Here is a 57,671-nt window from a genome sequence, read left to right as displayed (position 1 = left end):
TTGGCCGCTCTGGAACCTGCCCGGTAATCCGGTTAAACAATATGTCAAATGTAGCCGTTGCTACGCTTCTTTTTTTCCGAGTGTAATGCTTTACCTGAGCCACTTGTCGGGATCGAACCAACGACCTACTGATTACAAATCAGTTGCTCTACCAGCTGAGCTAAAGTGGCCTGACCCGCGTTTTTTCCCGAACTTTTATATACGGCTGTAACGCAATGCTGTAAAGAACTTGACGAACCTGGAGACTGAGCCTAGCCAATTTCGGGATGGCAAAGGTAAGGGAAAACTTTTAAACCCAAAATTTTACGAAAAAAAATCCGGCAATGGGTTTTCCAGAGGGAAAATACACATTGCCGGACTGATAAATCTACCGGGTTCCTACTCGTTGGTCGGGACCACCAGGGGCACCATCATTTTTGTCTTTTCTTTTTGTCGCTTTATTTGGGTTATGAGTGACTCCAGGGCGCTATCGAAAGAAGCTTCGAAGGACTTGGAGGATTGCTTTACAAAAAATTCGTGTCGTGGAACGAGAACTCTGATCTCCGCTATTTTGTCCTTAATCTGGTGCACTACGTTGTCCAGCTTCAGGAACACTTCAACCGCGGTAATCCGGTCGTGGAAATTGTCCAGTTTCCTCACTTTTTTGCTCACATGATCCAACAATTTGCTGTCTGCATCAAACCGAACCGTTTGAATGTTTACGTTCATAACAACTGCAATTTTAAAGTGAATAATAAATAAAGAACTTCGGCGTCTAAAGACATTTAAAGGCGTCTATTAAGGTAAAGCCTTCGGACAATTTAGCCAAAAAATAACGTGAAAATCTTGTGAATGATTTTTGCCGGAAGTGTAGCCCAGGCTAGGCTTTTGGGTGTGCCCTGGAAAAGGTCTCCTTCAGTTTCTCAATGGAGTTGTGGGTGTAGACCTGGGTAGCTGCAAGGCTCGAATGTCCCAACAATTCTTTGACCGCATTCAGGTCGGCGCCGTGTTCCAAAAGATGGGTGGCAAAAGTATGCCTCAATACGTGCGGACTCTTTTTATCCGTCGTGGTCACCAAGGCCAGATAATGTTTTACTACTCTATATACGTATTTGGGATACAGCGGCTTGCCCTTAGGGCTTACCAACAGATGGGTACGGTCGGGCGTTTCCAGCTCCCGCACTTTCCATTCCTTATAGGCCTGAAGACGGTCCATCCAGACCCGGTCCAGCGGGATGACGCGTTCCTTGTTCCCCTTCCCCAGAACCTTCACCAGGGATTTTGAAACATCGACCTGGCTTTCTTTCAATTGCACCAGCTCCGACAACCGCATGCCGGTCAGGTAAAAAAGCGCCAGGATCAGCCGGTGGGTTTCCCCTTCCAGGCCGGGCGGAAACTCGACTGCGCGAAGGGCCTGTATGTCTTTTTCCCCCACAAATCCGGGCAGTCGCCGGTTCATTTTTGGGGAAACGATGACTGCCATGGGGTTACGTTGGATAACCCCCTTGCGCAGGTAAAACTTGAAATAAGACTTCAGGGCCGATATCTTCCGATGCAAGGTCCTGGAGGTCAGCCCCTCTTCCTTCATGGATGCCAGCCAGCTCCGGACAAAACCCGATTCTACGTCCCCGGGGCCACCTACCGAATACTCCGTTTGGAGGTAGGTAAAACAAGCCGACAGGTCGTTTTGATAAGAAAGGATCGTATGAGGGGAATACCGCTTCTCCCACTGGAGGTAGGCCAGGAATTCGGCTATATGGGGGGGAAGATCGGCGTTTGCGGGCATAAAAATATTGATAGCTACAAAGTTAGAACTTTATCGCTATCAATACACTTATGGGCGCGTCGACCATGCGGTCCCGCGCCCTATCGAGGACGGTCGCCCGTTCCTATTTTTCGATCTCGCCGTTGGCCAGCTGCTGGCGGTAGACTGCCTTCAACACCTCGGTCCTGCGCCGTACGGACGGCTTGGTAAACGACTGGCGTTCACGCAATTGCAACAGGATTTTGGCCTTCTCGAATTTCTTTTTGTACTTCTTGAGGGCTTTGTCGATGTTTTCGCAATCTTTGGAATCAATAATAAGCATAATTCAATAATCCTTTTTGGGACTGCAAAGATAAAGCTTATCGTCAAATTTCCGGCAGGTTTTCCCGAAATTTGTGTCCTATGTTCACCGGCATCATCGAATCCCTTGGTAAAATCCACTCCGTCAGCATATCAGGCACCAATAAAACCTTTTGGGTCTCCTCTCCCCTGTCCTCCGGCTTCAAAGTCGACCAGAGCGTTTCTCACAGCGGCGCCTGTCTGACCGTCGAGGAAGTGAAAGGAGACCTCCACCGAGTCACCGCCATCCAGGAAACCCTGGACAAAACAAACCTCGGCTCCTGGAAAGAAGGGACTCTGGTCAACCTGGAGCGGTGTATGCAACAGGGCGGCCGCCTGGATGGGCATATTGTGCAAGGTCATGTGGACACGACCGGTACCTGTACCGGTGTGAAAGACCTGCACGGCAGCTGGGAATACCGCATTTCTTTTCCCCCCTCCTTTGCGCCCCTGGTGATCGAGAAGGGCTCCATCAGCCTCAACGGGATCAGCCTCACCATTTTCGACGTCGCCCTGGACGCCTTTAGCGTGGCGATCATCCCCTACACCTATACCCACACGACGATGCAAACGCTCCGCCCCGGCGACACGGTTAACATCGAGTTCGATATGATCGGAAAATACGTCCAGCGCCAGGCCGAAGTACACCTACTTGCCGCGAGGGCCTAGCCGTCTTTCTCCGCCGGAATACCTTTACCGCCCTCGTCCACAGGGCCGCGTCCACAAAAAGGACCGGCACCCACGCTATCGTTTCCATACGTTTTACTTATTTGAGTAAAAGTAGGGCGTAGCCTGCAACCCTGTATGGGCGCGCGCTTCGCGCTCCCGCGTTACACGTAGAAAAACTTTTGCGGGCCACGGAGGGGCTCCCTCTTTATACGGAGCCCGCGGCACAGCCGCCGGCCCCCCACAGGCGCACGCCGCCTGCGGCGACAGCCGCGGCTGCGGGGCCGCCACACGTAGCCTCGGCCGCGCAGCGTGTGCCTATCGCATGAGGTACATTTTTCCATACCCCGACTTGAAGTACTGATTCGTATTATCCCCCTGATCGGTAAACTTCCCAAGCTTCTTCCCATTCAGGTTCGTGATGACCCTGTAGAGGTAGACGCCGTTGCCAACCTTGTTGCCGTACTGATCGGTGCCGTTCCATTTGAATTGCGTGATGTTGCGGCCGATGTGCAACGGGCCTAGCTCTGCCTCGGTGATCTCGCGCACGATCTTGCCGGTGATGGACAGGATCTCGATCCTCAACTCCTGGGGCACCTCGGACCCGGTGATCGTAAAGACAAAGGCCGTGGACGTGGTGAAGGGGTTGGGATAGTTAAAGACATTGGAGATCATCGGCGTGTTGATGACGCGGAAGTTCACGCTATAGCTCAGCCGTCCCGCCGTGTTGCCGCTCTGGTCCTGCCCGCTGACCGTCAGTGTGTAGCTGCCGTCCTCTATAAAAGAAGGATGCAGGATGACCATGGCGATGTTCTTGCCCGTGGAAAGGTTGGCGGGGATAAACTGCGCGCTGTCCGTCCCCGTTTTATAAAGGTGTGTCGTCCCGTCGGGGAAAAGCACCGACACAGTGATGTCGGTGGAATCCGAGAGCGCCAGGTACTTGCTGTTGTCCTGGAGCTTAACCGTGATCTGGGGCCGGGCCGATACGATGTCCTGGTTCAGGATGTGCACCCCGTCAAAGGTCACGTCCATCGTAGGCATGTAGTTATTGGGCTTGACGTAAAATGTCTTGTACAAAAAGTTATTCGTCAGGTATTGTTCCGGTTGGGCGTAGTTCGGGTTGAAATTGACGTAGAGCGTATTTTTCCCGATATAATTCTGGGACGCGATCGTATCGAGCAGGTGTACCGAGTCTCCCACCGCGAGCGGTTTGGTCTTGGACAAGGGAATGGTATGCGTTATATTCTGGTTGTCGGTAATGGTCAACTGCACCTGGATGCTGTCGAAGGCCGCGTCGCTGATGTTCTGGAAAGCCACCCCGAAGTCAAGGGGCTGCCCGTCCTGTAGTGTATCGGGACAGGTAAAATAATGGTTGGGGGCGATGGCGCCCTCGGGTGCGTCCTGATAGTGTATCATCAGGCGTTTGAGCTGGTAGGGCGTCTGCAGGACGGAGTCCTTGCTGGTCATCTTGATCTGCAATTCCGGATAGGTCGCCGCGGAGATAAAGCTGAGGCTGGTATCCTTGAGCAGGGAATTACTCGTATACAAAAGGGTTTGCGTCGAGTCCTTTTTGATGCCGTATACCTGGACCTGGAGGCTGTCCGCCGGGTTGTCCCAGGAGCCGTTCCATTGGATTTCCTGCCAGGTTTTGGCCGGCCCTACAACGGTACTGGTGATCGATCCCTGCTGGAGGGTTGAGTTGAAGTTCATCGAACCGGTGAGCTGGTCGCCGACATTGGTCCCTACCTTTTGATAGAAGATCGTATAGGTGCCGTTCATTTCTTTCCGGGCGATATAGAGGATGGGCACCAGGCGATTGAAGGAGTCGATGGTGTTAAAACCCATGTTCTTAAAGGTATTGTACAACGAAACGCCCGACCCGAAGACCGATGTATCCGATTTCCAGGCGCCGATAAACTGGGTGGTGTCCGTAGACCACATCCAGGCCCACATGGCGAAGATCGTCCCCCCGGGTATGCTGTCGAAGAAACTCATGGCGGCTTTCCGGTTGGCCGTTGTCAACACCGGGAAGCTAAATCCATAAGGCAGCGCGCTGCAATTGGGCGAGCTCCCATACTTTGCCACGCCTGTAGTGGGATTGATGGTGTCGTACAACACCAGGTTGTGCGACTGGTTGATGAGCAAAAACGAGAGCGACCCCAAGGTGCCTCCGCAACCGGAGGAGCTGACGTCGTACCCATCCAGGAGGGCGGCATCGGCCTGGTCCCCGCCATAAGGATAAATCTGCGTCATGACCTGGAGGGTGTGGGGGGTCTGCGGGAAACTGAATACCCGGTCGGAATCGAGTCCCTCCAGGTTATAGGTATCATTTTGCCATTGGTAGTAGTGCGACTGGTTCCAACCCGGCGTGCTTCCGTTCACATACATAAAGGAAGACAACGACCAGTTGGCCTGGGCGCCATTGGCGGGAAGGATGGCCACCCGCCAATAATAGACTGTGCTGTCTTTATAAGAGAGCGAGGGCGTGAAGGACAATACCCCACCCTTGGAAGCCGCCTGGAGCTTCACCATACCCGGCGAGTTGAAAAGAGCGGTGGTATCTATTTCGTAGATATAATTCCGGACGGAGTCCAGCGGGTCCGCGGATGACGCATAAAAGACGATCGGGGATTTCCCGACGATGGAATAAGCCGCGGGATAAACCGGGGTTACATCCTGGTCGTAGATAAAAAAGGATTTGGTCACCACATTGTTGGCCATCGACAGCTCGCTCACCTTGCCGTCGGCATTCAGGTCGACGGTCAGGCTGTTGTTCCCTTTGTCCTTGGTCGGGTTGATCGGGATGGTCAGGGCGATGGAGTCTTCCAGGGGCGGCGCCAACCTTTTCTGGCTGTATAAGGTGGTCACCGTTCCATCCGGCAGTTGCCACTTGACCGTCACCAGGATGGAATCGCTCGTGGCCATGCCGAGGTTGTAATAATAAATCTGGGCCGTAAACTGGTTGTCCGCGACCGAAATGATGGAAGGATTGATCACGACCTCTGGGGCCTCGATCGCGTAGTCCGGTTTGGGGTTGTGATAAAAAGTAATGGCCGGGTCTCCGTTTAGCGACAATTGCTCCATACAGCAACGCCCATAAAAATCGCTGGCAAAAGAAGGCGTGTTCCCCAGCGTCTGCGTCGTGTGCATCATCTGGATGCCGGAAGGCGCCCCGTAATACAGGATCGAAAGGTCGTTATACAGTTGTGTATTGTATACGTCCAGGTAGCTGACGATCCCAATGGATGAAGAACCCATATACCCGATGGCGCCGTTTTCGGACGCCAGGACGAATTTTTCCGTGACCGTTAAGCCGTTGGATGTCAACCGCGCGCTATCCGGTTCGTACATGTCCCCGGCGTCACAACCGTTGGCAAGGAAAAAAGGGTATTTGCCCTTCATATTAAACTGGGTCGGATCCCCGAGGTTATACCCCAGGATATTCGAGGAAGAGTGTCCGAAATAGTTGACCAACCCTACCCCGGAAGAGAAAAGATCGGTGATCTGCTGGTTCGAAAGGTCCTGTACGTTGGTCGTGCTGGTTTTCCGGAAAGTATACACAAGCCCCCCGTAAGCCGTATCGGAAATGATGCCCTGGTATTTTTGCAGGTCCAACTGGATAATATCCCCCGCGAGGGCATCCGCCCCTACGACATGGATGACGTTCTTTTTCCAGGCTTCGCCGGCGATCGTCCCGGTATAGTTGTTTTGCAACAGCTCGTATTCCTTGACCTTTTGGAGATAGGGCGCGATCTCGGCCCCGTTGACCACGCTCAACCGGCCCAGCGGGGTCGCATTCCCACCGAACTGGTTTCCGTCGTTCGCCAGCAACATGTCCGAGGGGGGGTTGCCAAACGTAGGCAGGAGGGCCAGCTTATAGATCGTGGGGATATTTTCCCACGACTTAACGTATGGATATGCAACGGCCTTCCCGATCAAAAAGGCAAACTTGGGCTTTGCCGTAAAAACGTTCCGGGCGTACCTCAGAAAGTTCTTTATGGACAAGGGATGCATTTTGATCCCAAAGGCAAACTGGTCCACCAATTCCCCAATGTCGATGGTCTTGGCATTGTACCCGCCCCCTGCAGCCGACGCCCGGTAACTGCGATAGGCCTCCACGTTGTTGTTCCCGCTGCCGTCGTTGTACAAAAGGGGATTGCTGATGACCAGAAAATCCCCCTGGTTCGCCGCCAGGGCAAAATTGGTGAATTGTTTGGTCTGAAGCGACGTCACTTGCTGGATGGTACCGGGGTCCTCGCTGATCAGCGCCAGTTCCCGGTTCGTCATCGACGCCGGCAACACAAACTGTACCATACCCGGAACCGTTAGATCACCGGTGATGCGCAGCCCGTTGGTCAGGTCCAGGAGCACGGGTGCCACGGCCCCATAAGTGAAAGAAGTTACCTGCAAATAATTTCCCGTATCGCTGGCGGGAAAGGTGAAAAAAGCATGGTTGCCGCCCCCGAACGAAAACGGGCTCGGATAGGTCACCTCGGTGAACCCCACCGTAAACTCGTCGTTCCCGTCCCCGTTGACGTCCGTCATCGTCACGCCCACCGTTCCGGCAGCCAGTTGGCTCGTGGGTACGGTTCCGGAAATCTTGAACCCCTGTGTCTGGCTGATCGCCGTGTCCTTCAATACATGGCTGGCGCCCCCCGTATTGTACGCCAATTCCATCGTCCGGTTTTCAAAGGAGAGGTTGGCCAACCCGATCCTTACCGTCGACGGCGGACCCGCCGCGTACACATTTAGACCAGAAAAGGTGTTGCTGAAAGGGCTGCCGACAAAGTATCCGTTTCCATCGATGTACCCCTCACCGGCATCATAGGAAGAGGAGATGATATAGCTGCCGTCGACCGTCAGGTAGACGCCGTTGTCCCAGGCCTTGAAATAGTTGCCGGTGCGGCACATATAGTAAGGCTCCGGCGCCAGGTGGTTGGTTGCTACCGTGTTCGGCACGTCGCTGACCCGGAGGTTGCCGCCCCCGGGATTGACCGTCAGGAAATACACCGCCGTGTCCGTTTCCAGGCTCCAGTGATCGCACGTCTGGAACGTAGGCTGCAGGTACAATGGATTGTCCGGTTTGCCGTCGTTGATCCTGCCGTAAAATTCGATATAGCCGTTCGCCGGGAGAATCCCCGAAGGCGAAGTGGTATAGATCGGCACCTGTACACCGTTACGCCACAGCTGGAAAGTCGACGCGTCCGCCGTCCCCAGCCCGGCCGCGGTAAGCACCGACTGACTGATGCGGTACACTCCGTCGGAGCCTACCTTGAATTTGTAATAGGTCTTGGAAAAATCAATCCATTCGTTGTTATAGGCCTGCGCCCCTGCATAGCCACAAAAGGCCATGAGAAGGACGGTCAGAAGCAGCCTGAAGCCAGTACGGTTCATAAGACGGATCAATAGGGTTTCTACTTCCTGGGCAACGGGCCCAGGTCGAACTTCAATGAAAAGATATTCGTATACAACGGATCAGATTGATTCGCAAGGTTGGTAAACGCATAGTCGATCGTCACGAACTTGATCTTGAACCCCGCCCCTATGCTGGGCTGATAAATCCATACCCTTTTCTGGTCCAGCGTATCCCCATCCGCGAGCGCCCGCTGGAAATTGTTCACGCCCGCCCTCAGAAAAATAAAATCCTTGTAACCGGCCTCCAGCCCCACGTGCGGATCGACGCTCACCGGGTTCGAGCTGATGATCGTGTTGCGCATTCCGTCAAACGTCACGTCCAGGTCAATCGCCGGTCTCAGGGTCACCCTGGAGCCCAGGTGAAACAAATACGAGCCCCCCACAATAAGTTGGGGCGCCGTCAATTCCGTCGACTTCACCGGGATGTCGTTTTCCGTAAGGTACAAGGCCTGTTTCTCCTCATCCGTGAACGAGAAGCTCCAGGCGTTAAACGTCGTTGTCATATCCTTGACGACCACCCCAAAAGACCCTTTTTTCCCCAAATACTGCAGCCCGCCGTCAAAACCAAAACCCCAGGCGTGCGCAAAGGAACCCACGTCCCGGTAAATGATTTTTGTATTAAAACCGACGCTCCAGCGCCCGTTTTCCGTCTCCCGGATTTTTTGGGCCAGCGACAGCAAAAAGGCGTAGTCCGCCGAGGAAAAAGTCTGAATGTTGTTATAGTCGATCGATCCGTCCTGCGGGTTCACCAGATACAGCGTATTCGGGATGTCGTCCACCGCAAACCGCAGTAAGGACAACCCCAACACCCTTTTGCCGTCGTTGATCGGAAAGGCCGCACTCGCGTAGTCATATTTGCCGATACCCGCGAAATACTCCGCGTGCATCAACGCAAAGTCCGGTTTATCTTTCACGCCCATCAGCCCCGCCGGGTTATAATACCCCGCCGTGGCATCCTTTACGGAAGACACCTGGGCCCCGCCCATGGCCAAACCCGCCGCGCCGGCGCCAATGTTTAAAAAATCGTTGGAATAGGTGACAAATTGTGCCCTGCCACGCAGGGCCAGGCAAAAGGAGGCAAAGGAAAGCAGAAACAGTCTAGTGATCGTGTTCACAGAATATTGGATATAGGTCATAAATATACAAAATATTTTACTTTTGCCCCCATGCCGAAAAATCTCATACAAGAGCTACAATGGAGGGGTATGATCCAGGACATCACACCCGGTACGGAAGAACAGTTAACGAAGGAAATGACCAGTGCCTATATCGGTTTCGACCCTACCGCCGATTCCCTGCATATCGGAAGTCTCGTCCCTATCCTGCTCCTGGTCCACCTCCAACGCTCCGGGCACAAGCCCATCGCCCTCGTCGGCGGCGCCACCGGCATGATCGGCGACCCCTCCTTTAAATCCGAGGAACGCAAGCTCCTCGATGAAGCCACCCTACTACACAATTTGAGCGGCATCCGGGCACAGCTCGAACAATTCCTGGATTTCGACCCTTCCCTGCCCAACGCCGCCGAGGTCGTAAACAACTACGACTGGTTCAAAGACATGGGCTTTTTGCAGTTCATCCGCGACATCGGCAAACACATCTCCGTCAACTATATGATGTCCAAGGACAGCGTCCGTAAGCGCTTAGACTCCGACAGCGGCATCAGCTTTACCGAATTCACTTACCAACTCATCCAGGGATACGACTACTACTGGCTCAACGCCCACAAAAACTGCAAGATCCAGATGGGCGGCAGCGATCAGTGGGGGAATATCACCACAGGCACCGAGATCATCCGCCGGATGGGCGGGGGCGAGGCCTTTGCCTTCACCTGCCCCCTCATGACAAAGGCAGACGGTGGAAAGTTCGGCAAAACCGAAAAGGGCAACGTCTGGCTCGACCCCAAAAAGACCTCCCCCTACCAATTCTACCAATTCTGGCTCAATGCATCCGACGAGGACGCCACCAAATGGATAAGGATATTTACTTTTCTTTCCCAAGAAAATGTTAATGAATTGTTGTCCGAAAACCAAAACGAACCTGGATTACGTAAATTGCAAAAACGTTTAGGCAAGGAGGTGACCACCTTCGTTCACGGGCAAGAAGCGTACGAATTTGCAGTAAGGGCCTCTGAACTCCTCTTTGCAAACGATACCATTGGATTATTAAACGAGCTTACCGAAACGCAATTATTGGAAATCCTGGAGGGTGTGCCGACAGTGTCTTACCCGGGGAACCGCCTTCAAGAAGGCGTGGATATAGTATCCTTCCTCGCTGAAACCGGAATATTTCCAAGCAAAGGTGAAGCCCGGAAAATGGTGCAGGGCGGTGGCGTCAGCATCAATAAAGCCAAAGTCGAAGGAACCGACAACACTTTGACCCTCAGCTCACTGTTACACGATCGCTACTTGCTTGTGCAAAAGGGAAAGACCAAGTATTTTCTTGTAAAAGCCGAATAGAAAACCTTATACCCGCAATCACCCGCTCTCAGCCCGCAATCTTAACCCGGCCCGCGCGCATAACCCTGCGTTGTATCCGTAACCTGCAGAGCCATTAACCATTAAACCTTATCCCTCTTATGAGGACCTTATTCCCGGCCGTGTGGCCGGCAATGGCAGGGTTATGCATTGCCGGTGTCTACGGTTGTACAAAGGAAGCGGGCTCCACCCCAGCCTCCCCTTCCTCGTTCGTGGTCGCCTTTGCCTCCGACTCCGCAGGTCGCAGCGCCGCTATGACCGACTATCGTACTAATTACCTCGGCTCCGCTGTGGCTTCCGTCGGTTGGACTGGCCATAGCTCCGACTGCGACCAAGGCGACACCCCCGACTCTGTTAAAGCTCGTGAGCTCCAACGCCTCAACTACTTCCGGCGGCTTTGTTCGCTGCCACCGGTCACCCTCAACCGTGACTATACTTTAAAGGCCCAGCAAGCCGCGCTCATGATGAAAGACAACGACGCGCTCGACCACTATCCCCCCCTCACCTGGAAATGCTTTACGTTGGACGGCCAGCTCGCCGCTGCCAATTCCAACCTCACCCTCGGTGTTTCCGGCCCCGACGCCATCGATCTGTATATTTCCGATCCCGGTGTCACCACCCTCGGCCACCGCCGCTGGGCCCTCTACCCCGCCCTCGCTGAGGTCGGCACCGGGGATACCGATTTCACCAACGCCCTTTGGGTCATCGGCGGGTTCGGGGCCCGGCCCTCCAATACGTTTACAGCTTATCCCGGGAGTGGCTACATACCGGCGCCCCTCGTCTACTCCGTCTGGTCTTTTTCGGTGTCGGCCGCGGACTTCTCTTCCGCCTCCGTTACCGTTTCCGACAGCACTGGTTTTGCGTATCCCGTGACCCTTTCTCTTACCGACAGGGGCTACGGCGATAACACCCTCGGGTGGACTTTTCAACAGGACTTTTCGTCTTTGAAGACCGACTTGCGGCTAGACGTGACCGTATCCGGCGTCCGCGTGGACAGGGCACTGCATAGTTATAAGTATACGGTGTATATTATGGCGGTGTAGGGCGCTGTTGCGCCCTCGCGGCTGAGCCGCCCAGCGCGGCCCACCGTTGACCCTACGCCAGCAGCGCCTTATCCGTATGATACACTTTCAGGATAAGTTCCCCGAAGATCGTATTCGCCCACGCAAACCACTTCCGCGTGAAGTTCGTCGCGTCGTCTTTGAAGAAGGATTCGTGCATAAACCCGGTCCCCGCGTGTGTCGTTTGCAGCATGTTCAGACAATGCCCCATCTCCGCCGGATCCGAACTCGTCAACGCCCGGACGATGATCCCCAACGGCCAGATCATATTCAGGCCACAGTGCGGTCCGCCCACGCCTTCTCCCGCCGTCCCCTTAAAAAAGAAGGGATTCCGGTGCGACAACACCAGCTTCCGGGTATTTATATAGATCGGGTCCGTCTTCGGGACCGCCTCCAGGTAAGGCATCCCCAGCAAAGACGGCACATTCGCGTCGTCCATCAAATTATAGCTTCCAAACCCATTCACCTCGTAGGCATACACCCGCCCCATCACCGGGTCATTCACCACCGCGTAATGCTCCAAGGCCGCCTCCACTTCCCGGGCCAGCGACAGACACCCCTGCGCCAGCGCCGCGTCCCCATGAATCGTCTGCACCATTTCCGCCGCCTGCTTCAAACTCACCACCGCAAAGAAATTCGACGGCACCAGGAACGGAAAAATCGTCGCATCATCACTCGGCCGGAACATCGAACAGATCAGCCCCACCGGGTTCACCGGGTATCCATAGCCCCCCATCGGCACGCCATCCGTAGCCCAAGCCGTATTCCGTTGAAAGCTATACGGCCCTTCCCCATTCTTCCGCTGCTGGGTTTTAAACGTCCTCAATGTATTTGTTATCCCCTCCTTCCATGCCAGGTCAAACGGCGCCTTACTCCCGGTCCTTTTCCAATAATTATAGGCCAGCCGGATCGGATAACAAAGCGAGTCGATCTCCCACTTCCGCTCATGGATCCCCGGCTTCATGTCCGTGATATCCGTCTTTTTCCACTCACTCACCTTCGTATCGTCCTTATAAAAAGCATTCGCATACGGATCCAACAGGATATTCCTCGTCTGCCTCCGGATCACCCCCTCCACCAACTGTCCCAGCCGCGGGTCCTCCTTCACAAACGGCAAATACGGCCAAACCTGCGCCGTACTGTCCCGCTGCCACATCGCATCGATATCCCCCGTGATCACAAAGGTATCCGGTGTGCCGCCCGCCATCGAGAAGTCCACGGTTGTGTCCAATGTATTCGGGAAGCAGTTTCCAAAGAGCCAGGCGAGTTCCTTGTTGCCCATTTCTCTTTGCAACTGGGTGATGGCAGCCTCGATGGCCGGGCTGGAGAATTTACGGTCGGCTTGCGCAACCCGGACGACCGGGAAGTCTGCCAGGCTCATAGCGCCGGCGACGCCCGCCATTCCGCTCGCGCCCGCCGCGCCCGTTAGCCCGCTTGCGCCGCTTGTTCCCGCCAGCACCCCAACCCTATCAGCTCCCAATGCCAGCCCCGTTGCCGTCAGGGCCGATTGCCGTAAAAATTTTCGTCTTTCCATATGCAATCATTTATGGCTAACCGCCAATGCTTTATCGTTTAAGCCTGGAAGATAAGAAAATCCCTAAAAAGTTGGTTGGAAAGTATCCGATCCCTACCTTTGCATCCCCTCAAGGGACTGCCCGATAGTATAATGGTAGTACGACAGATTTTGGTTCTGTTTGTCTTGGTTCGAATCCAGGTCGGGCAACAAAAATTCAAAACCCGCCATCACGGCGGGTTTTATTTTTATATACTTTATATGATACGCAATCTGGCTTATTCTTGTTCCTTTGAAAATATGACTTCAATGCCCTCTTTGAGCTGCGGAATGTTCGTATTGATGGTGTCCCATATGATATCGTAATCCACCCCGAAATAGTGATGAATTATTTTGTTACGAATGTCGCTCATATCGCGCCATGGAACAAAAGAGTACTTCTCTTTGAAGTCCGGGGTAATTTTGTTACTGGCTTCACCAATTATTTCAAGGCTGCGGCAAACAGCTCTGGTCAAACGATCATTTGCCAGGAATTCTTCGAAGGTGCATTGACTGGATTCTTTCAAAAGGTAATTACATTCATCCAAAATATGTCGAAGGAACTCAGTCTGTGACAGCGACATATTCTACCGTTTTAAGAATGTGCGGACCAATGTATGGGCTAAGAGATTGGGTGGTTACCAGTTCCACTTTTTTATCAAAGAGGTCCTCAAGAAAACGATTTAATGATAAGAAATTAGAAAAGGTCTTTTTCTCCTTTCGGATGTCAACCAGCAAATCTATATCACTATGAGCAGTGGCTTGATTCCTTACATAAGAGCCAAAAAGTCCGATACGGCTGACGCCATATGATGCCAACATCGGCCTATTCGCCGAAAGTGTCGCTAAAATGCTGTCTTTATGTAACTTAGCGCTCATACTGTAAAGTTAAATCAAATCTTCGATATTTTCGATTAGGCTAATTGTCTGCAAGTTAAGGCATGCAATATATGAGAGCCTTCAATAGCAGGCCGGTTCGAAAAATGTACAGCCAGGTCAACAAAAGCAAAGCCCGCCGCACTTTGCGACGGGCTTTTTTTATATCGGAGCAGTAACAGCCGCGCCAGTGCAGCGGGCCTCGCTTTTCTAACTCTTCTCTACCCTCACCGTAACAACCCCCTGCCCCGCAACAGATATCTGATCCCCTGCGGGTGCCAACACCCCCTCCCCTGTATTACTTATATGCACCGCCCCCACGGCCCCACTCCACAAAAGACCGGTTGACTCATCGCGGGCCCCAGGGTTATACAACGTAACCATCCACGCCTTCCCATCCAGGCTCGGCCGCAAAGACAGTACAATAACACGCTGATTGGAAAGCCTCAAACGAGGCTGGGAGACCCCGTCCCCGGAGGCCGCCGCAACGATCAGCGGCTGTGATTGATCTATGGCAAAAGTAGACGCCGACAGGGCGTCGAACGCTCCGTGAGGCCGGAGAATATACCGGAAAGTAATGATCCCATCCTGGTAGGCCCTGTAGTTCGTTTCCCAGTGATTGTTGAGCGCCCAGGAGTAAAGCTTTTGCGTGGGGTCGATGTGTTTCCGCCATACGTTCGGGTTACTTTGACCACCCAGGAGGGTCGCCGTTATACCCCCGACTTCCACCAGCGGCGCGTCCAGCGTGACCCAGGTGACACCCAGATCCTGGTTGGAGACGTCGGCCCAGTTGCCGACCTCCAGCCAGTTCTTGCAGGAACCCGGGATTTGGTCCTTTTCCGGTTGCATAATGCCCATGGGGATTTCCAACCGCATTTGGCCCTGGTCGACGTGAAAGGGAAATCCGACATTCAGGCTTTCTTTTCCGTGGAGGTTTGCCCAGGGATAGTCTCCGGGATGGGGGTCCAGTTCGGCGGGGAGTTTGTCCAGTACATCTTTTATCGCTACAAAGTCAGCGCCTTTAACCAACCGGTATTCCCGTACGTAATTGGCCGCCCCCGGTGCATCGGACACCACCTGAAGCGCTACCACCAACGGCCCTTGCTCTTTGACGGTAATCTTAGCCACACCGCTATGTTGTATGTCCGCGAGGTTACTGCCCTGCAGGAACAGGTATTCATTTAGTCCACCTGTTGAGTCATTGTCAACGAACTCGTTAGATACCCCCATTTTCTTCAAACTTGTAATATTACCCGTGGAAGGGTCGACACCGACGGTGATCTGGTCATTTTCGAGAGAATGGTCGCTCACCTTCAAAGCCGGTGTGGCATCCGGCGCAGATGAACCCGCTGAAATCGTATACCGCCTGGAAGCAAACGGCGGCACTTCTGAAACCATGAACGCAAGCTCCCCGGTGGACAGCCGCTGGGAGGTCAGCACCTGCCCCGCCGCATCCTTCACCAGGTCACCGGCGGAAGACAGCTCACGAGGGACCAATACTACGCCCGACGTCGACCAGGAATGCGTGTTGAACACATCGACACTGTTCCCGGGCGCGACCGATCCCTGGTCTAACGCATCCGACAGCAATTGGCGGGAAAGACTGTCGGCATTCGTGGCGTAAGACTTCTTAATAATCCACTGTTCCATCGTCTTTTGGCTCAATGGTCTTGTCACGCTGACATCTGCGCCCCAGGTATGCTCGGAATAGAGGATAACATTTCTCCAGGCATCGCGATCCGTATCCGAAGGAAAACCCGAAAGGTTTTTCATAACCCATAGTGCCTCCCCTTGGCTCATGCGGGCGCTGGTCGCACGGTTTTCCGCCGTCTCGAAAGCGGAGGACCCGGTGCCATCCTCCCAGTAGCCGGTCCAATCTCCCTTCTCTTGCGGGATCTCCGAGGCATACCGGTCCTCAAACGCTTTGAAGGCCGTGCTGGTCGACGAAATAATAAACCTGGGCCAGGTATACGTCGTATTCCAATCCTTTACAAAATCGCAAATGGTCATGTCAGGGGTGGCATTGTCGCCATGACCGCTCCACCGGATATAGGATATATCATACTTAAACTGTTTCCGGTCCAGCTCAGCGATATACTGGCTGACGAATTTCCTGGTCAGGCCTTCGGGCATACCATGGGAGAGGGCATAGCCGCGATAGGGGATCCAGACCAGGACTTTGTCCTTGCCGTTCGGGCCGATCCAATAGAACGGTTTATCCTCACATTGCACCAGGATGTCCCCGATCCGGTCAAAATAGTTGGGTGCGACGCTGAAATACTTGATCCCGGCCTGGGCCATGGCCGTGACGGTCCCCCAGGTATATCCAGGTACGTCGCTGATCATGGCGGCATCGACCGGGGTCCCGCACAGGGACGCGACCTCGGTCCCGCGGTGGAACAACTGGAGCAATTCCTCCGGTCCGCAAATGCCCGTGAGCGTGTTTACATACATCCCGTTTAGGGCAACGCCGCCATCATGAACCGCCTCGACAAACCGTTTTCTTTGCTGATCATTCATCCGGTTCAGAAACAAATCGGCCGCGTAAACCCCTTCCAGGTTCCACACGAAGCGGGCACCCGCCGGGTAGGACTTTGTCTTTTCCGCGTAGTCGATGCCCGTCAGCAGGTTGTTCATCTGTTTCCGTTCGACGTTCGTCTGAATCTCGGTATAGCCGATGTCATTGTGACTGTGCGGAAGAATATACACCGTCATTTTCCGGACGGGCTGGAGGGAGACCTGGCCCTTATAAAGGGTTTGTTGACCAACCGATACCCGGAACCGGGCCTCCCTCGCTTTTGCCGTCTCCGGCGCGTAGGCTTCAATATCGTGGTTCCCTCGCCCGACACCAACCGTAAGGGGGGGCGCCCCATCGACGAAAATCGTTACCTCGACGGAGTCTCCCAAATTGTCCATAGTAAGATCGATACTTTGAAAGCTCCGTTCTCCCCGCAGGGAAAGAAAGGGAAGCCCTTTCACGCTCTTGACCGTGATTTGAGCAAATGAAACACCCGTCAGCATCAAAAACACTACGCAAGCCGTTATTTTTTTCATATTAATATCCAGGGTTTTGCGGAACTAAATTAGGATTTCGCTGCATTTCCGTTAGAGGTAAAGGAAATAAAAGGTCGGTATTAGCGTACGTTTGACCACGACCGTTGGAGTGGCCGACCAATGCCGAAAAGGTTACATTATGCGATGCATCGACATCCGGATAAGACTGTGTGCGAAGCATATCAAACCAGAAGTGGCCTTCCATGGCCAGTTCCTTGAACCGCTCCGCCAGGATAAAGTTACGACGGCTGGCTTGATTAGCGGGAATAGCGGGTGGCGTAACATAGGCCCTTGCCAGGATGGGTGTTAGAAACGGGGTGGGGTCCTGGTTCAATTCATTGGCAGCCTCCGCCGCGATCAGGTACACATCGGCCAAACGGTAAACGCTCGTATACTTCCCGGATGCCGCGGTGCTGAAGATCGCCAGGCTATCGAACCAGCGGTACGGCATGAAGGAGTATGTGATCGAAGCCGGGGTTCCACCGGTAGTCGTGTAGTTAAACGACGTGCTGTAGAATTGCTTCTCATGCCGGCGGATATCGTTCGTACTGTCGTACATGCTCAACAATGTCGTCGTCGGCGTCCAGGCCTGGGTAACCAGGGTATACGCCACGTGCAGGTTCGAATTGGGCACGCTGAGCGGGAAGGTATTCGGTAATGAATACTCCGGGTAAGCACTTTGCTGGATGGAGCTGTTGTATTCGACGAAATACATATACTCGCTGCCCTGGTCATAAGCGGTTAGCCGCAATTTGTCGAACGCCGTCGTTCCGCCGGAGTTGTCGAAGAGCGCATAACCGCCGCTGCTGTTGATGATCGACTGTGCCGTCTGCAAAGCGGAGGTGTAGGCCGTTGAACCCTGGCCCAGCGGTTTACCTGCCATCGTCAGGTACACCTCGGCCAGTACCGTTCCGACGGTACCCTTCGATATTTGATTCCCATTTTGACCCATGGGCTTGTCTGTCAAGCCCCCGTTCGTGTAGGCGTCGTTTAAATCCTTAACGATGGCCTGATACACCGAATCTACGGAGGTGCGCGGTGCATAGATCCCATCCAGGCTTGTATAGGGCTTTAGGATCAACGGAACAGCGCCAAACAGACGAACCAGGTAGTAATAGTCCATCGCCCGGAAAAATTTGGCCGTCGCGACCAAAGGCGCGGCGCTCGTCTGGTCGATCGACGTGCTTGCACTGACGGCCGTAATAATCGTATTGGCACTCGCGATGTTGCTATAGAACGAAGACCAGATGCCGTCTACGTAGTTGTCCTCGTTATCCGCTGTTTGCGTCAGCGAGGCGAAATAACGAACGCTCGGGTTTTGGGCCACGACGTTGTTAGACATACCGCTCAGGTTATCCAACGTAAAGCTGTTGCTGCCGTCGTAAAGACCCCCAATACTAAAAAAACTGTTTGGCCCCGTCGCTGGGTTATATAGATAATTGACAGCGCTCTGCACCTGGTCGATGGTTTGATAGTAGTCACCGACCGGCTGTGAACTCTTTGGGTTTTCCGCTAAAAACTTCTTGCAGGAGGCGAACACCAGGGCAGCCATCCCCAACGCAAAAAATGATATTTTTTTCATTTGAGTGATGTTAAATTGGTAATTAAAGGCCCATGTTCAGACCGAACGTAAACGTCCTGGCTTTCGGATATTGATAAAATTCGATGTTCTGGCCGAAGGGTGGCGCGCCGGGGGTATTCCAGGAAACACTTTGCGGATCATAGCCCTTGTATTGCTTCGACATGATCAGGAAAAGGTTTTGCGCGCTGACGTAAAAACGAAGCCGGCGAACATGGAGCGGGCTTAATTCGTTCTGTGTGAGGTTGTACCCAAACACGATGTTGCGACCGCGAATGAAAGAGCCATCCGCCACCCAGTGGCTATCAAACGCCGCGCTTTGACCGGCGTCCGGCGCAAAACGCAATTGCTGTATGGGCGTATTCTGATTTTGAGGGGTCCAGGCATTCAATACGGTGACCAGTGAATTGCTATACCCGGTCCGGTCTTCCGACGAGAACAGGAAGGCTTGAGCAATCTTGGCGCCCTCGGAGAACTGAAGATCGACCATCAGGTCAAAATTCTTATACCGGAACGTATTCACGAAACTTCCGTTCCAGTCAGGCGATCCGTGACCAAGAATAGACTTCTGTGCGGATTCTTTTTCCTCACCGGCTTTATAAGGGAAATTGGGGTCCTGGGCCAGTCCGGCCGCTACATCAGCCGTGCTGTAGGTGCCCATGCGCTGATAACCGTAGAAAGATCCGGCTGCCTGCCCAACGCGAAGGATGGTAAAACCGTCACTGACCGGGCCCCAATACGGACCGGGAAATATATCTTCGTTATTGCTACCCAGTTTCAGCACCTTGTTCTTGTTGTAGTTGGCCGTGAAAGCCGTGGTCCAGGAGAAGTCCCGTCCGTCGACGATCCGGGCAGACACCATCAGGTCAACGCCCGCATTTTGCATGCTGCCGATATTCGACAATACGCCGGAGAAACCGGTGCTGTTCGGAACGGGTTTGTTCAACAACAGGTTGGTCGTCTTTTTGTAATAATAGTCGCCTTCAAAGGACAAACGGCTGTGAAAAAGCTGCAATTCAAGACCGACATCCGTTTGTGCCGTCTTTTCCCATTTCAGGTCCGGATTGGGCAAGCCGTTGATACTGGACGAAGCGACGCGGTTTCCATCCAAAAGGGTTGTCCCGCTGCTGATGGTCGCCAGCGACTGATAACTTCCGATTTCCGTGTTCCCCGTGACGCCGTAGGAGCCGCGGATTTTCAACAAGTTGATCGCCGAAACGCCCGACAGGAAATTTTCCTTGCTGGCTACCCAGCCGGCGCCTATGGAAGGGAAGGAACCGTATTTATTGTTCGCGCCAAAGCGGGACGAGCCATCCTCGCGTTCTGTCAGCGTCAACAAATATTTGTCGGCGAAATTATAGCCGACCCTGGCGAAGTACGAATTGATCGACCACCGGTCATAGCTGCTGGCGGGAGGGTTCGGCTGAGCGCCGGCGGCCAGGTTGTATTGGCGGTAGAAGTCATCGGAGAAGTACTGTGTGCTGCCATTCAATTGTTCGTCGATCCGCTCCTGCCAGCTGGCACCGAGCAACACGTTGATATGATGTTCACCAAAGCGCTTCTTGTAGGTCAGGTAGTTTTCCTGTTGCCAGTAGGCATATTGCTCGCTGTTGATGGACGCGACCCCTTTCTGGTTCGCCGAAATATTCAACAGGTCGGAGGGGCTGTAGTAGTCCGCCTGGTTGTTTTGAAGGTCCGTGCCAAACTGGGTTTTAAAGTCCAGGTCTTTGGTAAGATGGAAATTCAGGAAAGCGTTTCCAAAGATTTGGGTGCGCGTGTTGAGGCGGGTCTGCTGCAGCAGCACCTTCGCCGGGTTTTCCGCCGCGTCAAGGAAGGAAAAGGTGGACGAAACCTGGTTGTTGGCCCATGACCCGTCCGGGAATTTCACTGGAAATATAGGGGGCATTTCGATCATGGTCCGGGTCGGCGTGTTGGCCCCTGTGGTCGGATCGACTTCGTTCTCTTTGGAATAATTGACCAGGACGTTCATCCCGAAGTCCACCCAACTGGCCAGTTTGGCGTCGTGGGTAAAGCGAAGATTGTAACGGCGGAGGTCGGAATTCAACATGATCCCCTGGTTGTAGGAGTAGTTCATGAATATACCGGTCGATGAATTTTCCCCCCTGGTTTGGATAGACACCTGGTGATTGTTCGAGATGGCGTTCCGCGTGGTGGCCTTTTGCCAATCGGTGCTGTACTTAGGGGTACCGTCCGAATTAAAAAGCCGGGTATCGCTTAGGTCAAGGGACCGGGGGGGTGCGCCCCATATACTGTTATTGGCCATGCCGCCTGCAAGCACCTTCAGCCATTGGGTTGAATTCAATACCTTCATTTCGTGCTCCAAGTGCCCGTAACTAACGGACATATCGTAAGAAACCACCGTCCCGCGTTGGCTTGCTCCACGTTTTGTTGTCACGAGGATGACGCCATTGGAGCCCCTGGCGCCATAAATGGAGGTCGCCGAAGCGTCCTTCAATACCTCTACATCCTGTATGTCGTAAGGGTTGAGGAACTGAATATTTTCCATGGCTACCCCGTCCACGACATACAGCGGATCGGTACTCGAATTGATCGAGCCGATACCGCGGATGATGACGGAGGCAAGACCACCCGGCGCACCCGAGTTCAACGCAATATCGACACCCGCGACGCGCCCCTGGAGGCCTTCCAGCACGTTGGTGATCGGTTTGTCCAGGATTTCGCCGGATTTGACCGAAGCCACCGAACCGGTGACGTCGACCTTCCGCGCGGTACCGTATCCGACAACGACCAGTGAGTCCACGGCGCTGTGCGCCACCGCCAACACCACCGTTCCGGCTTCGCCGGCACTGACCTCCTTGGAGCCGTAGCCAACAAAGGAGAATATCAGTTTCGGATTTCCCTGGACCTGCAAATGATAGTTACCGTTGTCATCCGTGGTCGTACCAATTTTTTCTCCCCTGATAACAACGGAAACGCCGGACAGCGGCTTACCGCCGTCGTCGATCACCCGCCCGGTCAATGGCCGGGACTGAGCATGAAGTGCCCCATTGTACAGCGATATAAGCAGAAGAAGCAGGCGCCAGATCTTCTTGCTTTCCGGGTTTGGTCGCAGCCTAACGTTTTTCATAATGGCAAACAATTGTTGGTGATTAAATATGGATAGTCATGTTCATACGTCTGAACATATTAAAAATCAAAAAAATGCCCTCTAAAAACTGCCTTTTTTAATGTCGATGTTGTACACAAACTTATCGCTCCGATAGTACCCGACATTGTATTCCACCGGCCGGTCACCCACATCGTATACAAACCGCTCCCTGATTAACACCGGGAAGCCTGGCTCTACGCCAAGCCGCTTGGCCATAAGCCCGGCGGAGCTCGCCTTGATTTGCTCCTGGCTTCGTGCCACGACAATTCCGTATTTCTCCTCCAACATGGAATACAAGGGCCGGTTGAAATCGTCCTGGTCGCCGGCCCCGATGCGCGGGTGAAACCAACTCTCGAAATAAACGATCGGTTCTCCGGATGCTTCGCCCTTCAATTTCGATAGCTTCAGGACCTTTTTGTTTTCATCAATAAGAAAGAAATTCCGGATAATGTCGTTGACCAGCGTCCATTCCACCTTCAACCGAAGGTTGGTGACAACGATACCTTTCTCCTGCATTTCCCGGGTAAAGCTGTACCAGTGATCCAAGCCGGTTTGTAAGCCCCTTCTTTCCGCGATGCGTGTGCCTACACCTTTTTTTCTGATGATCAACCCTTCATTCTCCAGCTTGTTCGTTGCCTGGCGAATCGTGTTCCGCGACACCCCGAGCCGGTTCGCCAATTCGACCTCTTTGGGCAAAAGGCCGCTCATCTTTCCTTTCTCAGCCGCAATCAGTTTTCGAAGAAATTCCTCGACCTGGGCGTGAAGTGGCAGTTTGCTTTTGTGATCGATCAATTGAAATGTAGGTATGTTCGAACATAAAGAACGAAAGAATAAAAATAACCTACAAATAATATTTCCGGGAGTTTCGACCGGCGCATGCCCCAAACGCATGTATATGTTCAGTCCGTAGGGAATAACGTATTTAATCTTAATACACTTTTACCCCGAACCGGTTCGAACTTTGTTCAAAAAAAAAAGTTGCGCGACCCGCGCCCGGCACTAGTATATACCGACTTCTCCTTTCACGGAGGCGAATATTTTTTGCGAATTGAATCCCACCCCGTGCTTAAACACCCATACAATCTTTCTGATATTCTGAATATCCTGAAAAATATCCCCATCAACAACCACAAGATCCGCCGCCTTACCAACTTCTATGGAACCCATCTTATCTGAAAGCCCCAGCGCTTTTGCGCCATTGTACGTCGCGATGCGTATCGCTTCTATCGGGCTGAAGCCCGCCTTCGTCAACAATTCAATCGACTGCTGTGAGCCATATCCCGCCAGGGTGGCGCCGCTGCCCGTGGGATCGGTACCCACGGTCAACAGGCCGCCGGCATCCGAAAACATTTTTTCCATCTTCATTTCCTCCAGCATGGCTTTATTGCCCAAAGGGCTTCGCATTTTGTTGTAGACATTCAGGAACATGCTCCGGGTATCGGGCGCCATCGCCTCCAGTACTTCGGGACGGATCGTTGTATCCAGGGTAGTCATGTTGTAGATGACGGCCAGGGTGGACGTCACGGTCACTTTTTTATCGACCAGGAATTGGATAAGCGCTTTTACTTGTGGAGAATCCGCGGAGGCGATGGGTGCCGCAAACAATGGACAGGCATCCTCCTTTTTGTTGGGGACAAAATCCGTGGACACAGAAAAGCCATGCTCCAACTGGTCAATGCCCATTTCGGCCGCCTCGCGGTAGGTGACCGCACATAAATGGCCCGTCACTTTTAGTCCTTTGGCGTGCGCCTCATCTATGGCGGCCTTCAGCGTAGCCCTATTCACGAACATATATCCCTTGAAGGAAGTGCAGCCCTGGCTGGCCCAGAAGTCGACAAAGGCTTTCGCCTCTGCGGGGCCGCTCAATTCGTGCATCCCTGGAAAGATGCTGCCTTTCCCTTCCAGGTAGGGGGCGGTCACGTCCATTTCCGGTCCGAGGATCTTGCCCTGGTCGATGTCCCGTTTGAGGTTCAGGTCGGAATAGGGCTCGACGCTGCCGGCGGTACGAATCATCGTTGCACCACAGGCGAGGTATAGTTTGGGGAAAGTATACGGCAGTTGTTTGACGTGTAGATAGCTGAAGTCAGCCGAGTAGTTCGCATAGTACATGTGTTCATGTAAGAGCACAAACCCCGGCAACAGGGATTTCCCGGTAAGGTCGATGACGGTGCTGCCCGGAGGGGCGGACAATTTTTTGCTGTCATCTACTGCAGTGATCACACCGTTTCGGACGATCACCGTTTGGTCTTCCAGCACCTTCAGGTGTTTGACATCGGCGAGCCTGCAATGGGTAAAGGCGATAAGGGTGGTATCGTAATCGATGTATTTCTTTACCACGTCTGAAAAGGACGTCTGAGCCATCGCCTGCAAACCGGCGATGAGATAAAATCCGGCAAGGAGAAGTTTTTTCATACAGCGGTTGGTTTTTATATAATAAGAAGCCGATTGGTTGCAAATATATGCGCAACCGATCGGTTTATCAAGTTTTTTGACCTGATTTTTTAAATTTATCCAGCCTGTTAATTTCCTCTAATCACTATAATTTGTCCCCCATACCACTTATTTTCAGCTTGCATTACCCCTAAGCCTATGTTCCGCCCCATCAAAATCCCTGCAATCATCCTGATCACTTTCATAAGTGCCTGTCAAAAGAGTAATGGTATACCCGCCACCCTTTCGGTCTCTCCCGCTATCGATACGATCGGCGGGATTATCACCATCACGGGCTCAAGCTTCTCCACCAATGCTACCGCCGACGTCGTCCAGTTCAATGATACGACTAACGCGCAGGTGTTGACCGCCACTTCTACCCAATTAACTGTTGTCGTGCCTTACTACACTGCGCGAGACCGGATTACCATACAGGTGAACGGCAGGCAATGGCAGACGGCCCAGGAATTCCAAATCGCCCCCAAATTCACCCCGCAAGCGGAGGCACCTGGTTATCCGATTACGATCATAACCGGGGGCAGTACTACCCTGTCGGATTATTCTGTTTCATTCAATGGCGCTACGGCAACGCCCTCCAATCTGTTTATGTCATTTATGACCGTGGCCGTCCCGACCGGTGCAACCAGCGGCAAAGTAACGGTCAATTTTAAAAACCAGCCTTACACCTCGCTCTCGGATTTTACCGTTACACCGGTGGGCGAAGTAACCAACCTTACCGCAACCGGTGCCTTCCAAACGCCGGCAGGCATGACTTTTGACAAGAATGGAAATCTTTATGTGTCTGACCCGCCAGCCGGTGTGATCGACAAGGTCGACCCAAATTCCGGTACGGTCACCACCTATGCAGGGAACGGGATGTTTAGTTTTGGCGGTGGAAGTCCAATCCTGTCGGCTGGCATCTATGGCGCATGGAATCTGGCATTCGGACCGGATGGGAACCTCTATGCCACGGATAGATTTTACGGTATCGTCTTCAAGATAACGGCGGACAGTGTAACGTCACTACTGCCGATGGGCGGCCCGGCAGGTATCGCGCTGTCATCGCCGGTAGGCATTGCCTTTGATGGATCCGGAGATCTCCTTTTGTCCGATGCGGAGCGAATCAAGATGGTAAGCCCCAGCGGCAGCGTAAGTATCCTGGCCGGTACCGGGCTGCAGGGAATAGTCAACGGTCCCGCGGCTTCCGCAGGTTTTTCCTATCCCACAGCTTTGCAACTGGACGGTTCAGGCAATGTGTATATATGCGACAACAACATGATCCGGTTGTTGAGCAATGGTTCGGTAAGCACTTTTGCCGGTGGCGGCGGAAATGGAGGATTCCAGGATGGCGTCGGCACATTTGCAGGATTCACCAGTGTAAATGACCTGGTGAGGGACCCGAAAAGCGGCAATATATATGTCACCGATCCGGGCGATCATGTCGTCCGAATGATCGCCCCAAACGGTTTGGTGACCACCATTGCCGGTAAAATCGGGGTGCAGGGAACGCAAAACGGAACTGGTTCCGGAGCCTTGTTCGAGGGCCCCTCAGGGATCGCCATGGATAAAAATGGGGTGATCTATGTGAGTGACGGGAGCGGCGCCACTTCCAGTATCCGGAAAATCATTGTACACTGACAAGGCCCCGCCGCACGCTACTTAGCATCCGCCGCCGCCTTCAACGCTCCAATATCCAACTTAACCATCTTCATCATCGCCTGCATCACCCGCCCCGCCTTTGCCTTATCCGGCCCACCAAGAAGCTCGGGTAACATGACCGGCGTCACCTGCCAATAAAGTCCAAACCTGTCTTTCAACCAACCGCAGGCAATCTCTTTGCCGCCACCCGCGAGGAGCCCATCCCAATAGTAATCCACTTCTCCTTGCGAGACACAGTTGACCATAAGAGAGAGCGCATCCGTCAAGGGATGACCGGGTCCGCCGTTCATCAAAGTGATTTGCTGTCCTTCCAGCTCGATGGTTGCCACCAGCAAGACGCCTTCAGGCCCGGGTGCCCCGGGCGAGTTGTACGCAACCCTGATCACTTTCGAGTTCTTAAAAACCGAAAGATAGAAGTTCATGGCTTCTTCGGCGTTGTTGTCGAACCATAAGAAAGGGCTGATCTTTTGCATAAAATGGACTTTTATGGTTTGATATTAGTCAAAGCAAACTGCATTCCCATATTAAATTTTTCAAACTAAAAAATGATGGATTAAGTGCCGCCGCCGAAAATTCATGGATTCACCGGCTTACAATCATTATTATACGTCTCGAAAATTTCATTCATATAATTGCGATTATGCCGTACCGACTTGCTCAGCTGGTGATAGCTCTTATCTGCCATGGCCACCGCTACAGGGCAACCGGCAACAAGCCTCATGATATCGGTTTTGTTGGCAAAACCCACCAAGGGCGCGAAGTCTCCTTTTTGTGCATAGTAGTCTGTTCTGGTATAGCTATAGGAATGGGTAAAACCGTTGTGGTCGGTGGTGGTATTCGTCACTTCTGTAAACTGGACATACACGTTTATTTTGCCACGCACGATCCTTTGAACGAATTCATTCCCCACCCGTCCATAAAAAGTGGCACCACTGCGGTATCCGGTTACTTCCGAGCTATGGAAGGCCTGGTCGTCGATTTTAATCTGCTTTTTTTGCAGCAAACCGGCCTTCCAGACGATTCTATCCCCGTACACTTTTGTACCGTCGTTTAACAACAGGTAACTTCTCGTTTCGGAGGTGTCTTCCACGCTGTTGCTGTAATTAAAAGCGCCCATGTGGAGCTTGTTAACGGTAGATGCCAGGGCGAAAAAGGCAAAAGCCGCGAGGCAGCAAAAAGAAAAGACGTGTTTTTTTGTGTTGTGCATTTTCAGTGAGATAAGGTTCTAAATATCTGATTCAATATTAAAGCGATGGAAAAAAACAAGAAATAAACGGCCACGTCTTTTACATCCCCGGTCCCGGGTATCAGGTGGCGGTATTGCAACAGTTCGAAACAAGCGGACAAAAGAAATACAGGTGTGATCCAGCGTATGTTTACCTTCCTGTCCCAGATAATCAGGATAGACGATATAAAGGCATACGCCCAGCAACCATCGGGCAAATAATTCTTAAGGACAGCAGGGATAGAGATCCGTTGGGCGGACCAATAGATAAAAAGACCGAGGGACAGCGGCAAGATGACGTTCAAAAGAATGTCTACTCTTCTATCGAATTTCATTTCTATACTTAGGTCAAATATAAGCTTTTCTCGACATATTTTCGGACTGCCTGCGCCGGGTATTTTTCCCAATCTAGCAAACCAATTTCCTAATCCGTCGCGACCGGGAAACCACAGACCGTGACATTTGCTGTCGAAAAAAAACCAGCACCATGCTTCACTACCTGACGCGCCTTGGCGCGACATTCATCCTTTTTTGCCTGATCGGAAAGGGCTATGCCCAGCAGCGCGATACGATAAAATTAAAAGAGATCCTGATCGCCAGCCGCAAGGCCGGACGGTACGCCACGCTTAGAAGCGACGACGCGTCAAAAATGCCCTTGAACGACCTGGAAAACCCGCAGGTATACACCACCGTGACCAAGGGGCTTATGGCGGACCAGTCGGTCTACACGCTGGACGACGCGCTGAAGAACGTACCGGGGGCCAGCCAGCTTTGGGGAGCGACCGACCGGTCGGGGTTTGGGAACGGCAGCTCTTTTGTCCTGCGGGGGTTCCAGCTCAATACGTACCTGAGGAACGGCCTCCCGGCCAACGTCAGTACGACCATCGACAACGCCAATATCGAAAGCGTGGAGGTCCTGAAAGGGCCTTCGGCGACCTTGTTTGGCAGCGCGGTCACTTCTTTTGGCGGGCTGATCAACCGGGTGACAAAAAAACCCTTTGACCACGCGGGGGGTGAGGTTTCCTATACGGGCGGGAGCTTCGGATACAACCGGCTGACGGCCGACGTCAATACGCCCCTCGACACGGCGGGCAAACTGCTGTTCCGGGTCAATGCCGCGCTGAACACCCAGAAATCCTGGCAGGACGCGGGTTTTCACAAGGATGTCTTTGTGGCGCCCAGCCTGTCCTACAAGGCCAGCGACCGTTTGTCGTTTGCCCTTGATGCCGAGCTGTACCAGTCTCAGGGAACGACGCCCCAGACCTTTTTCTTCAATACGACGGTCGCCCAGCTCGGGGTGAACAGCGCCGATAAGCTGAACTTGGACTACCACCGTTCCTATATCAGCAATGACCTGTCGATGACGTCCTCTAACCTGAACGTTACGGGTCAGATGAACTATAAGCTGGCGCGTAACTGGACCTCCCAAACTACCGTCACCTCCGTAAATACAAGTTCCTATGGTCCGATGCCTTATTTCTACCTGCTCCCGGGGAACACGCAGATTTCCCGGAACGTGTGGACGATCGACGGGACCGACCAGACGCTGGACATCCAGGAAAATGTCGTGGGGAGATTTTCGACCGGGTTTTTGAAACACCGCTTATTGGTGGGCGCCGATTTTTACAACTACAATGTCAACGTCCGCTATCATGAATTCATGGGCACAGTGAACGGACAAGCCGCCGCAGACCTTTTTGACATCATCCCCACCACCGGAGCCATCCCTAACTACGACAACTTTAACAAGGCTAAGGTCGACTCCGCTTATGCCAACAGTCCGGCGGATCCCTATCCATACGTGCTCTCGAACAAGACCTATATCTCCGGCGCCTATGCCTCGGACGTGATCAACATCACCGACCGATTGATCCTCAACGCGGCGTTACGCGTGGATCACTACGACTTCAAAGGCAACTACAATCCCGAAGATGGCACCACCAGCGGAGGCTACCAGCAGACCGCGCTGTCGCCGAAGTTTGGCGTGGTCTACCAGTTGCTAAAGGACCGGCTTTCGGTCTTCAGCAACTATCAAAATGGTTTTACCAACGAAACCGGAGTGGACTACCAAGGGCATAGCTTCAAACCGGAGCAGGCAAACCAATGGGAAGGCGGTATAAAGATGAACCTGTTTGACGGGCGGTTAAACGGCACCGTGAGCTATTACGACATACAGGTGAGCCATATCCTGCGCACCGATGTCGACCATCCCAACTTCCAGGTACAAAACGGCACGGAAGTCAGCAAAGGCGTCGAAGTGGAAGTAAACGCCAATCCCCTTTACGGTCTCAACATCACCGCCGGTTATGCGCACAACGATGCAAAGTACACCAATGCCGATGCGGATGTAAACGGTCTGAGACCCAACAGCGCCGGCCCACAGGATATGGCCAACCTCTGGCTCAGCTACCGTTTTTTGAGGGGCGCCGTCAAAGGCCTTGGTGTGGGTTTCGGGGGCAACTATGCCGGGAAGAGCCTGGTCGAAAACAGCGTCAGCGAGGGACAGTTCTTCCTCCCTGCCTACACCGTGATGAATGCTTCGGTCTTTTATGATACCGGTCGCTTTCGTTTGTCGGCGAACGTGCACAACCTGGCCAATGAAAGATACTGGATCGGCTGGTACACGGTCAATCCGCAACAACCGCGCGCCATCAACGGGAGCATTACTTTCCGGTTCTGACCTCCAACACCCCGCCGTTTTTTAGCAAGGTGTCTCCGATAAAGTATCCCGCGATGGGCTGTCCATTGTAGGTGACCCGCGTGATCTTCCGGCCGGCGCCACTTTTGACGATCGTAAATGACGGACCCGTCCGGATGACTACCTTGTCAAACAGGGGCACCGATACGATGTAGTCGGGATCGGCCGGCGAGAAGGGATAAAAACCCATGGCATTGAACACATACCAGGAGGACATTTCCCCCGCATCGTCCATACCCGCGTAGGCCAGCCCGTACTTACCCATCCCATAAAAATGATGAAGGATGCTGTCCAGAATCACCTGGGCTTTTTCCTGCCGTCCCGTGAAATAATACATGAAGGGCGTGCTGTGGTCGGGTTGGTTGCCCTGGCAGTATTGCCCGATAAAGCCGGAAATATTATACGCTTCTACGCCGTCCCAGGGTATGGAAAAAAACGAATCCAGTTTTTGTTCGCATGCCCTGGGACCGCCGTAGAGGGCGACAAGCCCCTTTGGATCCTGGGGTGCAAAAAAGGAAGACTGCCAGCCGTTGGCTTCCCGGTACATATACTCGTAGTAAGGATACTTTGGATCGAACGGCGTAACCCAATCTCCGTTAGCGAGGCGACCCCGCATCAACTTCATGCCCGGGTCGAACACATTTTTGTAATTCGACGTCCGTTTCATCAGCATCCGGTCGTTCGCGGTATCCCCCAGCGCCCTCGCCAGCAGGGCAACCGCATAGTCGTCATAAGCATACTCCAGGGTCTTGGTGGTACCGGCCTTTGCCACCGTCTCGATGACCGGGTGGTCGACGACCGGCGTGGACACATATCCCTTGTCCATATACTCCTGGATGTAGGGCCGGGTCCCGCCTTCCACCGTTGCATTCCGCAACAAAAGATGATAGGCGCTTTGTATGTCGTAGTCCCGGATACCCCTCAGGTAGCTCCCCGCGATAAAAGGCGCGGCATGGTCACCGTGGAAAAAGGTCGGCATAAAACCCGTCTTTTCCCCCTTATCGATCAACGACCGGATGACGTCCCGGCATACATCGGGGGTCAAAAGCCCCAACAGTACGTCCTTGTTCCGGTAGTCATCCCAAAGGGACGGCTCGGTATAGTAGTTGAACCCCTTGTTGACAACCTTCCCGCTTTTGTCGGTAAAATCACCGTTGACGTCGCTCCTCAAAGCGGGCCACAAAAAGGACCGGTAAAGACAAGAATAGAAGAGCGTCTTTTGCCGCTCGCTGCCACCGGTCACGGTGATCTTTGACAACAACCGGTTCCAGGTCTCCTCCGCCTGGTGACGGACCACCGCAAAGGATTTCTGTCCTATTTCCGCGTGCAGGTTCTCCCGGGCGTTGTCGATGCTGACAAAAGAAAAACCGATGCGCAGCTCCAGCGGCCCCGTCCGGCCGGCGAAATGCACTACGGGCACCGGTCCGTTCTTACCCTCCAGGGAGTCTATCCTTTGGATAGGGTGGCTGGCCTCCGCGTAGAAATAGATCTTTTCCCCCGCCTCCTGAAAGCCCGTAAAAGCACTGTCCCCCTCCTGCCCGATGGACCACCGTTTCACCCGTTCGTTCGACCGGGACAAATCTGCGATCACCTCTTCAGACCGCCCTTGCAGAAAAGTATACCGGTGGTAGGCGCAGCGAAGCGTCGATGTCAGCTCGGCGTTGACCCCGTACCGTTGGAGAAAAACCTGGTAAAACCCGGGATGGGCCGACTCCCGTGCATGGCTATAGCCCGAGGCAAAGTCATCCGCCTCCACTGCCCCGGTCACCGGCAGCAGGGGAACATAACAAAGGTTCCAATGCCCCTTGCTCGTGTGGGCAAAACCATAGATCACCGTATCCTCGTACTGATAGCCCGACCCGCTGTGGAATTGGGTCACCGGTGTCAGTTGCACCATCGCGTTGGGAACGGACGCCCCCGGGAAAACTTCCGCCCCCCAGGTCCGGTGGGTCGGTTTGTAGCCAATATCCGCGCTGTCCCACAAGGTAGCGGTGCCCAGCAGCGGATTTACATAGTCAAAAGGCCGCTTTTGCGCGTGCACTCCTATCGTTATACAACAAAGCCATAAAAAGGCTGTATATCTACCCATGGTCAAATCTACACCTTCAACCCCCACTGACGCAAAGAAAATATATGACCGGTATACGCCAGCGGCACCAAAACGCCCGGCAGGAAAATATACGGGAACCTGGCCAGCAACCCGCTGTCCGGTGCATTGTGAAACATCCTTATGGGCAAGGGCATCGACAACACCCCTAACGCCAAGGCATTCGTCAGCAACAACAGCCCACCGATATTGAACACCAGGGCTATTCCCCGCGGCCAGGTGCGTTTTACAAAAACAAAGTACCCCACCGGTATCGCCATGAGTCCCGTCAACACGTCGAAATTCCTCCCTTCAAAGCTCATTTGAACCGGGAGCAGGGCAAAGCTTACCGCCAGCCAAAGCCCGATTTCCACCAGGATGCGCATCGTCTGTATGTAGATCAACCATTGCGGCGGCAGGCTCCGCAGCCACTGCGTCCCCCTTTTTGAATAAGCCACCGCCAAAACCACGGGCAATGGGATCAGCAGGGCAAACGGGAGACGGGGGGGCAGCTTTGTGAAATCGGCAAAAAAACCATTCACCGCCAGCCCGCTGATGATCGCGATCCAGGCAACCACCAATACCGCCGTAAGAAACCGGTAATTCATTTTTTTTGCGTAAAGATCGACCCCGGCACGCCCGGCACGATAGCCAAAATTGCTATTTTGAAGACGCCCTGTACTGCGTAGGATAAATACCCATTCGTTGGAAAAATAACCGGCTAAACGACGGCCCATCCTTATATCCCAGCAAACCGGCCAAGTCAGCGACCGGGATCTGCGTACGAGATAGCAGGACTTTCGCCTTTTCCATCCGCAACTGCTGCATATACTGATGCGGGGACACGCCATACGCCTGCCGGAACAGGCGCAGGAAATGATATTTGGAAAGACTGGCTTCCACGGCCAACACATCAAGACTCAAGACCTTATCGAAACCCGCATGTATGGCGTCCATAGCCCGCGAAAGCCGTTTGTACAATTCCACGCGGATAGCCACCTTGACCGGTGGCAGCTTATTTACGCGCGAAGCAATATGCCGGTGCTGCTGTAAGTGGTATTCCAAAAGAGCCGACAACTGTTCCTCAAAAAAGAGTCTATCAATCCCACCACGCATCAGCCTATTAACCAACTCGTTAAAGACAACGTCTCTCCTGTGAAGTTGATTGAAAAACAAAACAGGAGACAATTCCGCATCCCTCCCGTTCTCCAAAATCCGGTCCGCCGGCGTCACCAGCGCATTCAATACCGACGCCGCAAAAAATTCCCCAAAATGGATATTAAAGGTTTCCGTATCGGAGCCCTTTTCCACTTGTAAAGTATACTGCTGCGCATTGTTGCTCACAAAATAACTATCCGTATCGATACGGCTCGCCCGCCGGTCCACACTGCAAATACTGCTGCCCCGTATGTTGAGGAAAAAAGAAAAGGGCCCTTTTACGTCCGGCCGGTAGCATTCTCTGGTCTTCGTGTGGATAATTACGCTCGGAAAACCTTCCGTGTCCAACACGCAGTTCCCCCACCCCAGCCGGTTTTCAAACCGCCTGTCGATCTGGCCTTTCAGCCAGGTAATGTCCGGGAATTCCTCCATGATCATACACCACCAATATACAAAAAAGGGCCCACACCTCCTGGTGCAGGCCCTGACCCGCCCGTGCCCTCCCTCGTCCTCACTCCTGGTTCATTTCCTCAAATCCGGCCATAAGTCAAACACCGCGTCTTCAAACTGCTCACAACCTACAATCTCCAGGTCTTCTATCTGTTCCAGGAATTGCGCCGCGACTTCTTTGGGGCAATATATCCGAAGCGGTAATGTGATATGCCCTGCCTTGATCTGTTCTAAAAGTTCCCTTAAAAGATCACCGGGCACATCCCTTACTTTACCTTGTAAATCAATCTGACCAAGAAACAAAAAATGTTCTGGGATGTCCTTATGTATATAAGCGGCCGTTAATGCCATACCCGTCGCCATGTCGGCTAATGGACTATAATGATCGATCCTTGGCATTTTGCAGTTAATGGCGAGCCTCAATTGTTCGTGCTCTGCATCGAGAATTTGAGCAATGATAGGCATAAGCTGTTGTATCCCCTTTTTGGCCACTATTTGTGTAGTAATGGACCCTTTTGATTCGGGTGGCGGCAAAGAAATCATTACCTGGACTTCAGCCACGCCAATTTTAGGACCCAGATATGTCCTTGCTACACTGTTGGCTGTAACGTTGTATGGAGACAGTTTTAACCACCTGGTCTCTTTATCTATCTCCAAAGGGATGATCTTCCCGGATGTGTATCCAAAGCGGTTTTTGGTAACGGTTGTGGGACGGCTCCCCCGTAGCAACCTATTGATCATTAAAACACAATCAACATTATGCTCAAAATCCTTCGGGCCGGAGATATCTCCGCTTTTTGTTACATGCGCCACCAGGAATACGGTAATTTCTTCGGCCTTGCACAGTTGGCAGAACTCATTCAGCTGATTGTATTGCTTTGTCGCCGCTGATGAAAGTCCATTTCCCTGTACCGAGTCAATAACAACCATGCTTACCCCATGGTACCTTCCTTTGGTGCTGGCTATCTCCTTGGCAAAGAAAAGGGGCAACTGGTCCAGGCTTTCAATCCCATTTTCCGGTTCAATCAACCTTAATGCCTGCTTTTGTTGCTCGGCGGGCCAGTGCTTTGTCATGTGTGTTACCGTGTGGCGAAGTTCTTCCTTCCTCTGCTCCGTCTGAATAATCAACGTTCGCTTACCCGCCCGCGAAAGATCCAGCGCGATTTGTGTCGTTAGGGTCGACTTTCCTATACCCGGCTGGCCGGCAATTAAGTACGCGCCACCGGCCACAAACCGGCTCACCGCTTGTTTGAACCAGTCCATCTCCTTTCCGAGAGGCAGCTCCTTGAATTCTATCGCTTCTACTGAAAGTAAGCCTTTTGAATGCCCATCATCCAATGGCTCTGGATCACCTGGTTCCTCTTCGCCTTTAGGCGGTTCCTCACTTTTGGGTTCCTCCCCGCCAGCGCGCTCGTTTTTGTCCTGAGGCTTTTCAGGATTCTTCTGTTCTTCTTCATTGTAAGTCTGGTCCATAAAATCTGATTTTTAGATTAATAATTAATTTTAGCTCACATAGGGTCAGATCCCCCTACACTGTACAGTAAGAGAATAAATATCTTCTCCAGCACAGCGCTCACACGCAGTGCCCGATAAAAGCGAACCAAAAAGAAAGGGGAAAATTCAGCTAGACCATCGGCAGAACCGGACTACTAAGTTAGTACTCCATCCTTCTAAATTCCAAGAAAAATCTTGAAAACTTTATAAAATACGGAGGCCCTCCCGTGAAATACGGAGGGCCTCCAGGGAGCGGCTAAAAAAACTATTTCGCCTGATAATATTTCTTCAACACCTCCCAAGCCTCTTTCCGAACCCCCTTATGACTCATCACCCCTTTGTTATTCCATCCTTCCTGATAAAGAGGATTATTGCGTTTGGGGCTGCGGAAGTCGGCGAGTACCCAGGGGGAGAGACCCACGAAGTTGGCAGGCATGCGTTGTAGCATGGCGACCTGCTCACGGTAGTACCAGGCCTGGTATTCTTCGCTCCAGCGGGTGAGGGAGTCGGCGTGGTAGCCGCCCAGGGCTTCGGCGCCGGTTTCGCTGATAAAGAGGGGTTTGTCGTAGATGGTGCTCCAGTTGGCGGTGCGGCAGGCAGAGGGCAGGCCGCCATACCAGCCGAGGTATTCGTTGAAGGCAACGAGGTCGACGTATTGTCCGAGGGGATCATCGACGACGCGCTTGGAAGTGGCGCTCGATCCATAGTTGACTTCGAGCGCGGCCGAGATCAACCGGGTGGAGTCGAGCGAACGGGCGGAGGCGATGAGCCGGCGCATAAAGTCGGTGCGGGTGGTATTGACGGGCGTCTCGTTGCCGACGGACCAGATGATGACGCTGGCGCGGTTGTGATCACGGGTGATCATTTCGCGAAGCTGGGCGTTGGCTTTGTCAAAGACGGCGGGGTTGCCGAAGTCGATCGTCCAGTATACGGGGATTTCGGACCAGACGAGGATGCCGAGGGAGTCGGCGAGACGGGTCATGGTTTCGTCGTGGGGATAGTGGGCCAGGCGGACCATATTACAACCCAGCTCCCGCGCCCAGCCAAGCAATTGCGCGGCGTCGCGGGCGGAATAAGCACGGCGGCCCTCCTGGGGTATTTCTTCGTGTATACAGATGCCCCGCATAAAGATGGGTTTGCCGTTGAGCAGCACCTGGCCGCCCCGGGCCTCGATGGTCCTGAAGCCGATCTTGTCGGTGACCTTGTCGGCACCCGCGGTAACGACGACGGTGTAGCGCTTTGGAGAAGAAGGGGACCAAAGCTGAAGGCCGGGCACGGAAAACGCAATACCCACGCTGTCACCGGTCACAGGGAAGGTTTGGCGAATGCCAAGCTCCGGTATCCCGACAACGACCGACGACGGAAGCGACGAACCCGAAAGCCGGATGCTGCCAGACAAAGCGGTAGCAGAAGCCGCCTGTAGAAAAAAATCGCGTATAAACGACGACGGCACCTCGACCAGGCGAACCTCGCGGGTAATCCCGCCATAATTCCACCAATCGGTATTCACCGTAGGCACCTCATCGGGATAACGCCTGTTGTCCACGCGGACGACCAGATAGTTCCCCGCACGCCGAAGCAACGAATCGGGTATCTCAAAATTAAACGGCGTAAACCCGCCCTTGTGCATGCCCAGCTTGACGCCGTTGAGGTAGACATCGGCGCGGTAGTTGACGGCGCCGAAATAAAGAAAAATGCGATCGCCCGGATGACGCCTGACAAAGTCGAACGACTTCTTATACCAGACCGTGCCTTCATAATACTCGAACTTTGGATCCTGGTGGTTCCAGTCACCGGGGACCATGAGGCTGTATTTGTCCGTATACCCGAATTCTATTTTATCCGTTTTGCTGGATGGAACGTCGGAATTCCAATAGGCATTCCGGTCGGAACGGGCCATTTCCTTGTACCGGTAGTCCAGGAAACCCGTTTCGTAGGGGTCGATGATGTACTGCCAGCGCCCGTTCAGGCTGACTGTCTGACGGGAAGGGATGTCGGTGATGAGGTCCGTCTGGGCAAAAACCCGGGCAACAAGCCCCATCACAAAGGTTAGCGCGCAAGCAATCCGTATCATAATTGTACTTTTTTCATTTTCCCATTATAGGGTATTTCTTTACCAGGACCACGCCCCATGATCACGACCTTAAATTTCCGTTCCCCCGGCATTCCCGGGAAATGTCCCCGGCGATCGCCGACAGTCAATGTATGGGAGGCCTCATTCCATTGGAAATCTATCTCGGAATAGGCGCCCGATTCATAATTGTAAGAGTCGTTTTCGTCTTCGTAAAGTGTAAAAGTTGCATCGGCGCCCGGATAGACGCGTATTTCCAGGTCGTCCCACTTTTTCTCGGTGGCATACTGGACTTCCGGTCCCCAGGGAAGGATGGAGCCCGCCCGCACAAATACGGGGAGAATGTCCATAGGGGTACCTTTGATGATCCGGCGGCCGCCGGTAAATTGCTCACCCGTCCAAAAGTCGATCCAGTTGGCGCCGGAGGGCAGGTATACGCGTTGCATCGACGAACCCTTTTCCGTTACCGGTGATACCAGTAAGGAACGGCCGAACATGTACTCGTTGTCCATATTAAAAACCGAAGTGTCGGACGGAAAATCCGACAAAAGCGGTCGCATGAACGAACCCGAGTTCTTTGTTACCTGCCAGGCCGTTGAATAAATGTAGGGCAGCAGGGAATACCGGAGGTCGATGAACTTTTCCTGGATGTCGAAGATGGGTTGCCCGGGCCCGCCAAACTGGTAGATCTCCCTGGGGATGTCCGTACCGTGGGAACGCATAAAGGGTGTAAAGACGGCGAACTGCATCCAGCGGGTATAAAGCTCCTGGAATTCGGGGTTTTTGGCGCCGCCGTCCTGGGCAAACCGTCCGGCAAAGAAACCGCCGATATCGGTGTTCCAATAAGGGATGCCGGTGAGGGACAGGTTCAGCCCCGCGGGGATCTGCGCCCGAAAGACGTTCCAGTCGGAGCGTACATCCCCGCTCCAGTTGCAGGAGCCAAAACGTTGCTGGCCGGCAAAGGCCGAACGTGTCAGGATGACCACCCGTTTTGCGGAAGTTGTCTTCCGCTGGTGGGTGTATATCCCGTTGATGTGCATCAGGGGAAAGGCATTTTGGACCGAGCGGTAAGACCCCAGGTAGGTAGGCTGCTCGAAATCGCTGTCTTTTACATCAATATGATCCGGCTCCGAAGAGTCCAGCCACCAGGCGTCTACACCCAGGGAGAAGATCCCTTTATTCAGATAATCCCAGTAGAGGTCCCTGGCCAAAGGATTATAAGGATCATAAGGCCTGGCTCCTGCGTTCGGCGGCCATGAATCGAAGTTGATTAAAAGATGCTTGGCATCAAACTCCGAATATTGCCTGGTCAGCGGCCCAAAATCCGGCCAGGCAACCACAAACAAGTGGGTATGATACGCGTGGACGCTGTCCACCATCAATTTGGGTTTTGGAAAACGGATGGGATCGAACTGCATCGCATTCCAGTTGCTGTCCTGCCCCCAGTATTGCCAGTCCTGGATGATCCCGTCGATCGGAACCTGCAGGGCCCTGTAGCGGCGCACCACTTCCATGAGCTCGAACTGCGTTTTGTAGCGCTCCCTGGATTGCAGAAAACCGTACACCCACAAAGGCATCAGGGGTGCCTGCCCCGTTAGTTCGCGCATCTGGGCCACCACGCCGTCTCCACCGGCTCCATAAAGAAAATAGTAATCGGCCCCCTGTCCCACCTCCGACTCGAAGGCGGTCTCCTGGGGGTTATCGGAAAACAAGGTGGGTGAATAATTGTCCCAGAAAAGCCCGTACCCTTTCAGTGATTGGAAAAAGGGGATGCAGATCTTCATATTCTCCTGGGCCAGGCGGATCCTTTGGCCGCGCTGGTTCAAACGGCCGTTTTGTTGCTGGCCCAGACCGTAGATCGGTTCCTTTTTGTCCAGGAGAAAGGCCTGCCTCACGATAAAAGACGAGTCCGTGGGGGAGAACTGGATCCCATAGTCCTTTTCCGTCAGTAACGAAGCGCCTGATAAAGAGGCAAACGCCACGCGGCCGGTCCGCGTATCCAGCGACACCTGTATCGAATCGCTTTGCAGAAGGACGCGCCAGCCCGAAGTGGACATGGTAAAAGACACCGGCCGGGGTTCCATGATCACCGACAGGCTCGACCGTGCATATACCCTTCCGACCGGATATTTGATCACCCGCACAATCGAGGGGCTGTAAAACCGGATCTCCACCGAAATGTCATTGACTACGGCCTTTACGCCGGAGGGAGTCTTCTCGACATCCTGGGCCATTGTAAAGCCCACCGCAAAAAGCATAAAAGCGGTAAGCAAAGTTATCGTCTTCATAAACTTGGTTTCACGCGTTGGATGGTCCCGTCTGTATTAAACGACAAACGATCGATACAAACTTCGCGGTGGTATCCCGCCGGGGATCCCATCCGGATACCCGCCGGTCTCGTAAACCGGTGGTAAATGATATACCAACGGTCGGTACCCGGCACCTGGAAAACGGCATTGTGTCCCGTCCCGTAGATCCCCAAAGCGGGATCCTTTGCGAGGACAAGGTTGTCCGCCGGTATCGTAACCGGTCCGGTGGGCGACGCCGCATAGCCATACCGCACACAATAATTGGGGCTGCGGGTATCGTCCTGAGACCAGAAGAAATAATACCGGCCCTTCCGGTAGGCTACCTCCGTGCCTTCCCGGAAGGTCGTGTCCGGGGTGATCACCCGGATCGAGGCCGTGTCGATGGATACCATATCCGCTTGTAGCGCAGCCACGGCCATATAGCCGTTCCCCCAGTATAAATAGTCTTTTCCGGAGACCGGGTCGGCAAAAACATCCGGGTCTATCGTCTGTCCGCCATGCGTGCCCGGAGGATTCACCGCGATCAGCGGTTTCCCGGAATCCACAAAGGGTCCCGCCGGGCTGTCCGACACAGCCACTCCTATCTTCTGAGCCGCGCAGAAGTACAAATAATACCGGTTGTTTTTCTCGATTATGCTAGGCGCCCAGGCATTCACCTTGCCCCAGGAAACATTCTTGGGCAAGTCCAGGACGACCCCCTCCTCTTTCCAGTGTACCAGGTCCGTGGAAGAGAAGGTTTTAAAATAGGTGCCCGACCAGCGGTCGTATCCATCGGAGGTAGGGTAAATATAGTATTTATGCGTGTGCCGCGCGTAGAGTATTTCAGGGTCGGCGTAAAAGCCGTCCAGGATGGGGTTGACCCGGGGTACGACGGAGACCGTATACGTCTGTAACGAAGCCGCGCTAAGGCCTACGCGGTAAGTCACCGGCCCATGGCTAAAATCCACCGCCCCATGAGGCAACACCATCACCCCACCGGTCCTATCGAATTCCGGATCAAAATGCGTAAGGTCCGTACCCGGCCGTACCGGCAATTCCGCCGAAGAAGAATCCAGGCTAATGTTCATTCGCTTCACACGCGGATTCAACGCGGCGGAAAAAACGTCCGCCGCATTCAGAGAATCAAAACGCCACGTACCCGTATGCACATCGATGCTCCAGGGCTCCGGTGGCCGCAATGATAAACCGTCGCGATAAAAAGCAACCGGCATCCATAAATAGGTGGACAGCCATTGGGTGGAAGGTTTCCAGATGTCCCCCATAAAGATCACCGTCGAGTCTACTTTTAAAAGCATGGTCGATTGCGAGCCATACGTATTCACCTCCGGGGGCGCGATGTCGCGGAAAGAAGACCAGGGACCCTCCAGCGACGCCGCCGTCGCATACTGGTTGGGGTTGGGTCTCCAACCGGTGAGCGCCGACCCGATGACGTAGTAAAGGCCTTTGTAGTGCACAATGGCGCCGCCTTCCATGTGTTCCTTGATCAGGCACATTTCCTTGTCGAGGCTGAGATAGTCGGAAGGATTTAGCCGCGCGATGCGGAACCCGAAAGGCCGGTCTTCAAAGATGAGGTAGGCCGTACCGTCGTCGTCTACAAACTGCCCGATGTCCCGGCTTTCGTGCCCCAGCGGCCGGAAGCTCCTGACATACGTAAAAGGGCCCTCGGCCTGCGCGCTGACCGCCACCCCTACCCGGGCAAATTGATAACGCCCGTCGTCAAGGTGGAAATACATGACATAACGCCGGGTAGGTGCATTGTAATAGACTTTGGGCCGTTCGAGTATCCAGTGTGGCCCGAGTTGCTCCGGATCGCTTAAAGAAAGCACGTCTCCCAAAAAGGTCCAGTGCATCAAATCCCTGGAACTGTAACAACTGACGAACCGTTTCGCCGTATCCAGCCCCTGCCGCCGTTCTTCTCCATACCAGTAATAGACATCGCCTCTTTTTAAAATACCCCCCCCGTGGGCCTGGATGTGGTTTCCGGACGCATCCGGCCACAAGGCACCCGGCGCGATCTGTGCAAACGGCACAAAAGCGGAAAACAAAAAAACGAGCAAAAGGCATACCCTCATAAAAAATGTTATTTTTACACTTATTCCAAAAGTACGATGCTATGCGCAAATATCTGCTCCCGGCGGCGCTCGCGTTAACGGCCTGCAAGGCAAGCGCGCAAACCCGCCTCACCCTGCACCTCGACACCCCCATGGTAGCCATGAGTCCCCGGCTGTACGGCTTGATGACGGAGGAGATCAATTTTTCCTACGAAGGCGGTCTCTACGATGAACTGATCCGCAACCGTTCTTTTAAAGATTCCGCCAAGACCGCCGCGTTCTGGTCGTTGGTGCAAACACCCACCAGCCAGGCCACCATGAGCCTGGACCGCCAACATCCCCTCAATGACGCCATGCCCGTGTCGCTCCGCCTGGATATAGCAAAGGCAGGCGCCGGTGTGACCAACCAAGGGTTCTGGGGCATACCGGTCCGGCCGAACCAGGTGTATAAAGGTAGCTTCTACGCAAAATACAAAGGTGCTTCCAGCCAGCCGCTCACTTTAAAAATAGAAAGCCCGGACGGCGACACCGTCTTTGCACAAACCACCGTCGACCCGATCGGCAATGACTGGAAGCAGTACACATTCACCCTAAAAACGGCCGGCACGCCATCGGCTAACGCCCGTTTTTCCATACGTCCTGCCGGCGAAGGCACCTACTGGTTTACGCAGGTTTCCCTTTTCCCACCCACTTATGACGACCACGGACTGAGACCGGACCTGATGCAGCTCCTGGCCGGTATGAAGCCTTCCTTTCTGCGTTTCCCCGGTGGGAACTATGTCGAAGGATGGAACTTTTCCAACCGCTGGAACTGGAAGGAAACCATCGGGCCCGCCGAACAACGCCCGGGTCACCTGAGTCCCTGGGGATACCGGTCCACCGACGGCATGGGCCTGCTGGAATTCCTCGAATGGTGCGAGGACCTGCACATGGAACCCCTGCTGGCCGTTTTTGCCGGGTACACCCTGAATACAGACTACCTCACGGCAGGCCCTTTTTTACAGCCCTTTGTCGACGATGCCCTGGACGAGATCGAATACGTCACCGGGGATGTCCATACCAAATGGGGCGCCCAACGCGCAAAGGACGGCCACCCGGATCCTTTTCCCCTGCACTTTGTCGAGATCGGTAACGAAGATGGCTTTGACCTGTCCGGCAGCTATGAAGGCCGTTATGCACAATTCTACGACGCCATCAAAACCAAATACCCCGGGCTGCAGGTCATCTCCACCGTGGGTGGTAAAGACTGGCTCGGCGGCCGTTTCCCCGCACCCGCCGGCCGTACGGAGATCGTGGATGAACACTACTACCGCAACGCCTGGGAGATGGAAGCGCACGCCCACCAGTACGATCACTATGACCGCAGCGGCCCCAAAGTTTTTGTTGGCGAATGGGCTACCCGTGAGGGTTCCCCTACGACCAACTTCAATGCCGCCCTTGGCGACGCCGCGTGGATGACCGGTATGGAAAACAACGCGGACCACGTCATCATGGCCAGTTACGCCCCGCTCCTCGTCCGTGTTGATCCGGGAGGCATGCAATGGCGGAGCGACCTGATCGGGTACAATACGCTCACCGCGTACGGCTCTCCTTCCTATTACGCACAAGCGCTTTTTAGCAACCACCTCGGGAACGCCATCATCAAAACAAGCGCAGACAACGTTCCCACCCAGACCAAGGACGACAAAACCATCGACGCTTTCTTTTATTCCGCCACCACAAAGAATGATACCGTGTACCTCAAACTGGTGAACACCCAGTCAACAGCACAAAAAGTCGTCGTCGACATCACCGGGGCAACATGGAAAAGTGCGACGATGTGGACCCTGAAGGCCGACAGCCCCACCGGGACCAATACCATCGACGATCCCCAAAAGATCGTCCCGGTGGAAACGACGGTAAAGACGCTCAACCAAACCCTTCCACCCTACTCCATCACCGTCCTGCAATTCATGGTACAACGTTCAGCACGGGATGGTCGATCCCGATGAGCGACGTCTGTTCGGGTTTTAAGAGTTCAAAAACGATGACCTCGTTCTCGCCTTTTTTTAACCATTCGGCGGGAACGTACACCGTTTGCTGGGGTCCGATACACCAATACCGCCCGAGGTTATGTCCGTTGACCCAGACGCAGCCTTTGCCCCACGCGTGCATATCCAGGTAGGTGTCCAAAGGCTGTTCCAGGGTAAACGTTCCCCGGCGCACCACCGGCGAAGTGCCGGAAACGGCAATAGAATGAAACGGCAGCGACGAAGGACGCAGAAAGGGCAGCGAAAACATCTGCCAGTGATGCACGGCTGCCCCCCCGAAAAACACCTCTCCGGTAATCCCCTTTACATTCTGCAAGAGGTAAGGCCCAAAGTTGATCCGCCCCAGGTTCTCCACGAGAATGTCCAGCCGGACTTGACCCGGTGGCAGCGTCAATAAAACACTGTCCAGGGAGAGGCGCCGGTCCAGCACCCCCACACGAACACCGTTGACAAAAACAAGCCCATAGTCGCGGAGGCCCTGAACCGACAACATCCCGGAGACGCCACCGTGTAGAAATGTCCGGTACAATACATACCCATACGCCTGGTGAAGGTCCTCAAATGTCAACGGTGACAAAGACGAAACCGGCGCCGGCAAAATATCGAACAAGGACGCAAGACCCGTAAAAGAGACACCCAAAGAAATCGCCGGTTTTGGCGCCGGTACCGGCGGCAGCACAAACGCCAGATGTTTCTGTATAACGGAGCGGAACGCAAAATATTTCTCCGTCGGATTCCCCGCCTCATCCAGCGGCGCATCATAATCATAGCTGCTCACCTGCGGCTCGAAGGGCCGATGGTCATTATAGTTGGCGCCGTTCATAAATCCCCGGGTCGTGCCCCCGTGAAACATATACATGTTGATGGAAATACCGGCCGCCAGGACAGAGTCCAGGCGACCGGTATACTTGGCTGCGGGCGTGATGTGGTGCCGAGTACCCCACCCGTCAAACCAGGCGGGGTACCATTCGGCAATGTAATAGGGGCCTTCCCCATTATGATAACGATTGACCAACTGCTTGACCGTCGGGGGGCGGTCCACCCCGTTGAGCGCGGGGAGCAGACCGGGAAGATACCCGCGGGCTACATCCTTTGCGGGATCGCAGGTGTACAACAAGCCGTCGAACCCGGCTTCGCGGAAGATCGCCCGGTTGGTGTCCAGGTAGGCCTTGCTGCTGTCATACGATCCATACTCATTCTCCACTTGTACCATGAGGATGTTGCCCCCGTGGTTGACCTGTAAAGGCGCCAGTTGCCGGCCCACCTCCATGATGTACTTCCGGTACTCGGCCAGGTAGGAGGGTTCCAGGCTCCGGACCACCAACCCTTTTTCCCGGCCCAGCCAATAGGGGTATCCTCCGAACTCCCATTCCGCACAGACATAAGGTGAAGGGCGCAGGACCACCCAAAGTCCCTCCTCCTGCGCCGTTTTTACAAAGGCCGCGATGTCGTTGTTCCCCGAAAAATCCCACACCCCTTTTTCCGGTTCGTGTACGTTCCAGAATACATAGGTGCCGATCGTGTTGAGTCCCATCGCCTTGGCCATCTTCATCCGTTGCCGCCAGGCCTCCCGGGGGACGCGGGTATAATGCATCTCCCCGGAGATCATCTGGAAAGGCTTTCCGTCCAGGAAGAAACAACTGTCTCCCATGGTGAAGCGCTGGGCAAACAAGGCGGAACAAAAAAACAAGAGCCCCGTAACCAAAATAATCCTCATCAGTAGCCGGGGTTTTGTGTCAATACGGCATCCTTATTAAGATATATCTCGTTTTGGGGAATGGGCAACAACAAATCCGTATTGGTCAGCCCCGTCACCGGATTGACAACCGACGTAGGGTTCAGGGCCAGTGTCCGGGTCACCAGCTTACCCGTCCGCATCAGCGTCATCCGCCGGTTTTCCTCACCGATCAGCTCGCGCGCCCGCTCATCAAGGATAAAGTCCAGGGTGATCTGGCTGGCCGTGACCTGGGGTGCCCCCGCTCGCGTCCGCAGCGCGTTGATCGACGCAGCGGCGTCGGTCTGATGTCCTTCCTGCAGTTGCGCTTCCGCTTGTAACAAATAGGTCTCCCCCAACCGCATGATGATGTAGTCCTTGATCGTGGCATAGCCAAACACGTCGTTGGGATCAAAACAATACCACTTGGTCGTATGCGGACAGAGGATATACACCGTGTCGGAATTGTCATAAGGTACCGGTTGCCCGTATGTGGCCGGTTTGGTGGCGTCGTTGTACCAGTAATGCCGGCGGATATTGTATTCCGAATTCCGCATGTCGCCCGCGGCATACAGCTGGTACAGCACCCAGTTGCTCAACCGCATCCGGCCGATACCACGGCCACCCAGCGAATCGCAGATGACCATGCCAGCCTCTTTATAATAGGCCGCGCCCCAGTTCCTCCGTTGCTGACCGCTGCCGGACGTACCCCCCGCCGCGGTAGACGGGTTTGTTTGTTCCAGTACCCAGATGGCCTCAGTATTGCCCTGTTTGCGGCGCTGGTTGCCATACACAAACATGTCGGAGAAGGGATCCCCGGGCTGGCTGGCGTGTATACCGTACCGGTTATTGACCAGGCTAAACTTGCCGCTGTTGATGATGGCCTGCGTCTGCTGTTCGGCCAGGGCGCCCTGGTTCATCCGCAGGTAACACTCCGCCAGGGTTTGCATGGCCATGTATTTGTTGGCGCGTCCATACATTTTCCCCGCGGAATTGGACTTGACCGCCTCGATGTCGGGTAAGTTCGTCGCTGCAAACTGGAGGTCGGATACGATCAGGCCATTGACCGTGTCCAGCGAGGCCCGGACGAAATCGGTTTTTGGCGCCGTCAGCGGGGCTGTGACGACGGGAACACCCCCAAAACAAATCGCGAGTTGCTCGTAGGCGTATCCCCGGAAAAAATGCGCTTCCCCGTCGATATCCGCCTTGTCCGCCGCCCCGATGCTGTTGAGCCCGGGCTTCTCCACATTGGCGATGATGGCATTGGCGTCGTTGATCAACTGGTAGGCCCACGTCCATTCAAAGTCGGCCGCCGGGTCCGTCGAGATCAGGTTCGCATAGTTATAATAAGGTACCTCTATCCCCTGGGGTTGCGTGGCAAATGCCACGTCGGTCCCCACCTGCCAGACGCTTGGCCAGCCCTGGTTGCTGGAATAGGTATAGTAAAGACTCGTCTGCTCGTACAAACCGAAAACAGCGGCCTCGAAACCCAGCGAATCCGTCAGGGTCGAAGGAGAGTATGTAGAGTAGGGTGATTCGTTCAGGTAACCCTTTTTACACCCACCCAGCGCCGCCAGTAGGATCAGGCTTACTATGATGATGTTCTTTTTCATTTGTGTAATGTTTTAGCGAAGAGACACATTGATCCCAAAAACGATACTGCGGACTTCCGGGTAGTTGTTGGTCCAGTTACCCGTTCCCCGCATCGAATAGTTGTTCTCCGGGTCCCAACCGATCCAATGGGTCCAGGTATACAGGTTGGTTCCGCTGGCGTATACCGTCATACCGCCCAGGTGTGCTTTTTGCAAGTACCTGTCCGGAACGGTATAGCTCAGGGTGACATCCTTCAGCCGGGTGAAGCTGGCGTTCATCGGATAGCCATATCCCCTGGTATTGAAATAGGACAGCGCCGGCCAATAGTTGCTGTTGTTCGTGGGCGTCCAATACCCGACCGCTGCAGGGGTATTCCGGCGACCGGTCTCGTCCACATAGTTGACGTCGGCGTTGTTCTTCATAATCCCCTGTACGGTTTGTAAAAACACGCTCAGGTGAAAATTTTTGTAGTGAAAGGTATTGGTCATCCCCGCCGTCCATTTGGGGGTCGTTTGCCCCAGGATGGTTTTGTCTTTGGCCGTGATCTGGCCGTCGTGGTTGAGGTCCGCGAACTTCAGGTCGCCGGGTTTGGCGGTGGGGTCCTGCTTGGAGGGGTCCTCTCCGGTTTGCCAGACACCCTGGCGCACATAGTCGTAGATAACGCCGATGGGATGACCGATAAACCAGACGTTGCCGGTATCGCTTTTATGATCCCCGTAGAGGTCGACGATCTTGTTGCGGTTGGTACCGAAGTTGAGCATCGTTTCCCAGCGAAAATCCCGGGTGACGATGTTCCGCGTACTCAGCGTCACTTCCAGGCCTTCATTACTGGTTTGGCCGATGTTGTCCAGCACGCTGGTATAACCGGTGATCGAAGGGATCTGGCGGCTCAGGATCAACCCGTCGGTATGGGCATGGTAGACATCGACGGTACCGGTTACCCGGTTATCGATGAGACCAAAATCGATCCCTACATCCGCCTGTGTGGTACTTTCCCAATGAAGATCGGCGTTCCCCAGGTTCCCGGCGACAACGCCGATCGTGGTCAGCCCGTTAAACGTATACTGCACCGAATTGTCCGTGGTGATGGTGCCATACGGGTTGATGGCCTCGTTCCCCGTCTTGCCGTAAGACCCGCGGATCTTCAGGTTGTCCACCCAGCGGACGCTTTTCATAAAGTCTTCCCGGGAGAGGTTCCAGCCCAGGGCCGCGGAGGGGAAAAGACCGTATTTGCTGTTGTTGGCGCCAAACACAGACGAACCGTCCCGGCGGGCGGTCAGCGTCAGGAGGTACCGGTCATTGTAGGAATAGTTGATCCTTGCCATCTGCGACAACAGGTTGTACTTCGACTGGTAGGAGCCGTTGGTCCCGCCCCCGGTACTGCCCGCGGTGATGGTCGACGCCGCCCCGATATTGTTATAGGTCAGGAGGTCGTTGACAAAACCCGTGGCCGAAAAGGCTTCCGCAAAATACTTCCGTTGCTGGGCGCTGTACAAACCCGTAAAGTCGATATGGTGTTTGCCCAAATCGCGGTTATACGTCAGCAGGTTGTCGATGAGGTAGCTGTTGGTCTCACTGTTAAAGGTCGTGGCATTCCCCAACAGGTTGTTGGCGTCCCGGCCGGTATAGGTATAGATGGCGCCGGGGATATACGTCGTCCCGGCGTTCAGCCGGTACTTCAGACCGGTGAGCACGCCCCCGAACTTTACTTCCGCAAAGCCGTTCCCGTTCAGGTTGTAGTTGTGGTTGACGTTCGTCGTATACAAACCAATCAGCGGATTGGTATACAACAGCTCGGGGTACATCGGGTAAATGTTGTACGTGCCGTCGGTGTTGTACTCCTGGCCGTAAGGGCTCATGGCCGTTGCGTACAACAGGTTGGCCTGTCCCCCGTCATAATTATTATAAGTGAAATAAGCCGACGTCCCGATGGTCAGGAAATCCGTGACGTTCACATCCAGGTTGGACCGGACGCTGGCGCGGTGGTATTGATACCCCTTGATGGCGCCCTTTTGTTTCATATACTCGCCGGAGATAAAGTAGTGGACGTCCTTCGTCCCCCCGGAAAGACTTAGGCTGTTGTCGTTGGTGATCCCCTGCTGGGTCACCTCCTTCATCCAGTCCGTGGTTTTGCCGGCGTTATAGTTCGGCAGCTCCGAGTAGTTGGGAACTGGGCTCGTTTGTACCTGGTTCGTCTCGGTCATAAAGTCTTTGTACTTCTGTACATAAGAAGGACCGTCCCGGGGTTCGAGGATATGCGCCAGTTTGTCAAACCCGGTGTACGCGTTGAACCGGATCACCGGTTTGCCCGTCGTCCCCCTTTTGGTCGTGATCAGGATGACGCCGTTGGAACCATTGGTCCCATAGATCGCGGTTGCCGAGGCATCCTTTAGGATCTCGATGGAGGCGATGTCGTTGGGGTTGATGTCGTTGATCGTGGCGTTGGTCCCCGTCATCGGGAAACCGTCGACGACGATAAAGGGTCCGGAATTGGCCGTGATGGAATTCTGCCCCCTGATCTGGATACTGGGTTCGGCCCCGGGCACCGAGGAGGTGTTGGTCACCGATACCCCGGCCACGGATCCTTCGACCGCCTGGAAAACGTTGGTCACCGGCAGTTGCGTCAAACGGTCCTTGGGAACCGAAGACACGGCCCCGGTCACGTCGGCCCGTTTCTGTGTGCCATACCCGACCACCACCACGTCCGATAGCAGTTGGTTGGTCACGGTCAGGGTCACGGACAGGGAAGTCTGACCCCGAAGGGTGATTTCCTGGGTGGCGTAGCCGACCCGGCTAAAAACAAGGGTGGCGTTTGCAGGCGCCGTGAGGATAAATGAACCTTCCGGGTTGGTTTGGGTAGCCTCCCGCCCGCCCTTTACCTGGACCGTTACATTGGAAAGAAGGGAATCGCCGGAGGTGACCCGGCCCCGGACCGTGACCTGTTGCGCCCACAGGCCGGCCGAGAGGAACATGCAAAGCAGTAAAAGGAATGCCTTTTCTCCTGGCAAGCAATTTCTCATAAACAATCGTGTTTAGGAGGGCAAAATACACTGGCCGGGAGTAGTGATTCGGGGGGGTAATCTCAGGATTTAGGGGGTAATCTCACAATTTGAGTTGCCGGCCTACGGTCCTTCCCCTACGGCGCCCTTTTGAGGTGCCACTTATTGGAAAAAACCTTCCGGTATTTCTTTATATAGTCCGACGGATTCATCCCGTATTGTTTGTGAAACTGTTCCCGGAAGTACTTCCCGTCGCCGATACCGACCTGGAGAGCCACCTCGTTGACGTTATAGGGGGAGTGGATAAAAAGCTCCGCCGCCTTCCTCAGCCGGATAAACCGGATAAGGCCATTCAGGGACTGCCCCGTCAGGTCCTTTAGTTTTTGGTAAAGGTGGGAATGGCTCATCCCCAGCTCCAGGGACAACTTCTTGATGGAAAAATCCTCCTCTTCCAGGTGTGCTTCCACCACGGCGACGATGCGGTCCAGGAATTCCTTGTCTTCGGCCGAGACCCGGGGAGCGTTGTCACCCGTGGTGATGGTATGGTAGATCGACTGCTCCACCCGGTCCCGGCTGGTCAGCAAGGCCCCTACCCTGGCCACGAGCAGGTCCCGGTCGAAGGGTTTGGTGATGTAATCGTCGGCCCCGTGTTTAACCCCTTCCAGCTTGTTGTTCGCAGAAGCCGACGCCGTCAGGAGGATCACCGGCGTTTGTCCGAGCAACGGGTCGTTTTTGATGGTCTCACACAATTCGATCCCCGAGATGCCTTCCATGTGCACGTCCGAGATGATCAGGTCCGGCCGGTGTTCCCGGGCCAGGCGGAGCCCTTCATCCCCGCTCAGGGCCTTGTACACAATAAAATGTCTTTCAAACACTTGTTGGACATAAGACAAAATTTGGGCGTCGTCGTCTACGATCAACAGGCTTTTTTGGCCACTGACAAGGTCTCCCGCCCTTGTTGGGTCCGGCGTTTCGGCGATTTCTTGGAAAAGAGAGGAGCGCCCGGTGTTTTCTCCACCGATCACCACACCTTTCAGGTGTCCGTTGCCTTTGAGGAACTGCAACCGGAAACAGGTTCCTTTCCCTGCCTCACTTTGATAGGTGATCTCTCCACCGTGTGCCACCACAAATTGTTTGACGAGGAAAAGACCGATCCCGAAACCGGATATGGAAGTCATATCGCTCCTCCTGATCTGGTAAAATTTATCAAACACCTGGTCCCCGACTTCCGGCGGTATCCCTATCCCCGTATCTGCCACGCTGATCAGGACCGTATCCGCGTCCTCGCGCAACGACAAGACCACCTCCCTACCCTCCGGCGTATACTTCAGGGCGTTGGAGACCAGGTTGTATAAGGCGATTTCTATTTTCTCCCTGTCCAGGTAAAGCAACAACGCTTCCACCGGGGTGTCGAAAAGGTACCGAATCTTTTTTGCCCTCGCCCCTTCCACAAAGCACAGGTAGACCTCCCTACACAACGCCACGGCATCAACGGGCGCGGGTTTTATGTCGTCAGACCCGCTTTCCGCCTTCCGGAACAACAGGAGCTGGTCGACAAGACTCAGCAACCGCTGCGCGTTCCGGTAGACAAATGGCAGCCGTTCCTGTTCGTCCTCCCGGGTATCCGACTCCAGCAGTTCCTTCACCGGGTTGATGATCAAGGTCAGCGGACTGCGGAATTCATGCGTAATGTGGGTAAAAAAAGAAAGCTTCCGTTCGATCAGCTCCTTTTCCTTTTCCGTTTCCAGCTGTGCCAGCCTGACCTCGTACTTCAACCGCAAACGGCCCCGTGTATACCGAACATACAAAAGCACCAGGCCACCCACCAGGAGCACGTAGCCGGCATACGCCCACCAGGTCCGGTACCAGGGGGGCAGGACGACGACCCGCAACAGTTCCCATTCGTGACTCCACGTACCGTCCGCATGGCTGACGCGGACCTTGAATACATAGCTGCCCTCCCGGATGCTGGAGTAATTGGCCGTCCGGCTGCCGTTGGTATAGCTCCAGCCCTTGTCCCAGCCGGAAAGACAATACGCATAGTTGATCTTGTCCGTGCTCCCGTACTCCAGGGCGGTAAAGTCCAGGGACAGCATCGCCTGGTTAAACGGCACCGTTAGTTCCCGGATGTTGTCCTCCGACCGGTCCGTCACCCAACGCGAATTTCCGCGGATCGGCTCGTTTTTGATACGCACCTGTGTCAGGTAGACGTTGGGCATTTTTTTTGTCTGCAGGACGCTGTCGGGGAAAAATAGATTAAATCCCTTGATCCCTCCAAAAGCCAGCTCCCCGGAGCTCAGGGCCAGCCCGGCATTAAAGCTGAATTGGGTGCTTTGCAGACCGTCGGACGGGGAAAAATTACGGAACCTCCCCTGCTGGTATTCCGACAAACCGTTGTACGTGCTCATCCATAAATTCCCGTGCCTGTCTTCCAGGATCCGCAAGATGGTGTTGCCCGGCAACCCGTCGGCGGTGGAATATCGGGTATACGTTCCCGTAGACCGGTTGAACAACAAGAGACCACCTTCTTGCGTACCGACCCAAAAACGGCCCTCCCGGTCTTCGTGTAAGCAGCGAACCGTATACCCGATCGGGAAAAAGGTATGCTTCTTATGTTCCCTGTCGATCCGGATCAGGGTGGTATAGTTTCCTCCCCACAAATTGCCCTCCCGGTCCTCGGTCAACGCCTGCAGGTTCGACACCTGTTCGTCAAACAAAACGAACCTGCCGCCCTCGAACCGGTACAAACCGCCCTCGTTGGTTGCACTCGCCCAGAGCTGTTTGTTGTGGTCCTCCACCAGCGCCCACACGTGCTTCTCTTCGGTATTCGTCTCCGGGTTGACGCAAGGGAAATGGGTAAACTTTCCCGTGGCCTTGTCCAGCCGGCTTACGCCGTCAAACCACGTCGCCACCCACAACTGATCCTGGCTGTCCCTTAGGATGCCCGTGATAAAATCATTGTTGATCGAACCCGGATCCGCGGGGTTATGGGTATACGTCCTGAACGTATTCGTCCGCCGTTTCCAAAAACGCAAACCCGCCCCGTCCGTTCCAATCCAAAGGTTATGGTCCGCATCCTCGCAAAACGATAGTATAAAATTGTTGACGATGTTCTTTTGTCCCGGCGGATCATACGTTATGGTTTTAAAAGAGCTTGTCTTCGGCTCGATGACATTGATGCCTCCCCTGAGGGTGCCGATCCACCTCCGTCCGTCTCCGTCCTCATACAACGCATACACCGCGTTGCTGTTGACCAGTGGCGTTCCCGTGGAGGACAACAAGGGTGCTGCCAGACGATCGCCTGGATGCAACGTCCAGACACCCGATCCGTCCGTACCCAGACACATATCGTTCCTGCCGTCAACGGTGATCGACACCACCCGGCTGCTCTGGGGCAGGTAGTTATGGGAATACTGGTTTTTAGTTCGGTCCAGGAAGACGACCCCATTGTCCGTGCCCACCCAAGGCGTACCCTCGTTGTCCAGCTTCAGGCAAAATGCATTTTTCACGGCTCCGTTTACAAGGGACAAACGCTGATGATCCACGTCGAGGACGTAAAGACCCCTGTTTTGTATAAACACCCAAACCGTTTTGCTCCGCTGATCATACTCGATGGCGTATACGTCATACGCCCCCTTATCCCCTGCCAGCTCCCCCAGCGGAATCTGGCGGCCCACCCTCGACCGTCCCTCGAACAACAGCACGCCGTTCCGGTGCGCCCCCGCCAGGACAAACCGGTCTCCGATCGTCTGGATACAATGTACGCTCTCCCGCACCTTTTGAGGCGCCCCCCCGTCCCAGGAAATGTAGGAAGGCACCGAGAACCGGCCGGTCACCGGGTCGAGAATGCTCACCCCCTTCTGACCGCTGACCCAGATATTGTTGTGCGGGTCCGCTTTGACACTGGCAATGTTATCGAAGGCAAGAGACGTGGAGTCCCCGATGACGTTCCGGTACACCGTAAACCCGTACCCGTCATAGCGGTTCAGCCCGTCGTAGGTGCCGAACCACAAAAAGCCCTTGGCATCCTGGCATACACAGGTTACCGCGTTGTTGGATAAACCCTGTTCGATACCTAAGTATCGCACACGCGGATCGTCCCCGGCGGATGCCAAGGCATACGTGCATACAAAAATGGAGGCGAGAAGAGCCTTATACATAGCAGCAATCGTTTTGGGCGTTGGCGCCGAAGCGCGCTTATTAAGGTAAATTAATACATATTTGGAAATTCACTTTGTATATTGAATTATATCCTCAAAGCCATGAAGTCCTTGCTATCTGTATTCCTGATCACCCTTTGTGTCGAGGCGACGGCGCAGACGGACACTACGACCATTTATCTTCCCCATAAACAGCTCGACAGCACCATTAAGAACCTTGCCCCGATCCCGGGGAAGGCCATCGTTTATATCTTACGCCCGGACATCCACGGCGCCTTGTTAAAGTACAGGTTTGATGTCGATACCTTCATGATGGGCTGGCTGGGCATAAGGTCATACCTCTATACGATTTTGGATCCCGGCGTGCACGTCTTTAAAGCAATCATGGAAAGCGACCTGAAGCTGACCTCCACCCTCGAAGCGGGCAAAATTTACTTTATGCAACTGGACGTCCGGCTCAGCTTTCGCCATCCCAGTCCATGGTTTACCCTGTATAAGGAGGAAGACGCCAGGAAAGACCTCCGCAAATGCAGCCTGTCCAAGTACAATTCATACCCGGATTTCCCCCGTGTAAAGCTCCGGATGTTTGAACCGTAAAAATAGTTGATTTTGTCAACTACTTATCCTACCTTTGGGGTATGAACGCAAAAACCATTGCCGGTATCCGGTCCTTCAACCGTTTCTATACCGGCTTCATCGGCTTGCTCGACCGCTACCTCCTCGACAGCGACTACAGCCTCCCCGAGGCGCGCATATTGTATGAACTCCATCACGGCGAAGGCGTACAGGCCTCCGACATCATCGACCGCATGGGGATCGACAAAGGTTACCTCAGCAGGATCCTGGACCGCTTCGCCGAGCACAAACTGATCAGCCGGAAAAAATCCGCCGAAGACGGACGGCGGGTCCATCTTTTTCTGACGGACAAGGGACAAAAGGAATTTGAAAAGCTCGACCGCGCCTCCGACAACCAACTCAAACAACTCCTTGCCGACCTCCCGCCAAAAGACTGGCAGCGTCTGAAAGGACACATGACGGAAATCGAAGACCTGCTCACCCGGAAACGTGTATCGATCACCGACGTGACCCTCCGCACCGACCTCCGTCCCGGCGACATCGGCTATGTCACGCATCTCCATGGACGCATCTACAAAGACGAATGCAACTACGGCCCCGGCTTCGAAGCGTATGTCGCCAAGGGCCTGGCCGAGTTCTACCAGCAATACGATCCCAGTCTCGACCGCGTCTGGATCTGTGAACACCGGGACCGCATCGTCGGCTTCCTCCTGGTCATGCACCGCCCGGAAAACGCGGCCCAGCTCCGTTATTTCATACTGGAACCCGAATACCGCGGCCTCGGTCTCGGCAAGAAACTCATGGACCTGTACATGGCTTTTATAAAGGAAAAAGGATACAGCAGCAGCTATCTCTGGACGACCAACGAACAGGAAACCGCCATTGCCTTATATAAAAGGCTAGGCTTTGTTCTTACGGAGGAGGTGCCGTCCAATACTTTTGGGAAGGCGCTTACCGAGCAGAAATATGAGCTGAGCCTCTAGCGCCAGTCCCACAACACCACGTCCCAAGTACTTCCGTTGTCCGGGTAAGAGTCAATGACCTCGAAGCCCACTTTTTTGTGTGCCTTGAGTGAGCGCGGATTGGCTTGTGAGATTTCGGTAACGAGCATGTCGTATTGGGTGGAAAAATGGTCTCTATGGAATCCGTACAACCGTTCCACCACCCCCTGTCCGCGATAAGGCTCCGCCACGCAGATCTGCCCCATCAGGTAAATCCGGTAGTCCGCGAGCCGCCGCCCTTCATACCCGATCGTCTTCAGGTGCGCCATCGTGCTACCCATGACCGGGTACACCGCCTCGCAGGCGTCTGTAAGCGTCAGCGCATAACCGGCCAGGGTATCTCCATCCATGACGATGACCGAAGGCACGATGGCATGGAGGATCCTCAGCACCTCCGGTGTATACACCCAGGTAACAAAACCTTCTTTTGCCTTGGTTTCTTCGTCCAGCAGGGTCACCAGGTTTGCTTGTGAGAGGGCGGCGATTTGGTCCAGTTCTTTTTCGGTGGTGACTATTTTAGCGGTCAGCATGAGGGTCGTTATTAAAGAGCGAAATCTGTGCTGTGTTTATTGTCTTCAGTGTCTTTCGGCGGCGCATCGCGGGGGCGGGCACCGGCGCGGGCTCCTCCGGCCGGGTCACCACACCCTCTGCGTTCCAGAAAGGACCGGCCTCACCCGTATACGATCCATCCACCACAATCACCCCCGTCTCCTCATAACGGGAAGCCACCGTAATGACCGTCCCGCCCGCCTTTTCCTCAAACAACGCCCGCACGAGCTCCGGGCGGTTGTTGTCTTCGGAAAGATGCGAGAGCAGCAAGTGGCTCAGGTATGCCGGTCTGTATCCCATAAAAAGCTCCAGCGACTGCCGGTTGGACAAGTGTCCCTGCCCGCCCCGGATGCGTTTTTTGAGCGGATAGGGATAACGCCCCTCCTCCAACAGCTGCTCGTCATAATTTGTTTCCAGGAAAGCCGCGTGACACTGCATAAAGTGTCGTATGAGGTTATCGCAAACGACGCCGATGTCCGTAAAAACGCCCACCCGCAAGTCGCCCGATGCGATGACAAAACTGCAAGGGTCCGCGGCATCATGCGCCTTTGAAAAAGAAGTCACGGACAAGCTCCCGACGACCACCGTCTCCGGCAATCCCTGTACCAGCCGCGTATCCACGGACACGTGCCTCCGCGTCGCTTCGGCGATGTACACAGGCAACTTGTATCGGCGCGACAGCACCTGCAGCCCCCGGATATGATCTTCGTGTTCGTGCGAAATAAAAATCCCCTTCACCCGCTCCATCGCCAATCCCAGCCGTTCCATCCGCCGTTCTATTTCCCGGCACGACAGCCCCGCGTCCACGAGAAGGGCATCCTGGTCGTTACCCACGTAATAACAATTGCCGTTGCTGCCGGAATTCAGGGATGCGATGGAGAGGGACATAGGACAAATGTACGGGTTTTAGCCCTCCGCCCGGCGAGGCCGTATCGTCAAAAACGCCAGCAGCGCCGCTCCCCACGCGAACGTCGCCGCGATCCGCATGATCCTTTGGTAGACGTCGATAAACCCGTCCCGGTAAACCTTTTGGATCGCGCCAGCCATGGCCCCCGCATCCGCCGGCACTTTTGCATTCCCTAATTCGACCGCCTGCGCCAGCGCCTGCCGGTGAAGGCCGGCGTCCAGCCCCAAATTATCCAGCCTGTGCCCGATCGACGCCGTAAACAAAAGGACGGCCAGGGAACCAAGGATCGCATTGGCAAAAACATTGGCGACCCTGGTCAGCGCATTATTCACCCCCGATGCCACCCCGGACAACTGGTCACTCACCGACCCCATAACGGCGGTGGTGAGCGGCGCCACCGTAAAGGCCATCCCCAGCCCAAAGATCAGCATACCCGGTAAAAAAGTTGTCCAGTAGGTCGACGGTCCCCCGGTTTCCCCGACCAGGGACAGCAACCAGAGCCCCAGACCTGCTGTGGCTGCCCCCCCCACCAACAAAGGTCTCGGGCCGTGCCGGTCCGCCAGCGATCCGGCAAAGCGCGAACACAGGATCATCACGATCGTAAACGGCAAAAAGGTAAGC

38 protein-coding genes and 3 tRNA genes (2 of these 41 only partly in view) are annotated in these 57,671 nt (G+C 54.2%); 9 read left to right on the top strand and 32 right to left on the bottom strand.

Features of this window, described 5'->3' with window-relative positions:
- From EDB95_RS18145 to rpsU, 5 genes are all read right to left on the bottom strand, one after another.
- Window positions 1-22: transfer RNA gene (locus tag EDB95_RS18145), tRNA-Tyr, on the bottom strand (it extends 64 nt beyond the left edge of the window).
- A gap of 75 nt (window positions 23-97) precedes the next feature.
- A tRNA-Thr gene (locus EDB95_RS18140) sits at window positions 98-170 on the bottom strand.
- A 208-nt stretch (window positions 171-378) separates the two neighbouring features.
- Entirely contained in the window at window positions 379-708 is a 330-nt protein-coding gene (locus EDB95_RS18135) for an HPF/RaiA family ribosome-associated protein (protein ID WP_133995592.1), read from the bottom strand.
- 151 nt (window positions 709-859) lie between these two features.
- A complete protein-coding gene (locus EDB95_RS18130) occupies window positions 860-1,765 on the bottom strand; it encodes a tyrosine-type recombinase/integrase (RefSeq protein ID WP_133995590.1) in 906 nt (301 codons plus the stop codon).
- A gap of 103 nt (window positions 1,766-1,868) precedes the next feature.
- Window positions 1,869-2,066 (bottom strand): 30S ribosomal protein S21, encoded by a 198-nt coding sequence (gene rpsU / locus EDB95_RS18125; protein WP_133995588.1) that lies wholly within the window; start codon window positions 2,064-2,066, stop codon window positions 1,869-1,871.
- An 80-nt stretch (window positions 2,067-2,146) separates the two neighbouring features.
- On the opposite strand from rpsU, the gene EDB95_RS18120 reads away from it, so the two are divergent.
- Window positions 2,147-2,752, top strand: coding sequence for a riboflavin synthase (locus EDB95_RS18120; protein ID WP_133995586.1), 606 nt, complete (start codon window positions 2,147-2,149; stop codon window positions 2,750-2,752).
- Window positions 2,753-3,067: 315 nt separating this feature from the next.
- Here the strand turns inward: EDB95_RS18120 and porU2 are convergent, their stop codons facing one another.
- Window positions 3,068-8,143: a putative type IX secretion system sortase PorU2 gene (gene porU2, locus EDB95_RS18115; RefSeq protein WP_133995584.1), complete on the bottom strand. Its 5,076-nt coding sequence runs from the start codon at window positions 8,141-8,143 to the stop codon at window positions 3,068-3,070.
- A gap of 20 nt (window positions 8,144-8,163) precedes the next feature.
- Window positions 8,164-9,300, bottom strand: a complete 1,137-nt coding sequence (locus EDB95_RS18110) for a putative type IX sorting system protein PorV2 (protein WP_133995581.1) — start codon at window positions 9,298-9,300, stop codon at window positions 8,164-8,166.
- Between the two features lie 30 nt (window positions 9,301-9,330).
- Between EDB95_RS18110 and tyrS the strand changes: the two genes are divergently transcribed.
- Together tyrS and EDB95_RS18100 are read left to right on the top strand one after the other, a co-directional pair.
- Window positions 9,331-10,620, top strand: coding sequence for a tyrosine--tRNA ligase (gene tyrS, locus EDB95_RS18105; RefSeq protein ID WP_133995579.1), 1,290 nt, complete (start codon window positions 9,331-9,333; stop codon window positions 10,618-10,620).
- Window positions 10,621-10,739: 119 nt separating this feature from the next.
- Window positions 10,740-11,681 (top strand): CAP domain-containing protein, encoded by a 942-nt coding sequence (locus EDB95_RS18100; RefSeq protein WP_133995577.1) that lies wholly within the window; start codon window positions 10,740-10,742, stop codon window positions 11,679-11,681.
- Between the two features lie 52 nt (window positions 11,682-11,733).
- Here EDB95_RS18100 and EDB95_RS18095 read toward each other — a convergent pair whose 3' ends face one another.
- The gene (locus EDB95_RS18095) at window positions 11,734-13,233 is read right to left on the bottom strand and encodes a glycoside hydrolase family 125 protein (RefSeq protein WP_133995575.1); all 1,500 of its coding nucleotides are present in this window, start codon (window positions 13,231-13,233) and stop codon (window positions 11,734-11,736) included.
- Window positions 13,234-13,351: 118 nt separating this feature from the next.
- Between EDB95_RS18095 and EDB95_RS18090 the strand changes: the two genes are divergently transcribed.
- A tRNA-Gln gene (locus EDB95_RS18090) sits at window positions 13,352-13,422 on the top strand.
- Window positions 13,423-13,490: 68 nt separating this feature from the next.
- Here the strand turns inward: EDB95_RS18090 and EDB95_RS18085 are convergent.
- From EDB95_RS18085 to EDB95_RS18055, 7 genes are all read right to left on the bottom strand, one after another.
- Window positions 13,491-13,778 (bottom strand): HepT-like ribonuclease domain-containing protein, encoded by a 288-nt coding sequence (locus tag EDB95_RS18085; RefSeq protein ID WP_162852667.1) that lies wholly within the window; start codon window positions 13,776-13,778, stop codon window positions 13,491-13,493.
- A 37-nt stretch (window positions 13,779-13,815) separates the two neighbouring features.
- Entirely contained in the window at window positions 13,816-14,130 is a 315-nt protein-coding gene (locus tag EDB95_RS18080) for a nucleotidyltransferase family protein (protein WP_133995571.1), read from the bottom strand.
- A 207-nt stretch (window positions 14,131-14,337) separates the two neighbouring features.
- A complete protein-coding gene (locus EDB95_RS18075) occupies window positions 14,338-17,181 on the bottom strand; it encodes a glycoside hydrolase family 38 N-terminal domain-containing protein (RefSeq protein WP_133995569.1) in 2,844 nt (947 codons plus the stop codon).
- Between the two features lies 1 nt (window position 17,182).
- Window positions 17,183-18,763, bottom strand: a complete 1,581-nt coding sequence (locus EDB95_RS18070) for a RagB/SusD family nutrient uptake outer membrane protein (protein WP_133995567.1) — start codon at window positions 18,761-18,763, stop codon at window positions 17,183-17,185.
- Between the two features lie 22 nt (window positions 18,764-18,785).
- The gene (locus tag EDB95_RS18065; protein WP_133995565.1) at window positions 18,786-21,869 is read right to left on the bottom strand and encodes a SusC/RagA family TonB-linked outer membrane protein; all 3,084 of its coding nucleotides are present in this window, start codon (window positions 21,867-21,869) and stop codon (window positions 18,786-18,788) included.
- A gap of 81 nt (window positions 21,870-21,950) precedes the next feature.
- The gene (locus EDB95_RS18060; protein ID WP_246073738.1) at window positions 21,951-22,682 is read right to left on the bottom strand and encodes a GntR family transcriptional regulator; all 732 of its coding nucleotides are present in this window, start codon (window positions 22,680-22,682) and stop codon (window positions 21,951-21,953) included.
- A gap of 207 nt (window positions 22,683-22,889) precedes the next feature.
- Complete coding sequence (locus EDB95_RS18055; RefSeq protein ID WP_133995561.1) at window positions 22,890-24,302, bottom strand: amidohydrolase family protein; 1,413 nt, start codon at window positions 24,300-24,302, stop codon at window positions 22,890-22,892.
- Between the two features lie 177 nt (window positions 24,303-24,479).
- Between EDB95_RS18055 and EDB95_RS18050 the strand changes: the two genes are divergently transcribed.
- On the top strand, window positions 24,480-25,958 hold the full coding sequence (locus EDB95_RS18050) for an IPT/TIG domain-containing protein (RefSeq protein WP_133995559.1): 1,479 nt from the start codon (window positions 24,480-24,482) through the stop codon (window positions 25,956-25,958).
- 17 nt (window positions 25,959-25,975) lie between these two features.
- On the opposite strand, the gene EDB95_RS18045 is transcribed toward EDB95_RS18050, so the two are convergent.
- From EDB95_RS18045 to EDB95_RS18035, 3 genes are all read right to left on the bottom strand, one after another.
- Entirely contained in the window at window positions 25,976-26,452 is a 477-nt protein-coding gene (locus EDB95_RS18045) for a VOC family protein (RefSeq protein ID WP_133995557.1), read from the bottom strand.
- A 101-nt stretch (window positions 26,453-26,553) separates the two neighbouring features.
- Window positions 26,554-27,186 (bottom strand): hypothetical protein, encoded by a 633-nt coding sequence (locus EDB95_RS18040; protein WP_133995555.1) that lies wholly within the window; start codon window positions 27,184-27,186, stop codon window positions 26,554-26,556.
- 2 nt (window positions 27,187-27,188) lie between these two features.
- A complete protein-coding gene (locus EDB95_RS18035; RefSeq protein WP_133995553.1) occupies window positions 27,189-27,539 on the bottom strand; it encodes a hypothetical protein in 351 nt (116 codons plus the stop codon).
- A 152-nt stretch (window positions 27,540-27,691) separates the two neighbouring features.
- On the opposite strand from EDB95_RS18035, the gene EDB95_RS18030 reads away from it, so the two are divergent.
- Window positions 27,692-29,884, top strand: a complete 2,193-nt coding sequence (locus EDB95_RS18030) for a TonB-dependent siderophore receptor (protein WP_133995552.1) — start codon at window positions 27,692-27,694, stop codon at window positions 29,882-29,884.
- Here the strand turns inward: EDB95_RS18030 and EDB95_RS18025 are convergent.
- The 7 genes from EDB95_RS18025 to EDB95_RS27785 form a co-directional block, all read right to left on the bottom strand.
- Entirely contained in the window at window positions 29,868-31,991 is a 2,124-nt protein-coding gene (locus EDB95_RS18025) for a GH92 family glycosyl hydrolase (RefSeq protein WP_133995550.1), read from the bottom strand. The genes EDB95_RS18030 and EDB95_RS18025 overlap by 17 nt on opposite strands.
- 8 nt (window positions 31,992-31,999) lie before the next feature.
- Window positions 32,000-32,596 carry a hypothetical protein gene (locus EDB95_RS18020; protein ID WP_133995548.1) on the bottom strand — a complete coding sequence of 199 codons (597 nt, stop codon included), beginning with the start codon at window positions 32,594-32,596 and terminating at the stop codon, window positions 32,000-32,002.
- 52 nt (window positions 32,597-32,648) lie between these two features.
- Entirely contained in the window at window positions 32,649-33,584 is a 936-nt protein-coding gene (locus tag EDB95_RS18015) for an AraC family transcriptional regulator (RefSeq protein WP_133995546.1), read from the bottom strand.
- 84 nt (window positions 33,585-33,668) lie between these two features.
- Window positions 33,669-35,069 (bottom strand): ATPase domain-containing protein, encoded by a 1,401-nt coding sequence (locus EDB95_RS18010; protein ID WP_133995544.1) that lies wholly within the window; start codon window positions 35,067-35,069, stop codon window positions 33,669-33,671.
- A 286-nt stretch (window positions 35,070-35,355) separates the two neighbouring features.
- Window positions 35,356-37,164 (bottom strand): glycoside hydrolase family 2 protein, encoded by a 1,809-nt coding sequence (locus EDB95_RS18005; protein WP_133995542.1) that lies wholly within the window; start codon window positions 37,162-37,164, stop codon window positions 35,356-35,358.
- Complete coding sequence (locus tag EDB95_RS18000) at window positions 37,161-39,449, bottom strand: glycoside hydrolase family 31 protein (protein ID WP_133995540.1); 2,289 nt, start codon at window positions 39,447-39,449, stop codon at window positions 37,161-37,163. The genes EDB95_RS18005 and EDB95_RS18000 overlap by 4 nt, the downstream gene beginning before the upstream one ends.
- Complete coding sequence (locus tag EDB95_RS27785) at window positions 39,446-41,542, bottom strand: family 43 glycosylhydrolase (protein ID WP_246073737.1); 2,097 nt, start codon at window positions 41,540-41,542, stop codon at window positions 39,446-39,448. Before EDB95_RS27785 ends, EDB95_RS18000 begins: the two co-directional genes overlap by 4 nt.
- A 41-nt stretch (window positions 41,543-41,583) precedes the next feature.
- Here EDB95_RS27785 and EDB95_RS17990 point away from each other — a divergent pair, with 41 nt between their 5' ends.
- Entirely contained in the window at window positions 41,584-43,512 is a 1,929-nt protein-coding gene (locus tag EDB95_RS17990) for an alpha-L-arabinofuranosidase C-terminal domain-containing protein (RefSeq protein ID WP_133995538.1), read from the top strand.
- Here the strand turns inward: EDB95_RS17990 and EDB95_RS17985 are convergent.
- The 4 genes from EDB95_RS17985 to EDB95_RS17970 form a co-directional block, all read right to left on the bottom strand.
- Window positions 43,472-45,268 (bottom strand): glycoside hydrolase family 35 protein, encoded by a 1,797-nt coding sequence (locus EDB95_RS17985; RefSeq protein ID WP_133995536.1) that lies wholly within the window; start codon window positions 45,266-45,268, stop codon window positions 43,472-43,474. The two genes, EDB95_RS17990 and EDB95_RS17985, sit on opposite strands and share 41 nt — an antisense overlap.
- Window positions 45,268-46,878, bottom strand: coding sequence for a RagB/SusD family nutrient uptake outer membrane protein (locus tag EDB95_RS17980; protein WP_133995534.1), 1,611 nt, complete (start codon window positions 46,876-46,878; stop codon window positions 45,268-45,270). Before EDB95_RS17980 ends, EDB95_RS17985 begins: the two co-directional genes overlap by 1 nt.
- Window positions 46,879-46,890: 12 nt before the next feature.
- On the bottom strand, window positions 46,891-49,878 hold the full coding sequence (locus EDB95_RS17975) for a SusC/RagA family TonB-linked outer membrane protein (RefSeq protein WP_211352159.1): 2,988 nt from the start codon (window positions 49,876-49,878) through the stop codon (window positions 46,891-46,893).
- Between the two features lie 116 nt (window positions 49,879-49,994).
- Window positions 49,995-54,017 carry a two-component regulator propeller domain-containing protein gene (locus tag EDB95_RS17970; RefSeq protein WP_133995532.1) on the bottom strand — a complete coding sequence of 1,341 codons (4,023 nt, stop codon included), beginning with the start codon at window positions 54,015-54,017 and terminating at the stop codon, window positions 49,995-49,997.
- A gap of 102 nt (window positions 54,018-54,119) precedes the next feature.
- Between EDB95_RS17970 and EDB95_RS17965 the strand changes: the two genes are divergently transcribed.
- Together EDB95_RS17965 and EDB95_RS17960 are read left to right on the top strand one after the other, a co-directional pair.
- Window positions 54,120-54,614: a hypothetical protein gene (locus tag EDB95_RS17965; protein WP_133995530.1), complete on the top strand. Its 495-nt coding sequence runs from the start codon at window positions 54,120-54,122 to the stop codon at window positions 54,612-54,614.
- Window positions 54,615-54,655: 41 nt separating this feature from the next.
- Entirely contained in the window at window positions 54,656-55,576 is a 921-nt protein-coding gene (locus tag EDB95_RS17960; RefSeq protein ID WP_133995528.1) for a bifunctional helix-turn-helix transcriptional regulator/GNAT family N-acetyltransferase, read from the top strand.
- Here the strand turns inward: EDB95_RS17960 and EDB95_RS17955 are convergent.
- The 3 genes in view from EDB95_RS17955 to EDB95_RS17945 are tightly spaced (at most 18 nt apart) and all read right to left on the bottom strand, a layout consistent with a single transcriptional unit that may run on beyond the window.
- Entirely contained in the window at window positions 55,573-56,124 is a 552-nt protein-coding gene (locus EDB95_RS17955; RefSeq protein WP_133995526.1) for a GNAT family protein, read from the bottom strand. The two genes, EDB95_RS17960 and EDB95_RS17955, sit on opposite strands and share 4 nt — an antisense overlap.
- Complete coding sequence (locus EDB95_RS17950) at window positions 56,111-57,031, bottom strand: MBL fold metallo-hydrolase (RefSeq protein ID WP_133995524.1); 921 nt, start codon at window positions 57,029-57,031, stop codon at window positions 56,111-56,113. The genes EDB95_RS17955 and EDB95_RS17950 overlap by 14 nt, the downstream gene beginning before the upstream one ends.
- A gap of 18 nt (window positions 57,032-57,049) precedes the next feature.
- Window positions 57,050-57,671, bottom strand: the end of a protein-coding gene (locus EDB95_RS17945) for an MFS transporter (protein ID WP_133995522.1). It continues 914 nt past the right edge of the window; the window shows 622 of its 1,536 coding nt (coding positions 915-1,536); the start codon falls outside the window, past its right edge; it ends in the stop codon at window positions 57,050-57,052.

Origin of the sequence: Dinghuibacter silviterrae (genome assembly GCF_004366355.1) — a bacterium.
Classification (GTDB): domain Bacteria; phylum Bacteroidota; class Bacteroidia; order Chitinophagales; family Chitinophagaceae; genus Dinghuibacter; species Dinghuibacter silviterrae.
This window is presented reverse-complemented; position numbering and strand designations above follow the sequence as displayed.

Excerpts from the sequence above, each read along its gene's own strand:
- EDB95_RS18135 (WP_133995592.1), bottom strand. The coding sequence starts at position 708 with ATGAACGTAAACATTCAAACGGTTCGGTTTGATGCAGACAGCAAATTG.
- EDB95_RS18130 (WP_133995590.1), bottom strand. The coding sequence starts at position 1,765 with ATGCCCGCAAACGCCGATCTTCCCCCCCATATAGCCGAATTCCTGGCC.
- rpsU (WP_133995588.1), bottom strand. The coding sequence starts at position 2,066 with ATGCTTATTATTGATTCCAAAGATTGCGAAAACATCGACAAAGCCCTC.
- EDB95_RS18120 (WP_133995586.1), top strand. The coding sequence starts at position 2,147 with ATGTTCACCGGCATCATCGAATCCCTTGGTAAAATCCACTCCGTCAGC.
- porU2 (WP_133995584.1), bottom strand. The coding sequence starts at position 8,143 with ATGAACCGTACTGGCTTCAGGCTGCTTCTGACCGTCCTTCTCATGGCC.
- EDB95_RS18110 (WP_133995581.1), bottom strand. The coding sequence starts at position 9,300 with ATGACCTATATCCAATATTCTGTGAACACGATCACTAGACTGTTTCTG.
- tyrS (WP_133995579.1), top strand. The coding sequence starts at position 9,331 with ATGCCGAAAAATCTCATACAAGAGCTACAATGGAGGGGTATGATCCAG.
- EDB95_RS18100 (WP_133995577.1), top strand. The coding sequence starts at position 10,740 with ATGAGGACCTTATTCCCGGCCGTGTGGCCGGCAATGGCAGGGTTATGC.
- EDB95_RS18095 (WP_133995575.1), bottom strand. The coding sequence starts at position 13,233 with ATGGAAAGACGAAAATTTTTACGGCAATCGGCCCTGACGGCAACGGGG.
- EDB95_RS18080 (WP_133995571.1), bottom strand. The coding sequence starts at position 14,130 with ATGAGCGCTAAGTTACATAAAGACAGCATTTTAGCGACACTTTCGGCG.
- EDB95_RS18075 (WP_133995569.1), bottom strand. The coding sequence starts at position 17,181 with ATGAAAAAAATAACGGCTTGCGTAGTGTTTTTGATGCTGACGGGTGTT.
- EDB95_RS18070 (WP_133995567.1), bottom strand. The coding sequence starts at position 18,763 with ATGAAAAAAATATCATTTTTTGCGTTGGGGATGGCTGCCCTGGTGTTC.
- EDB95_RS18065 (WP_133995565.1), bottom strand. The coding sequence starts at position 21,869 with ATGAAAAACGTTAGGCTGCGACCAAACCCGGAAAGCAAGAAGATCTGG.
- EDB95_RS18055 (WP_133995561.1), bottom strand. The coding sequence starts at position 24,302 with ATGAAAAAACTTCTCCTTGCCGGATTTTATCTCATCGCCGGTTTGCAG.
- EDB95_RS18050 (WP_133995559.1), top strand. The coding sequence starts at position 24,480 with ATGTTCCGCCCCATCAAAATCCCTGCAATCATCCTGATCACTTTCATA.
- EDB95_RS18045 (WP_133995557.1), bottom strand. The coding sequence starts at position 26,452 with ATGCAAAAGATCAGCCCTTTCTTATGGTTCGACAACAACGCCGAAGAA.
- EDB95_RS18040 (WP_133995555.1), bottom strand. The coding sequence starts at position 27,186 with ATGCACAACACAAAAAAACACGTCTTTTCTTTTTGCTGCCTCGCGGCT.
- EDB95_RS18035 (WP_133995553.1), bottom strand. The coding sequence starts at position 27,539 with ATGAAATTCGATAGAAGAGTAGACATTCTTTTGAACGTCATCTTGCCG.
- EDB95_RS18030 (WP_133995552.1), top strand. The coding sequence starts at position 27,692 with ATGCTTCACTACCTGACGCGCCTTGGCGCGACATTCATCCTTTTTTGC.
- EDB95_RS18025 (WP_133995550.1), bottom strand. The coding sequence starts at position 31,991 with ATGGGTAGATATACAGCCTTTTTATGGCTTTGTTGTATAACGATAGGA.
- EDB95_RS18020 (WP_133995548.1), bottom strand. The coding sequence starts at position 32,596 with ATGAATTACCGGTTTCTTACGGCGGTATTGGTGGTTGCCTGGATCGCG.
- EDB95_RS18015 (WP_133995546.1), bottom strand. The coding sequence starts at position 33,584 with ATGATCATGGAGGAATTCCCGGACATTACCTGGCTGAAAGGCCAGATC.
- EDB95_RS18010 (WP_133995544.1), bottom strand. The coding sequence starts at position 35,069 with ATGGACCAGACTTACAATGAAGAAGAACAGAAGAATCCTGAAAAGCCT.
- EDB95_RS18005 (WP_133995542.1), bottom strand. The coding sequence starts at position 37,164 with ATGATACGGATTGCTTGCGCGCTAACCTTTGTGATGGGGCTTGTTGCC.
- EDB95_RS18000 (WP_133995540.1), bottom strand. The coding sequence starts at position 39,449 with ATGAAGACGATAACTTTGCTTACCGCTTTTATGCTTTTTGCGGTGGGC.
- EDB95_RS27785 (WP_246073737.1), bottom strand. The coding sequence starts at position 41,542 with ATGAGGGTATGCCTTTTGCTCGTTTTTTTGTTTTCCGCTTTTGTGCCG.
- EDB95_RS17990 (WP_133995538.1), top strand. The coding sequence starts at position 41,584 with ATGCGCAAATATCTGCTCCCGGCGGCGCTCGCGTTAACGGCCTGCAAG.
- EDB95_RS17985 (WP_133995536.1), bottom strand. The coding sequence starts at position 45,268 with ATGAGGATTATTTTGGTTACGGGGCTCTTGTTTTTTTGTTCCGCCTTG.
- EDB95_RS17980 (WP_133995534.1), bottom strand. The coding sequence starts at position 46,878 with ATGAAAAAGAACATCATCATAGTAAGCCTGATCCTACTGGCGGCGCTG.
- EDB95_RS17975 (WP_211352159.1), bottom strand. The coding sequence starts at position 49,878 with ATGAGAAATTGCTTGCCAGGAGAAAAGGCATTCCTTTTACTGCTTTGC.
- EDB95_RS17970 (WP_133995532.1), bottom strand. The coding sequence starts at position 54,017 with ATGTATAAGGCTCTTCTCGCCTCCATTTTTGTATGCACGTATGCCTTG.
- EDB95_RS17965 (WP_133995530.1), top strand. The coding sequence starts at position 54,120 with ATGAAGTCCTTGCTATCTGTATTCCTGATCACCCTTTGTGTCGAGGCG.
- EDB95_RS17960 (WP_133995528.1), top strand. The coding sequence starts at position 54,656 with ATGAACGCAAAAACCATTGCCGGTATCCGGTCCTTCAACCGTTTCTAT.
- EDB95_RS17955 (WP_133995526.1), bottom strand. The coding sequence starts at position 56,124 with ATGCTGACCGCTAAAATAGTCACCACCGAAAAAGAACTGGACCAAATC.
- EDB95_RS17950 (WP_133995524.1), bottom strand. The coding sequence starts at position 57,031 with ATGTCCCTCTCCATCGCATCCCTGAATTCCGGCAGCAACGGCAATTGT.